42 protein-coding genes (1 of these 42 running past the window's edge) are annotated in these 57,671 nt (G+C 71.2%); 23 read left to right on the top strand and 19 right to left on the bottom strand.

What is annotated here, in order from left to right:
• Positions 1-200 precede the first annotated feature (200 nt).
• From RM479_RS16380 to RM479_RS16390, 3 genes are all read left to right on the top strand, one after another.
• Complete coding sequence (locus tag RM479_RS16380; protein WP_311512583.1) at positions 201-3,413, top strand: hypothetical protein; 3,213 nt, start codon at positions 201-203, stop codon at positions 3,411-3,413.
• Between the two features lie 51 nt (positions 3,414-3,464).
• On the top strand, positions 3,465-4,505 hold the full coding sequence (locus RM479_RS16385) for an SEC-C metal-binding domain-containing protein (protein WP_311512584.1): 1,041 nt from the start codon (positions 3,465-3,467) through the stop codon (positions 4,503-4,505).
• 214 nt (positions 4,506-4,719) lie between these two features.
• Positions 4,720-5,991, top strand: coding sequence for a DUF5685 family protein (locus tag RM479_RS16390; protein WP_311512585.1), 1,272 nt, complete (start codon positions 4,720-4,722; stop codon positions 5,989-5,991).
• Positions 5,992-6,431: 440 nt separating this feature from the next.
• Here RM479_RS16390 and RM479_RS16395 read toward each other — a convergent pair whose 3' ends face one another.
• From RM479_RS16395 to RM479_RS16410, 4 genes are read right to left on the bottom strand one after another with little or no spacing between them, the layout of a single operon-like run.
• Entirely contained in the window at positions 6,432-7,709 is a 1,278-nt protein-coding gene (locus tag RM479_RS16395) for a TIGR02679 family protein (RefSeq protein WP_311512586.1), read from the bottom strand.
• Positions 7,706-11,785 (bottom strand): TIGR02680 family protein, encoded by a 4,080-nt coding sequence (locus RM479_RS16400; protein WP_311512587.1) that lies wholly within the window; start codon positions 11,783-11,785, stop codon positions 7,706-7,708. Before RM479_RS16400 ends, RM479_RS16395 begins: the two co-directional genes overlap by 4 nt.
• Entirely contained in the window at positions 11,782-13,041 is a 1,260-nt protein-coding gene (locus RM479_RS16405; RefSeq protein ID WP_311512588.1) for a TIGR02678 family protein, read from the bottom strand. Before RM479_RS16405 ends, RM479_RS16400 begins: the two co-directional genes overlap by 4 nt.
• Complete coding sequence (locus tag RM479_RS16410; protein WP_311512589.1) at positions 13,038-14,609, bottom strand: TIGR02677 family protein; 1,572 nt, start codon at positions 14,607-14,609, stop codon at positions 13,038-13,040. The genes RM479_RS16405 and RM479_RS16410 overlap by 4 nt, the downstream gene beginning before the upstream one ends.
• A 109-nt stretch (positions 14,610-14,718) precedes the next feature.
• Here RM479_RS16410 and RM479_RS16415 point away from each other — a divergent pair, with 109 nt between their 5' ends.
• Entirely contained in the window at positions 14,719-15,720 is a 1,002-nt protein-coding gene (locus RM479_RS16415; RefSeq protein WP_311512590.1) for an SEC-C domain-containing protein, read from the top strand.
• Between the two features lie 244 nt (positions 15,721-15,964).
• On the opposite strand, the gene RM479_RS16420 is transcribed toward RM479_RS16415, so the two are convergent.
• From RM479_RS16420 to RM479_RS16455, 8 genes are all read right to left on the bottom strand, one after another.
• On the bottom strand, positions 15,965-16,459 hold the full coding sequence (locus RM479_RS16420) for a S24/S26 family peptidase (protein WP_274808077.1): 495 nt from the start codon (positions 16,457-16,459) through the stop codon (positions 15,965-15,967).
• On the bottom strand, positions 16,456-18,378 hold the full coding sequence (locus tag RM479_RS16425; protein WP_311512591.1) for an ABC transporter ATP-binding protein: 1,923 nt from the start codon (positions 18,376-18,378) through the stop codon (positions 16,456-16,458). Before RM479_RS16425 ends, RM479_RS16420 begins: the two co-directional genes overlap by 4 nt.
• The gene (locus tag RM479_RS16430) at positions 18,378-18,935 is read right to left on the bottom strand and encodes a TlpA family protein disulfide reductase (protein WP_311512592.1); all 558 of its coding nucleotides are present in this window, start codon (positions 18,933-18,935) and stop codon (positions 18,378-18,380) included. The genes RM479_RS16425 and RM479_RS16430 overlap by 1 nt, the downstream gene beginning before the upstream one ends.
• Positions 18,936-18,950: 15 nt before the next feature.
• Complete coding sequence (locus tag RM479_RS16435) at positions 18,951-19,514, bottom strand: MauE/DoxX family redox-associated membrane protein (RefSeq protein WP_311512593.1); 564 nt, start codon at positions 19,512-19,514, stop codon at positions 18,951-18,953.
• Positions 19,515-19,630: 116 nt separating this feature from the next.
• Positions 19,631-19,846, bottom strand: a complete 216-nt coding sequence (locus tag RM479_RS16440; RefSeq protein WP_274808081.1) for a hypothetical protein — start codon at positions 19,844-19,846, stop codon at positions 19,631-19,633.
• Between the two features lie 546 nt (positions 19,847-20,392).
• Positions 20,393-20,968 (bottom strand): hypothetical protein, encoded by a 576-nt coding sequence (locus tag RM479_RS16445; protein ID WP_311512594.1) that lies wholly within the window; start codon positions 20,966-20,968, stop codon positions 20,393-20,395.
• Positions 20,893-21,534: a hypothetical protein gene (locus RM479_RS16450; RefSeq protein ID WP_311512595.1), complete on the bottom strand. Its 642-nt coding sequence runs from the start codon at positions 21,532-21,534 to the stop codon at positions 20,893-20,895. Before RM479_RS16450 ends, RM479_RS16445 begins: the two co-directional genes overlap by 76 nt.
• 423 nt (positions 21,535-21,957) lie before the next feature.
• The gene (locus RM479_RS16455; protein WP_311512596.1) at positions 21,958-22,797 is read right to left on the bottom strand and encodes a helix-turn-helix transcriptional regulator; all 840 of its coding nucleotides are present in this window, start codon (positions 22,795-22,797) and stop codon (positions 21,958-21,960) included.
• 299 nt (positions 22,798-23,096) lie between these two features.
• On the opposite strand from RM479_RS16455, the gene RM479_RS16460 reads away from it, so the two are divergent.
• From RM479_RS16460 to RM479_RS16480, 5 genes are all read left to right on the top strand, one after another.
• Positions 23,097-24,041 (top strand): SDR family oxidoreductase, encoded by a 945-nt coding sequence (locus RM479_RS16460; protein WP_311512597.1) that lies wholly within the window; start codon positions 23,097-23,099, stop codon positions 24,039-24,041.
• Between the two features lie 40 nt (positions 24,042-24,081).
• A complete protein-coding gene (locus tag RM479_RS16465) occupies positions 24,082-25,443 on the top strand; it encodes an MFS transporter (RefSeq protein ID WP_311512598.1) in 1,362 nt (453 codons plus the stop codon).
• Between the two features lie 57 nt (positions 25,444-25,500).
• Positions 25,501-26,682, top strand: a complete 1,182-nt coding sequence (locus tag RM479_RS16470; RefSeq protein ID WP_311512599.1) for an oxygenase MpaB family protein — start codon at positions 25,501-25,503, stop codon at positions 26,680-26,682.
• Between the two features lie 357 nt (positions 26,683-27,039).
• The gene (locus tag RM479_RS16475) at positions 27,040-29,091 is read left to right on the top strand and encodes an AAA family ATPase (RefSeq protein WP_311512600.1); all 2,052 of its coding nucleotides are present in this window, start codon (positions 27,040-27,042) and stop codon (positions 29,089-29,091) included.
• On the top strand, positions 28,992-30,578 hold the full coding sequence (locus tag RM479_RS16480; protein WP_311512601.1) for a WD40 repeat domain-containing protein: 1,587 nt from the start codon (positions 28,992-28,994) through the stop codon (positions 30,576-30,578). Before RM479_RS16475 ends, RM479_RS16480 begins: the two co-directional genes overlap by 100 nt.
• On the opposite strand, the gene RM479_RS16485 is transcribed toward RM479_RS16480, so the two are convergent.
• From RM479_RS16485 to RM479_RS16495, 3 genes are all read right to left on the bottom strand, one after another.
• On the bottom strand, positions 30,562-30,861 hold the full coding sequence (locus RM479_RS16485; protein WP_311512602.1) for an NIPSNAP family protein: 300 nt from the start codon (positions 30,859-30,861) through the stop codon (positions 30,562-30,564). The genes RM479_RS16480 and RM479_RS16485 overlap by 17 nt on opposite strands.
• Positions 30,862-30,995: 134 nt before the next feature.
• Positions 30,996-31,223 (bottom strand): DUF397 domain-containing protein, encoded by a 228-nt coding sequence (locus RM479_RS16490; RefSeq protein WP_397222390.1) that lies wholly within the window; start codon positions 31,221-31,223, stop codon positions 30,996-30,998.
• A 17-nt stretch (positions 31,224-31,240) separates the two neighbouring features.
• The gene (locus tag RM479_RS16495) at positions 31,241-32,095 is read right to left on the bottom strand and encodes a helix-turn-helix domain-containing protein (RefSeq protein ID WP_311512604.1); all 855 of its coding nucleotides are present in this window, start codon (positions 32,093-32,095) and stop codon (positions 31,241-31,243) included.
• 264 nt (positions 32,096-32,359) lie between these two features.
• Here RM479_RS16495 and RM479_RS16500 point away from each other — a divergent pair, with 264 nt between their 5' ends.
• From RM479_RS16500 to RM479_RS16535, 8 genes are all read left to right on the top strand, one after another.
• The gene (locus RM479_RS16500) at positions 32,360-32,935 is read left to right on the top strand and encodes an ATP-binding protein (protein WP_311512605.1); all 576 of its coding nucleotides are present in this window, start codon (positions 32,360-32,362) and stop codon (positions 32,933-32,935) included.
• 114 nt (positions 32,936-33,049) lie between these two features.
• Positions 33,050-33,400 carry a hypothetical protein gene (locus RM479_RS16505; protein ID WP_311512606.1) on the top strand — a complete coding sequence of 117 codons (351 nt, stop codon included), beginning with the start codon at positions 33,050-33,052 and terminating at the stop codon, positions 33,398-33,400.
• A gap of 243 nt (positions 33,401-33,643) precedes the next feature.
• Positions 33,644-35,719, top strand: a complete 2,076-nt coding sequence (locus RM479_RS16510; RefSeq protein ID WP_311512607.1) for an N-6 DNA methylase — start codon at positions 33,644-33,646, stop codon at positions 35,717-35,719.
• A 62-nt stretch (positions 35,720-35,781) separates the two neighbouring features.
• On the top strand, positions 35,782-37,791 hold the full coding sequence (locus tag RM479_RS16515) for a type I restriction-modification system subunit M (RefSeq protein ID WP_311512608.1): 2,010 nt from the start codon (positions 35,782-35,784) through the stop codon (positions 37,789-37,791).
• Between the two features lie 227 nt (positions 37,792-38,018).
• A complete protein-coding gene (locus tag RM479_RS16520; protein ID WP_311512609.1) occupies positions 38,019-39,071 on the top strand; it encodes a restriction endonuclease subunit S in 1,053 nt (350 codons plus the stop codon).
• Entirely contained in the window at positions 39,068-42,217 is a 3,150-nt protein-coding gene (locus RM479_RS16525) for a type I restriction endonuclease subunit R (RefSeq protein WP_311512610.1), read from the top strand. The genes RM479_RS16520 and RM479_RS16525 overlap by 4 nt, the downstream gene beginning before the upstream one ends.
• 186 nt (positions 42,218-42,403) lie before the next feature.
• Positions 42,404-43,987, top strand: coding sequence for a serine/threonine-protein kinase (locus tag RM479_RS16530; protein WP_311512611.1), 1,584 nt, complete (start codon positions 42,404-42,406; stop codon positions 43,985-43,987).
• A 69-nt stretch (positions 43,988-44,056) separates the two neighbouring features.
• Positions 44,057-46,195, top strand: a complete 2,139-nt coding sequence (locus tag RM479_RS16535) for a UvrD-helicase domain-containing protein (RefSeq protein ID WP_311512612.1) — start codon at positions 44,057-44,059, stop codon at positions 46,193-46,195.
• 62 nt (positions 46,196-46,257) lie between these two features.
• Here RM479_RS16535 and RM479_RS16540 read toward each other — a convergent pair whose 3' ends face one another.
• A complete protein-coding gene (locus tag RM479_RS16540; RefSeq protein ID WP_311512613.1) occupies positions 46,258-48,408 on the bottom strand; it encodes an AIPR family protein in 2,151 nt (716 codons plus the stop codon).
• Between the two features lie 739 nt (positions 48,409-49,147).
• On the opposite strand from RM479_RS16540, the gene RM479_RS16545 reads away from it, so the two are divergent.
• Positions 49,148-51,205, top strand: coding sequence for a hypothetical protein (locus tag RM479_RS16545; RefSeq protein WP_311512614.1), 2,058 nt, complete (start codon positions 49,148-49,150; stop codon positions 51,203-51,205).
• 296 nt (positions 51,206-51,501) lie between these two features.
• Here RM479_RS16545 and RM479_RS16550 read toward each other — a convergent pair whose 3' ends face one another.
• Positions 51,502-52,458: an HNH endonuclease gene (locus tag RM479_RS16550; protein ID WP_311512615.1), complete on the bottom strand. Its 957-nt coding sequence runs from the start codon at positions 52,456-52,458 to the stop codon at positions 51,502-51,504.
• A 316-nt stretch (positions 52,459-52,774) separates the two neighbouring features.
• Between RM479_RS16550 and RM479_RS16555 the strand changes: the two genes are divergently transcribed.
• Positions 52,775-53,170: a hypothetical protein gene (locus RM479_RS16555; protein ID WP_311512616.1), complete on the top strand. Its 396-nt coding sequence runs from the start codon at positions 52,775-52,777 to the stop codon at positions 53,168-53,170.
• 21 nt (positions 53,171-53,191) lie between these two features.
• On the opposite strand, the gene RM479_RS16560 is transcribed toward RM479_RS16555, so the two are convergent.
• Entirely contained in the window at positions 53,192-53,872 is a 681-nt protein-coding gene (locus tag RM479_RS16560) for an SWIM zinc finger family protein (RefSeq protein ID WP_311512617.1), read from the bottom strand.
• A 79-nt stretch (positions 53,873-53,951) separates the two neighbouring features.
• On the opposite strand from RM479_RS16560, the gene RM479_RS16565 reads away from it, so the two are divergent.
• A complete protein-coding gene (locus RM479_RS16565) occupies positions 53,952-54,125 on the top strand; it encodes a DUF4259 domain-containing protein (RefSeq protein ID WP_311512618.1) in 174 nt (57 codons plus the stop codon).
• Between the two features lie 34 nt (positions 54,126-54,159).
• Here the strand turns inward: RM479_RS16565 and RM479_RS16570 are convergent, their stop codons facing one another.
• Positions 54,160-54,414, bottom strand: coding sequence for a hypothetical protein (locus tag RM479_RS16570; RefSeq protein WP_311512619.1), 255 nt, complete (start codon positions 54,412-54,414; stop codon positions 54,160-54,162).
• A 212-nt stretch (positions 54,415-54,626) separates the two neighbouring features.
• Between RM479_RS16570 and RM479_RS16575 the strand changes: the two genes are divergently transcribed.
• From RM479_RS16575 to RM479_RS16585, 3 genes are all read left to right on the top strand, one after another.
• On the top strand, positions 54,627-55,463 hold the full coding sequence (locus tag RM479_RS16575; protein WP_311512620.1) for a hypothetical protein: 837 nt from the start codon (positions 54,627-54,629) through the stop codon (positions 55,461-55,463).
• A 172-nt stretch (positions 55,464-55,635) separates the two neighbouring features.
• Positions 55,636-56,301 (top strand): DUF429 domain-containing protein, encoded by a 666-nt coding sequence (locus tag RM479_RS16580; RefSeq protein ID WP_311512621.1) that lies wholly within the window; start codon positions 55,636-55,638, stop codon positions 56,299-56,301.
• Between the two features lie 460 nt (positions 56,302-56,761).
• Positions 56,762-57,671 carry the 5' portion of a family 2B encapsulin nanocompartment shell protein gene (locus RM479_RS16585; RefSeq protein WP_311512622.1) on the top strand. Its footprint extends 491 nt past the window's final position, so only the first 910 of its 1,401 coding nucleotides appear in the window; it begins with the start codon at positions 56,762-56,764; the stop codon falls past the right edge of the window.

Consider the following 57,671-nt stretch of genomic DNA (forward strand, 5'->3'; position numbering starts at 1 on the left):
CCTCCTCCGGGGATCCCGGCAGGTCGGAGCCGCCGCCCGGGGGCCTCGGAGGCCCCCGGGACGGGAGTGGCCCCTGAGGAAGCGCGCGGTTTCGTCGTGCACATGTTCGCGAACACGGTTTTTACCGAGCTTTGACCGGATACCTTCCCTAGAGGCGGTGCCCCGATCGTGCCGCCCCGGCGACCCGTGGGGAGGGGCACTTGCCCGAGAGTGTGTACCACCAGATCCACTTCGCCTGGGCCGATCCCACCCTGCTGGGGCGCGTCGGCCCCGGACCCGCCGCCGCCTCCCTCACCGAGAACGCACGTCTCACCCTGCGCGCCTGGCGCGACCGGCTCCAACCCGCGCTCACCGTCGACTACCGGGCCTGTCTGCCCGACCCCGCCGATCACCCCGAGACCCTGTGGGCGCGCGCCTACCCCGACGGACAGGGCGCGCTCGTCTACCGCTGGCCCGGGGAGGTCGACACCGCGCACGCCTGGGCCATCGTCGGCCCGGCCGAGGGTCTGACCCTGCCGCGGATCCTGTCCCTGCACGAGAACCCCAACACCCGCCCCCACCCGCGCCGCCCGCCCAAGGCGGGCTGGGGCACCATGTCCGTCCTGGACGCTCCCGAACCCTGGGAACGGTCGGCGGCACCGGGGGCGGTGCGCACCCGGGACCGCCGCGCCGCCGATCTCACCGTCGGTGACCGCGAACTCCTGGTCGAGGGGGTCGCCTCGGCGCTGGAGCACCCCGAGCGGCCGGTGCGCGTCCTCCTGGCACCGGACCGCGCCGACCTGTGGCAGGCGGTCCAGCTGCGCTTCCTGTGGGGGATGCACCGGACGTTGTACGACGTGCTCACCCCCCGGGGAACGATCCCGGCGGCGGGGTGGGACTGGTCGCTGTCCACCTACGACCCGGTGCCGGCCGACTCCACCCAGCACATCGCCTTCGGTCCGCCCGGCGACGGGCCGGGGCCGCTGCTCCGGCCGCCGGGCACGGACCTGCGCACCGTCGCCGAACGCCTGGTGGGCGTTCTGCGCGACGAGGGCGGCGACGCGCTCGCCGCGCACCTCGCCGAGCGCGGCATCCCGGACGCGCCGACCTTCACGGACCGCCGTGACCTGCTCGTCGACTGGCTCGACCCCGCCCCGACCCCGGCTCCGGCCCGGGCCGCCCGGGAGGAGGCGGACGGGTTCCCGCGGACCCGGGACTCACTGCTCACCGGCGTGCTCCCCCCGACGGCGCCGCCCGGCGACCACCCCGAGTCCGGTACGGTCCTTCCGCCGATCCCGGAGCCACACCCGCCCCGGGGGTGGCGGGAGGGGCACCCGGACGACGCCCACCGGTCCGCCGCCGCTCCTTCGGCGGGCACCGGGCCGGACACGCCCGCGTCCGCGACGGCGCCCGGGGACGAGCCGTCCGTTCCGGGGGCGGCCGACGAGCCCTCCGACGACCTTCCGGCGTCCATCGGGCCGGACGCGCCGGCGCTCACCGACGAGGAGACGTCCACCGTTCCACGACCCGCTTTCGAGAACGCGCGCCCCGGTGCCCCCGCCCGGCCCTCCGACACCTCGACGGCGGAGCCGACCGACGCCGGGCGGACCGCCTCGCAAGCGCATACGCGCCTCGGGGCCCGCCCCACCACCCCCGGCCCCCTCGGTGTATCGTCCCGGTCCACCGACGATGTCCCGGTCCCGGTGGATCCGGGCGCGCCCGCTCCCCTGGACCTCGTCCCCCCGACCGAGGTTCTGCCCTCCGACGACCCCGGACCCGCGACGGAAACCCCTGACGGCCGCCCGTCCCCGTCCACCGACGACGCCCGGCCCCCGAGCGCACCCGTACGGTTCGACGGGCCCGACGACGTCCCCCCGATCGGGGGACCGTCCGACGGGACCACCCCGGGAACACCTTCCGCGAGGGACGCTCCCGCGCCCGGACCGCGGTGGCCCACGGAACGGGACGCGGCGGACTCCCCCTCCCTCGACGAGGACCTGTGGCCGGGCGGTCCCGACGGACCGGACCGCGCCGCCCTCCCGGAGGGGGCGTCGCGCACCCGCCGATTCGTGGCCGACACCGTGGACCCCGACGACGACCTCCCCGAGGCCGAACCGCTCCCCGGGGAGACCCCCGCCCACGGCGGTCTCCTCTCCTCCTCCCGCCCGCCCCGCACCGGGGCGCTCCCCGACGGTGCCCCGGCTCGCGCCTGGGCGTCCCGGGAGGCGGCCGACGCCGCCTGCGACCTGCCCGAGGTCGAACCACCGGGAACCGAGGAGACCGGACCCCGGCTCCCCACCGAGTCGCAGATCCCCACGGGGCGCGCCGCCGTGGAGGCGGCCTCGGACCCCGCCCCGTCCCCGCCCGAGGGCGACGAGGCGCTCTGGCCCGAACCCGTCGACGACGACACCCTCACGTCCCGGCGCCCCCGCCTCGCCCCGGCGCACACCGAGACGTTCATCGGTCCCGACCCCGAGCCCGCCGCCACGGGCACCGCCCGGCCGGGACGGGAGCGCCCCCCGCGCATCTTCGACGCCCCCGAACCCCACGAGTCGCGCAGGCCCCGCATCGCCCCGGCGCCGGACCCGGACCCGGACCCCGAACCCGGGGCCGAGGTCGGGGTCGGGGCCGAGCCCGTGGCCGAGGAGGAACCGCCGCCCGCGGTACGGCGCTCCCCCTCTCCCATCCGCACCGGTCTCTTCCGCCGACGCCTCGCCCGCCCCGACACCTCCGACACCGCGGGCCCCGACGACGCCCCGGGGGAGGAGCCCCGCGCACCGCGCTCCGACCGGGTCCGCGCGCTCGCCGAGGGCGCCTTCGGCGGTCGCCCCGCGCGCCCCGGCGCCGAACCCCCGGTCGCCGAGGAGCTCCCACCCGCCCCCGAACGGCTCCCGGACGACGCCCCGCCCCTCTTTCCCGCCTCCGAACCCGACGACCACCTCTCCGCCACCCTCGACCCGGACCCGCCCGCCGCCCCCGACTACGCCACCGAGACCGCCCCCGAACCCGACGACCACGTCGCCCCCGAGGACAACTGGCCCACCCAGTACGTCGACCTCCCCCTGGCCCGCCTGGAACGCTGGCTCACCAAGTACGGCCCGGAGGAGGCCCGCGTCGACCTCGTCGACGCCCGCGCCGCCGTGCGGGCCGAACGCGCCGAACTCCAACGGGTGCGCGACGAACGCGACCACTACCACGCCGAACTCCAGGATTCGCGCCGCGAGGTCGCCCGCCTGGGCCGGCCCTGGCTCGACGGCGAGGAGGACGAGGACCTTCCCGAGGCCCCCCGCCGATCCCGATGGCCCGCCCGCGTCCTGGTCGTGATCCTCCTGGTCGCCTTCCTCGCCACCGGCCTGGAGGCCGGCGCCCGCTTCGGCCTCGGAACCCTCGACCTCCTCGGGAGCGTGACCGACGCCCCGTGGTGGCCGCTGTGACCTTCCCCCGGACCGACGCATCGGGGTGACGCCCACTCCTAACCTGGAGGGATGACAGGAACACCGCCGGTCCCCGCCGCGCTCCCGCGAACGCTGCGGGAGACCGTCCAGGATCTCCCCCTGCCCACCCGCCTCCGCGCGGAGCTCGCCGCGACCACGGACGCGCACGTCCTTCTCGGCGCGGCCGTGGACCTGCGGGAGAGCGACCCGGACAGCGCCCGCACCCTCCTGGACGCCCTGCGCGCCCACGCCCCCGACCCGGCGCACCGGCAGTACGCCACCCACGCCCTCGCCGACCTCCTCCACGGCCGGGGACACCCGGACGAGGCCGCCCGGCTCATCGACGGCCTCCTCGACTCCGGCCGCCTCGACCGGGGCCTGGCCCTGATCCTCGCCGAGGACTCCACCGCCACCGGGGACCTCGACCGGGCCCTGCACTGCTACAACATCGCCTGCCGCAGCATCCTCGCGGGACCGGCCGAGACCGTCGCCGGCCTCGACCGCATCGGCCTGGTGCCCCTCCTGGGCCGGGCCGCGGTCCGCGAACGCCTCGGCCTCACCCCGGACGGCCACGACCTGGCCGCGCGCGAGGCCGCCCGGCACCTGCCCGACGCGGCCTCGGAGCCGCGCCGCCTCTCCGCAGACGCCGGCGCGGACCTGCCCTCCGGTATGTTCGACCGCCCCTTCCCCGAGGCCGACGAACCCCGTCCGCTCCCGGAGACCGTGCGCGAGAACCACGCCTTCCTCCCGTCACCGGCCCTCGCCGAGGCCCGCGAACGCGGCCTGCTGCCCGCCGACACCGACCCGGCGGCCCACCACCACGGCATCGAACGCACCCTGCGGGCCCAGGCCCGCGGGTTCCCCGACGTCCACCTGGGCACGATCGCGGTCACCCCGGACGAGATCACGGCCTTCGCCGCCGAGCACGGTCTCGACCCCGCCGACCCGGGCACCCTCCGCGCCTGGACCTCGGCCGTCCCCGACCCCGACTCCCCGCGCGTCACCGCCTGGCCGCCCGAACGCAACCACCCCTGCTGGTGCGGCTCCACCCGCAAGTACAAGAAGTGCTGCGGGTCCCCCTCCCTCCGCTGACCCGGGTGTTCCGCTCCCCGGCGGGCGAGGGACCCCGCACGGGATCCTCCGCCGCCGGTCCGCCCCGGGTCCCGGGGGCTGGTCGCGCCCCGGCCGGTCCCGGCTCCCGGGTCGGAACCTTCGCGGCCCCCGCACGGAACCCCTCGCCCGTATCCGGCATCGAACGGTCGTTCCCGTGCGAGACGACGATGACGGAAGAGCGAGGTGACGCCCCGTGTTCGGAATCCTGCGTCCCTGTCGGCACACCCTCCCCGACGGGCTGGCGGAGGAGTGGATGTCCCACATGTGCGGGTTGTGCCTGGCCCTGCGGGACGACCACGGCCAGGCCTCCCGGATCGCCACCAACTACGACGGCCTGGTCGTCTCCGTCCTGACCGCCGCGCAGGCCCCCGAACAGGCGGGCACCCGCCGGGCCGGCCGCTGCCCCCTGCGCGGCATGCGCGGGGCGAGGGTCGCCGACGGCGCCGGCGCCCACCTGGCCGCGGCGGTCTCCCTGATGCTGGCCTCCGCCAAGATCACCGACCACATCGAGGACGGCGACGGCCTCTACGCCCGACGCGGGGTGCGCGCCCTCGCGGGCCGGGTGGCCGAACGCTGGCGGCGCGGCGCCACCGCCTCCGGGGACGGCCTCGGCCTCGACGGTTCCGCCCTCCTCGCCGTCATCGACCGTCAACGCGACATCGAACTCTCCGCGGGTCCGGGCACCGACGTCCTGACCGTCACCGCCCCCACCGAGGAGGCCACCGGCGAGGCGTTCGCGCACACCGCCGTCCTGGCCGGGCGCCCGGCCAACGCCGCCCCCCTGCGCGAGGCCGGTCGCCTGTTCGGCCGCGTCGCCCACCTCCTCGACGCCGTCGAGGACCTCGAAGAGGATCGCGCCCGGGGCGCCTGGAACCCGCTCACCGTCACCGGCACCGACCTCGACCGGGCCCGTGACCTGTGCGACGGCGCCGTCCTGGGCGTCCGCCTCGCCTTGGCGGAGGCCGTGTTCACCGAGGACCGTCTGGTCCGCGCCCTCCTGGTGCGCGAACTCGGCCGCGCCGTCGAGCGGACCTTCTCCCGGGCGGGTCACCACCCGCACGGCCACCCGGGGCGGTACGGGCACCCGCCAGGCCACGGGCACCCGGGACACCACGGTGCCGACCACCCGCACGGACGCCGGGACCGACACCGCGACGGAGGCACCGGCCACGCCGGGGGCCCCGGACCCGGTCACCCCGGCGGCGGTGACTCCGGCGGGCACGACAAGGGGGGCGGCTCCTGCCGCTGCTCCTGCCAGACCCCGGACCTGCGCCACCCGCCCCGGCGCCGAGGGCCGATCATCGGCTGCGCGGTGGCCCTGTTCATGTGCTGCACCTGCCAGTTCTGCTGCCGGGACCCCCACCCGGGGCCCTGGACCGGCGAGCCGCGCTCCTCGTGGTGCGACATCTGCGAGTGCTGCGACTGCCCGGGGTGCGAGCACTGCTGCTGTTGCTGCGACGGCTGACGGCCGCACCCCGCGTCAACGCGCCACCGGATCCGCGGGTTTTCCACAGGCACGAGAAAGTTCCGCCACGCCCCCGGATCCGGCCCGACCATGGAACCATGTCCGAACAGCGCACACCCGCCGCACTCCGACCCCTCCGCGTCGGTCGGGCGGGCACGCCTCCCCGCCCCCGCGTCCGCCCGACCCCGACGCCCTCGGGCGTCGCCCCGCCGTCCGGCCGAGCGCTTTCGAGGCCTCGAATCCGACGGGGGAGACCCACGCACGCACAGCACACGTCCGAGGGGACGCGAGCCCACGATGACACGTCACACCCGACCGCGCGCCCTGCCCGCCGCGCGCGCCGTCACCGTTCTCCAGGGCGGCACCCCGCCGGCGGAGCCGTTTCGCGCACACGAACCGTCACCGAGGGCGGATGCGCCGCAGCGGTCGGTCCGCATCCCTCACCGGGACCGCCCCGCACCCCCGGCGCCCCGCGCCGACACCGCCCGCAGATCCGCCACGAGGACCTCGGCGACCTGCTCCTCGTGAACGGCGACGCCACGGGAGGACAGGGCGTCCGCCAGCCCCGGATCCCAGGGCGCCGCCGTGACCCGGCCCGGGTGCGGAGCCCCCGCCGTCCCCGCTGCCGCCGCCAGGTAGTCCCCGACGCCCATACGCCAGGGACGGGCACCGGTTCCGGCCATCACGTGAGCGGCGATGCGCAGGCCCTCCCCGTCGAAATCCCCGTGGTAGCGCAGTTCCGCTCCGCTCCGGGACAACGACCGGAGCAGGGCGACGGCGGCGCCGCTCGGCCATCCCGCCGTGCAGACCAGAGGCGGACAGGCGCTCCCCAGCCCGCGTTGCGCCACGGCCAGGACCGACGGGTTCTCCACCACGTGGACCACCGGGGCGGACCACGACGGATGCGCGTCGGTGGACGACCGGTCCATGGACAGCTGGTCCAGGGTCACCACGGCGGCCCGTCCCGCGTCGGCCCACACCCGAAGGGTCGCGGCCAGGGGACCGTCCCCCTCCGGGCGCAGGCCCAGGGTCAGGACGGAACTGGAATGGACGTCGCAGTCCACCCCGAACGCCCCCCACAACGCCCTCCGGTCGTGCGCGTTCCCGGGCACGGGCAGGTCGCGCAGCGCGGCCAGGGCCTTCAGTACCAGGTGGGCCAAGGGCCTGCCGCCGTCCAGCGCGTGCGGGTCCCCCACGACCTCGGCCGCCAGGGCCGGCAACGGCCGACCGTCCTCGGCGGGCAGGGCCGCCACGACCCGCAACGCGTGCTCCAGCCGGACCCGGAACACCTCCGGTCCACCCCCGGGCACACCGTCCGCGCGCACCCGGTCCACCCAGTGCGACAGCGCCGGCTGGGCGACGACCACCGGGTGCCGCGACAGCCACGACCACAACCGTTCACGTTCGCCCGCGACCCGTTCCCGGTGGGCGGCACGGTCGCCGATCGGACCGACGACCGCCTCCACCACGGACCTGACGTCCGCGCCCGAAGGCGCCAGCGCCTCCTCCACGCGGTCCAGGCGCACCCTCACGACGGGCCCCGGGTAGGAGGACAGCCCCAGCAGGTCGGCCACGGCCTCCTGCGAGGCCGGGTCCAGCCCCCTCACGGTCACCGAACGCACCGCCCTGCCGGAGGACAGACGTTCGTGCAACGCCCGCCACAGGGGGAGGAGGGCGTCCTCCCCGAGATGTCCGGGCACCTTCCCGGCGACGTTCACACGGCCTCCCCCACGGCATCGTCGCTCTCCAGCTCCCCGCCCGTCCACACCCACCGGGCCGTGGTCACCGCGTCGTCGGACTCGCCGGGCTCCGCCGGGATCAACTGGTGGATGGCGATACCGTCGAGTTCCGCGTAGGTGCACCACTCGTGATCGCTGGTCAGCACCATGTCCAGGCCGAGGTCGACCAGGAGCGCGAAGATCTGCCCCCGGTTGGCGCTGTCCACGCCGACGAACACCTCGTCCAACAGGATGAACCGGGGAGCACCGGGATCGGTGGCGTAGTGCGCCGCGACCGCCGCGAACAACGGCAGGTGCAACGCGATCGCCTTCTCCCCACCGGAGAGCCCCCCGTGGGCGCGCCGGGTCAGCACCTGCCACCCGGCGCCGTCGTCCTTGTCCAACTCGACGGTGAACCGGTGCCAGGCGGTGTAGTCCAGCACCTGGGCCAGGTGCTCCTCCCACCCGGCCGGTGTGTCCTCGGCCCGCGCGTCGTCGATCCGCTCACGGAAGAACGCGTGCAGGGTCTCGCGGTCGGCCTCGCCCAGGTTCCGGGGATCGCGGATCAGCAGCTCCCGGGCGCGCGGAGTGCCGCTCGGCGCGTCCGGCGCCACCTCCCAGCGCAGCCGGACCGCGATCCGGGACGCCGTGCGCACCCGGGACAACCGCTCGTTCATCCCCTCGACCAGGCCCTGGGCCCGGCGCAGCCGGTCGGCGAGGTGACGCCGGGTGTCACCGGTCAGCACCCGGTCGAACAGCGCCCGCTCCTCCTCGGTCAGGTCGCCGGACCGGACCCGCTGCTCCTCGACCAGAACGTCGTGCAGCCCCCGGGCACCGACCCGCACCCCGTCCACGAGCGCGCTCACCTGCTGGATCTCCTCATGGGTGACCAACTCCAGGAGCGCGCGTTCGGACAGCGCGTCCCGGGCGGTGTACACGGCCTCGGTCACCCTCGCGCGCGCCGTGCCGATCAGTTCGGGTGAGTGGTCGGCGCGACCGGAGGCGGACGCCACGGCCCGCGCCGTCTCCAGCGTGCCGCGCACCGTGAACTCCCCGGGGAGGGGCACGTCGATCCCCGCGTCCTCGTACAGGGAGGTGCCCACGAGGGAACGGAAGTGCTCCGCCGCCGCGTCCCGCGCGGCCACCGCGGTGGCGCTCGCGTTCCGCAGGGTGCGGATCTCGGTGAGCGTCACCCCCAGACCCTCCCTGAGGACGAGTCTCTCCTCCCGCAGGTCCGCCAGCTCACGGCGCAGCTCCGTGGAGCGCCGCTCCTTGGCCGCCACCTGCTCCTGGACCCGTCGGTGCTCCACCCCGACGGTGGCCTCCATGGTGTCCAGGCGGGTCCGCAGGGCCCGCGCGTCGCCCTCGGCCGCCAGGGCCGCTCCGGCCGACTCCTCGGCCTCCTCCTCGGCGCGCCGGGCGGTCTCGTCGAGTTCGTCGCGACGGGACCGCGCACCGAACAGCCCCACCTGACGGTCGAGCCGGTTCTCCACCGCCTCGCCCACGGCGGCCAGCGCCTCGCGGACCGACTCCAGCGCCTCGGCGTCGACCGGCAACCGGTGACGTGCCGCGAGGGAGTGGAGGTCCCGCTCCGCCGTCGCCACGAGGGGCAGGTGCTCCTCCAACCTCCGACGGCGCCGGTCCAGGCCCGTGCGCCGGTCGGCGACCCGTTGCTGCGCCGAACGCAGTTCACCGGCGGTCCCGCGGGTCTCCACGTCGGAGGGCAGCGCCGCCACGTCGGCGGCCAGCCTCCGGCGGCGTTCGGCCGCCCTCTCCCGCTCGGCGCAGACGAGGGCCGCGGCCCCGTCGAGTTCCTCCAACCGTCCGGTGAGTTCGGCGATGGTGCGCGCCCGCGCCCGCTCCCGGGCCCGGGAACCGATGTGCGCGGGCTCCTCCTTGGACCAGTGGCCGTGCACCGGGCCCGTCCGCCAGTGCCCGTCGCCGCTCACCGCCACCACGGGACCCGTCTCCGCGTCCTCCGCTCCGGTGACGGGACCGCTCGCCGTGTAGGCGACCCCGGCCAGGATCGCGCGCACACGACCGGCGGGGACGGGGCTCTCCTCGTCGACGACCAGCACCCGTGACAGGTCGGGCCCGGCGACGGGCCGCCCGGCGGCCGTCACGACCGTGTCGCCGAGCACCCCGCCCGCCGGCACCGACCCGTCGGGCATGATCCAGGCGTCCAGCAGCCCCGACGCCTCCAGCGCGGCCTCCACCCCCGCCTGCACGGACACGGGGACCCCCTCGGCGAAGGCCACCGTCCGCCACAGCGGGGCGCCGGGGCGCCCGGCCCGGTCGGCCGTCCGGGTGCGCGGTGCCACCGGGGCGACCTCGGTCGCCGCCTCCAGCTCCGCGATCGCCCCGGCCACCTCGGCGCGTTCCCTTCCGAGCGACTCGGCACGCCGCCGGTGCCCCTCGTCCAGCACGGCCAGGACCTCGCCGGATCGCCGGTGCGCTTCGGCGACCACCGCGTGCGGTCCGGTGCCCTCGTCCCGGTCGATCCCCTCGACCAGCGCCTCCGCCTCCGGCAGGGACAGCTCCACGCACCCCAGGGCCCACGCCTCGACGGCCTGGGCCAGGTCCTCCATCCTGGACCCGTGGGCCGCGGCGGCCTTGTCCGCCGTCTCCTCGGCGTCGGCCAGGTCCTCGGCCGCGTCCCCCAGGTCCGACTCCAGCTCCTCGCGGCGCCGCACCCGCTCCCGGCGCAACCCCACGGCGGTCCGGACCTCCTCGACCAGGGAACCCCGGTGCCGCACGGCGGCCCGCACCAACCTCCGGTACCGGCCCACGCCCTCCGGGCCCTCCGCGACCAGCGCCCTCTCCGCCTCCTCGACCACACCGGCCAGGTCGGCCCGCTCGGCCGCGCGGGCGACCTCACCCCTCAGCGCCTCCGTCTCCCGTTCGGCGCGCGCCGCCCCCTCCGCCGCCTCCCGTGCCCGCGCCCGGGCCCGCACGGCCCGCGCCCCGCGCTCCTCGGAGTCCCGCGCCCGCGCGTCCGCCTCCTCGCGGGCCTGGTCCGCGCTCGACCGCAGGATCTCGATGCCCGCGCCGGCGCGGTAGGCGTCGCCGTCCTTCAACCCCCGCAGCTCGTCGGAGAGGGTCTCGACCCGACGGTCCAGGCCCTTCTCCCGTTCGTGCAGCTCCTCCGATTCCGCCGTGATCCGCGCGGCCTCGGCCTCGACCCGTCTGACCTCGGCCGCGGACCGGTCCATGGCGCCGGTCGCGGAGACGAGCCCCGCCGCCGCGCCCCGGAGGACCCGGGAGGCGTAGACCCGCTGCCGGTCGGCGAGCACCTTCGCGGCCTCCACCTCGCCGGCCAGGGCCCGCAGTTCCTCCCGGTGGCGGTCCAACCGCTCGAACCCGCCCGCGATGTCGGCGAGTTCGCCGTGCCCCAACGGCGGCAGGGCACTGGACAGCAGCGACGACAACAACCCCGGGTCCAACCGTTCGGAGAGTTTGGGGGTGCGCAACTGGAGCAGCGCGGTGATGAGCGCGTCATAGCGCGCCTGGTCCAAACCCGGGTACAACGAGGAGCGGACCGCCGACCGGTACTCCTCCGCCCCCGGGTGCACCACCCCGTGCCCGGGACCCTCCACCGCCTCCTTGAGCTGTTTGACGGTGAGCGGCTGCTCCTCCGGGGTGAGCAGCGCCAGGGCCCCGCCCACACGCGCGGACGCGGTGAAGTAGGTCGCCTTGACCGACGAGACGTCCCGGGTGGCCTGCAACCGGGCGCCCAGGGTCAGGTACTCGTTCCCGGAGGCGCCGGCCCGCTCGAACTCCAGCCACACGTAGCCCACCCGGGTCGCCCCCGGGTAGCCGTGCCCGATCATGTTCCAGTGCATCACCCGCTCGCCGCCGCCGAAGGTCGACAACCGGTTCGGGCGCAGGCTCGCGTCCAACAGGAACGGCAGCAGCAGTTCCAGCGCCTTGGACTTGCCCGTCCCGTTGCGGCCCCGCAGCAGCAGCCGTCCCCGGTGGAAGGAGAAGGTCTCCCGGTAGTACCGCCACACGTTGAGGATGCCCGCGCGGCTCGGCCTCCAGCGGCCGGGCGTCACCCCACCGGGCTCGTCGGTCATGCTCCTCCTTCGAAGTCGGAACGGTCCACGGCGTACCGGTGGGCCGCCGCGAGGGCTTGATGGGCACTCTCGCCCGGGAGGGAACCGGGCACGCCACGGGCCAGTCCGTGCCCCACCAGCACGTCCACGGCGGCCTCGGCCAACCGGGCCGCGCCACCCTCGGAACGGAAGCTCCTGGCCCAGGCGGGCCGCCGCTCCAGCAGCCCCTCCACCTCCCCGGCCAGGTCGGCGAACGGCACCGGCGCGGTCGCCGCCACCAGCACGTCGAGCAGCAGCAGGGCCGTCTGCTTCACGTGCCCCTCACCGGGGAACCGGTCGTCGGTGGCCCGTCCGTCCGGGTCCACCAGCAGGTACCCCTCCGCCCGTTCCTCCAGCAGGAACCCGGCCTCCTCGGCCGCCCGCCGCACCAGGGAGCGCCCGGTCAGGGTCGACGCGTACTCCGCCTCGGCCTCGCTCAGGTCGGCGGTGTACACCACCGGGTCGTCCAGCAGGCGGCGCATCAGCCCATGCCGGGCCCGCAGTAGGCGCTGGTTGTGGGTGGGGGCCGCCTCCACGGCGGCCTCGCCGTCCCCGGACCGGGGCCCGTACCGTTCCTCGACCACCAGCGCCGCCGGGTCCGGGCCGTCCCCGGCCGCCCGCGACGGAGGGACCGGAGCGCTCAACAACCGGGCCAGCCGCGCCGTGTCCGCCCGGTACAGCACCAGCGCGTCGGCCCCCGCCAGGTACGACTCGGTACCGCCGTCCACGGCGGTGATGGCCCCGTAACGCTCCAACAGCAGCAGGGCGTCCACCAGGGCCGCCCGCTCGGCCCGCACCGAGGAGTCGAAGTCGGCGATGTCGTCCTCCATCGCGCACGTGTGCGCCACCCGCTGGGCGAGCAGACCGATCGTGGTCCGGCTCAACACCGTCAACTCCGCCGCCGCCAGGAAGAACAACGTGTACCGCCGCCGATCGAACGGCGTACCGGTCCCGCGCACCCGCCGGGCCGGACGCGGCACGGCCACGTGGGAGTCGACGGCGCGCACCTTGGCCAACCGGGCGTACCCGTGCCGGGGCTCCACCGTCAACGCCCACCCGCAGAAGTAGTCGAACCACGCCGTCAACTCCGTGCGCCGGCGACGCACCACCGTGAACGCCGCCTCGTCCGTCTCCCGGGTGAGCAGGGGAGAGGCGAGCAGCGCCCGGATGCCCACGGTCATCTCGTGCCTGACCTCGTCCACCCTGCGGTTGGCCGACCGCGCCGACGAGACCCTCACCGCACCTCCCCCTCGGGCACCGCCGCCGCCCCGGGGACACCGATCGACACCACGTGGTCCGGGCCGGTGAACACCCCCAGCGGCGTGCGCAACGTCGCCACCCGACCGTCCCCGGCCGCGAGCAGCACGATCTCCATCCGCCCGTCGGAGGTCAGGGCACGGCGCGCACCGTCCCCCGAGACGGGCTCGGACAACGCCCGCCCGAGCAACGACAACAACTCCTCGAACACGTCGTGCTCCAACCCCCCGAACGCCGACAACCGCACCGGGCCGTCGGTGGCCAGCAGCCGGCGGGCCCGCTCCACCTCCGCGCGCTGCGCCAGCGCCCGCTCCCGTCTGCGCTCACCCACCTCGCGCACGTCCCGGACCCGCGCGGTCCGGGCGACCCTCCCCGAACGCCCCGACGAACGCAGGTTCGGCGACACCGGGACCGGGTCGGCCTCCTCGGCCGCCCACGAGGTCCCCGGAGCGATCAACTCCCCGTCCTCATGGCCCAGGACCGCGTGCCGGGCGGGGGAGAGCCCGGTCAGCGCCGACCACAGCCGGTGCCGCTCCTCCTCCGTGCCCGACCGCGCGAACCACCGCGCGGCGGTGCGCAGGTCCTCGGCCGTGCTGGAGGCCCGCCGCCGCGACTCGGTGATCCGCTCCAGGGTCTCCAGCAACGAACCGATGGCCCGCCGCGCCACCTCGTGCAACCTGCGCACACCCTCCTGGCCGTCCGCGGCGGGGGCGAACCACAACCGCAACCCCGACCACTTGGCGCGCCTGCCCGCCATCCAGTCCGCGCGCGTCCGGTCCCCGGCGCTCGGCGGCAGGTTCGCCCCGTTCAGCGCGCGCTCCAACACCCGATCGACCCCGTGCCCCTCCACCCGGGCCAGCGCGTCGGCGATGGTCCGGGCCCGCTCCTCCAGGTTGTCGACGAACGCGTCCAGGTACCCGACGGTGGCCCGCTTGACCTCGTGGAAGGTGTCCAGGTCGGCGCCGTCGGCGCGCAGCAGCCGCTGGAGTTCGTTGTTGAAGCGCTTGGTGTTGTCCCGGAGCGAGTCCAGGTGCCCCTCCAACTCCTGGAGGGCGATGAAGACCCGGTTGTCGGCGGCGGGATCGTCGTCGCCCATCAGCAGGTGCAGGGCCCCCAGCCGGTCGGCGACGGCGTCCAGGACCGCGGTCTGGAGGGCGCCCTTCTCCTTCAGCCGCTCCAGGGTCACCAGCACCCCCGCGAACTCGGCCTCCCCTCGCACGGTCAGCGTGTACTGGACGTTCTTGCGCTCGAACTCGGCGGCGGTGGCGTACCCGGCCGTGTAACTCTGCGAGGACTCCACCAGCCCGAGCGTCTCCAGGTGCCGCAGCGCGGCCTCCACCTCGTCCTGCTCCACCGGCTCGCCGAACCCGGTGTCGGGCAGCCGGGCGTGCACCTGCTCCAACAGCAGCGCCGTCTCCAACCGCTCGTTGGCGTCGTTGAACACGTGCAGGATCGCGAAGTACAGATCGCGGCGACCGCCGACGGTGAAGTCGAAGACCCTGGCGGGAAGCCGCTCGAAACCGTGCATGCCCCATCCGTTCCCACTCACGGCGCCATCCGATCGACCCCACCGTACTCGGACGCCGTACCGTGTTCGATCCCGTGGATTCCCTCGAAAACGGCACGCGTACCGGAACCCCCCCGTTACCGTCGAGGCCATGACCCACGAGACCCTTCCGGAACCCCTCCAGGACGTGATCGCCCCGCGACTGTGGGAGGTGATCCGCGGCCTGGACCTCCCCCGGGAGTTCCTGACCGACCTCGTCGACCTCCCCCACGAGGTCGGCGACGTCCTCCTCGACGCCGTGGAGTACCTGGAACGCGCCGACCGGCCCGACGCCGCCCGCCGCCTCCTGGAGGCGGTCCGCGCCGATCCGCCGACCCGTGAGAGCGGCCAGTACGCCGCCTTCTCGCTGTCCGAGCGGCTGCGCGGCGCCGGAGAGGCGGCGCAGGCCGACGCACTCGCCCGGGCCCTGGCGGGCGACCCGGCGCTCATGCCCGGCCCCGCGCACATGCTCGCCGAGCTGTTCGAGGAGACCGGCGACCTGGAGCGCGCGCTGCGCTGCTTCAACATCGCCTGCCGCGACGCGCTCGCCGACCCCGCCGAAGACCTGGCGCCCCGGAACATGCTGGACGCGATGGTCCTCCAGGGGCGCGCCCGGGTGCGTCGGCGGCTGGGCCTGCCCGAAGACGACCACGACCGGGCCGCCCAAGCCTCCCTCGACAGGGTCCCCGGGACCCTGGCCGCCTTCGGAGAGCCCGACGACGAGGACCTCGACGACACCCTCCTGCGAGCCGAAGGCGTCCGACCGGTCTACTCCCGCGCCTGCCTGCCCCGTGCCCGCGAGATCGGGCTGATCGACGCCGACACCTCCGACACCGAGCACTACACGAACGCCGAACGCGAGCTCCGCGAGGCCAGGCGCACCCGGCCCGACGTCCTCCTCTCCACGGTCCTCGTCGACGCCGACGAGATCGCGGCCTTCTCCCGGGAACACCCGGATCTGACCGGCACCGACCTGACGGAGACCTGGACGGAGGAGGCCCTCCCCGCGGACTCCGCGCGCCCGACCCCCTGGCCGCCCGGCCGCAACGAACCCTGCTGGTGCGGCTCCACCCGCAAGTACAAGAAGTGCTGCGGCACCCCGGCCCTGTCCTGACCCGCCTGCCCGGGCGTGCGTCGACGGGCCGCGGACCGGGCACCGGCCCAAGCGAAGGTTCATGGCCGTACTCCGCCGACCTGCGCCGGGACGGGCCGTGAAACCCGTTCCGCGCCGGGTCCGCTCTCGGCCGCCCCTCTTCCTCACGGCGTGTTCCGCCGAAGACGGGAGCGTGGAAGGTACCACCGCCGCCCGGGCCACCGTTGACGCACCTTCCCGGGTCCGGTCCGTCGGATCCCCCCCGTCACACCCGGGGGGATCCACCCGTCACCTCCGGTTCACCGGGAGCGGGTGCCATCCGTCGGACCACCACCCCCAGGATCTGTTCCTCGGGGCAGGGCCCGTGGGCTCGGGAGTCCGAACTCAGCACGTTGTCGCCCAGCAGTGCCACATGCCCTCGCGGGCACGTTCCCCGGAGGCCGACCTCCACCGGGTACCGGTCGCCTCCTACGGCGACCACCCGCTTGATGTACCACCCCCGGCCGGTGACCCTCCCGTCCAACGGGGCCGACTCGCGCCAACCGGTCACCGGGTCGGGCTCGCCCACGACCACCACGCCGTCCGTCGCCATGCCGGACAGGCCGCGGCGGACCAGCACCCGGTCTCCGGGCCGGTAGGTCGGTGTCATGCTCGTTCCCCGCACGGTGATCACCACATAGCGGCGGTGCAGCCACCATGCCACCGCCCCGAGGGCGGTGAGTATCAGCACCACCAGACCCAGCACCGCACCCAGGATCACGCCATCACCTCGTCCGGTTCCGCGGGCGGGGCACCGGATGCGTCGCCGCCGGTGTACCCCTCGGCCTGGAGGGAGAACAACCGGGCGTACTCCCCGCCCCTGCCCATCAGTTCCCCGTGGTCGCCCCGCTCGGTGATCACACCGTCCTGTAGGACCACGATCCGGTCCGCGCCGCGTACCGCCCCCAACCGGTGGGAGATCATCACCGTCGCGGCCCCGTCGCGCAGGGTCCGCAGCTGGTCCTGCACCCTCCGCTCGGCCTCCGGGTCCAGTCCCGAGGTCGGCTCGTCCACGATCAGCAGGTCCCGGCCCCGCCGCATCAGCGACCGTGCGATCGCGAGCTTCTGCCACTGGCCGCCGGACAGGGTCGTGCCCGATGCCGTGTCCCCGTCCCCGTCCTCCGACTGGTAGAAGACACGGGAGAGCACCGTGTCGTACCCGTGCGGCATCTCCTCGATGAACCCGTCCGCCCCGGCCGTCCGTGCGGCCTCGCGGACCCGGTCACCGTCGTCCCTGTCCTCCAGGGCCCCGAGCGCGATGTTCTCCCGCACGGGCAGTTCATACGACATGAAGTCCTGGAAGACCGCGCTCATCCGGTTCCGCAGCGCCTCCAGGTCCACCTCGCGTATGTCCGTCCCGTCCCACAGCACCCGGCCCCGGGTCGGGTCGTACATGCGGCACAGGAGCTTGACCAGGGTGCTCTTGCCGGCGCCGTTGAGCCCCACCAGCGCCAGCGACCCCTGCGCGGGGATGGTCAGCGACACCCCCTTGAGCACCCACGGCCCGTCGTCGGTGTACCGGAACCACACGTCCTCCACCTCGATTCCCTCACGCAGCCGCGCGAGGGGACGCGGATCGGCCGGAACCGGAAGGTCCGAGGGTGTGGAGACCACGTCCTGGTAGTGGCCCATCAACAGCAGGGCCTGGTAGGCGCCGGTCAGGCTCCCGACGATGCCGCCCAGGGACGACTGGACCCCCGCGACCGCCGCGATGAACGCCGCCACGTCACCGATCGTGAACTCCCCGCGCAACGCGCCCGCCACCATCCACACCAGGCCGCCCGCGGACACCAGCGCGCCCAGCAGGGCCAGGGGCCCGTGGGTGAGGACCATCTTGCGGTCCAGGCGCTCCTCGGCGTCGTTGATCCGGAGCAGCTCACCGCGCATCCGCCCCAGCAGGAACCCCCCGGCGCCGAACAGGCGGGTCTCCTTGATCGCCGCCGGGTCCAGCATCAGCTGCTGGTAGAACATCTGCCGGCGCATGCGCGGACTCATCTGCCACAGCATCCCGGCCCGCTCGCGGTTGAGCATCATCTGCACGAACAGCATCGGCAGGGCGGACGCGACCGTGATCGCGGTGATCACGGGGCTGATGGTCAGGAGGATGCCGAGGAAGCCCGTGATCGTCAGGGCCCAGCGCACGGTTCCGAACAGCGACCCGAGGATCTCCTCCGGAGCGGTGGTCGCCGACGTCTGCGCCATCCGCAACCGGTCCAGGAAAGCCGGGTCCTCGAACCGGCGCAGCCCCGCGATCCGGTTGACCGCGCCGTACAGGCGCTGCTGCACGAGCAGTGCCACCGCACGCTTCAGACGTGAGCTCAGGTAGGTCAGCACGTACTCGGACAACGCGGAGACCAGGGTGAACACCCCGAGGAACACCACGAGCAGCAGGGGCGCCTCCACCAGCGGCCCCGGGACGCCCCCGGCGCCGTCACCGGCCTGGAGGATGTCCAGGAGCCACTTGGTGACGAGGGTGACCCCGGCGGGCAGGACGCCGGCCACCACCGTCAGGGCGGAGTACAGGGCCAGCGACCAGGGGGCCGCCCGCCAGGCGATCTCCAGCGAGTGGAGGGCCCGCACACACGTGGTGCGCGGACCCATCCCGTCCCTGGGGGCGGATTCGTCCGGGCCCGAGGACATCAGGCCTCCAGGAAGGCGGCTGCGACGCTCCTGACCTCCACGCCGGAGCGCACCACCACACCGTCGGCGTCGGCGAGGATGATGGCGGGGATGCCGCCGGGTGAGAACGCCAGGCCCACCTCGTCGCCGAGGCTCTGCATGACGATGGTGGCGTGCCCCTCCAGGACGGAGGTGTAGGCGTCCGCGTCGGCCTCGGGGTCCTCGTGCCCCACGAACGCGATGACCTGCTCGGGGGACAGCCCCGCGTCCCCGGCGAAGTCCACCAGGGGCTGGAGCTGCTTCTTGCAGCTGCCGCAGCTGGTGTCGAAGAACGCGTACACCGCCCGGTCGCCGAGCCGCTCCTTGGCGGAGACCTCGACCCCCTCCCTGGTCGTGGCGGTGAACTCCGGGACGGCCCGGCCGGCCGGGACCTCCTCCAGGTCCGGGAACACGGGGAACGCCCCTGCCTGCCCCGGGTTCTCCGAATGGCGCAGGCGGCGCACCAGCGCCAGGGTCAGCACCAGGTTGAACAGCGTGAGAGCGGTCAGTACCACGACCGCCGCGATGAGGACTCCCATCACGTTCTCCAGGTTCTATGCGTGGGGGAGGGGCGCGGACGGCGTGCCGCCCGCTCCGGGACTGAAGAGGTCGACGAGGTCGTCGAAGTAGAACGCCACCGCCGCGACGGCGACGGCGGCCGCCAGCGCCACGGCCGCCCCGCCCGGCGTCGGGAGCTCGGGCCCGAGCGCGAGGGAGCACCCCAGGCCGGCGGCGGCGAGCACGGTCAGCACGGCGTTGCGCCACACGTGCGGCCACCCCAGCGCGGACTCGGCCTTGCCGAAGCACGAGCACGTGACGGCCTTCTCCGCGCGCACGGAGTACAGGGCGAGCAGGGCGAACGCCGCGAACAGGAGGGTGGCCGCGACCAGGGCGGGCACCCTCGCCCACGCCCCGGCGAGCAGGGCGGCACCCACGAGCAGCTCGACCGCGACGTGCGTGTGGGAGGCGGCACGGGCGGGGAAACGCGGAACACGAAGGCGTTCGGCCAGGTCCGACCAGGTCCGGAGGTTGGCCTCACCGCGGATCTTGGACAGCCCGGAGGTGAGGAAGATCCCGGCGACCGCGGTCTGTAGGAAGAACGTGGTGAGTACGAGCAAGGGGGTCCGCTTCACAGGTCACAGGTCACAGGTCACAGGTCACAGGTCACGGGGGATCGGGGGAGGAGGGGCCGGCGCGGCCCCGTCCGGTGGCGGGGCCACGCCGGCCGGGGGGATCAGCAGTCGCAGGCGATGGTCACCCACGAGCCGCAACGGGCCTCGCCGCCCTGCAGGCAGCACTCACGGCGCTGCCTGTACACGCGGCGGGAGCAGCTGCTGCTGACGCAGCGGTACTGGTAGCCGCACGGCGCGGCGGCGGCCTGGGCCTCGACCCGGGGGGTGAAGCGTTCGAGGATCCGGTCGGCGAAACGAAGGAGGGGGGAGGCCTTCATGGAACAACCTTTCTCTCATCACGCCCTACTGTGGGGCGACATCAGCACCTTAAATGTTGAACGACCTATTACGCCAGGCTTATTGGATATGTTGCCGGGAGTTAACAGGGGCAATCGGAACAGCGGAAACTATGGGAACAACCGAAACAGCAGAAACAACAGGAACAGAGGTGGTGGGATCCTCGCATTCCATGATCCCATCAATCGAAGTGCGGTGATGTGCCTGCCACGGTGCGGAAACGCCGGTTCTCGGTGTCGGCCCGCCCTGTCGAGGAGGGCTCTCCCCGTCTCCCCGGGCGGCCGGTCCCGCTCGTCCGAAAATGAGAGCAACTCGATGAATCCGCATATATGAAAAACGCGCATGGTGGTGTCGCGTTTTTCTATTCGGTGGCGGTGTATGAGAAATTCGGGGATTCTCTGTCGACAGGGAACCGTTCGGGTCGTGGTACCGAAATGGTGGAGGGGGTGCCGGGGCCGGTCGGTCCTGTTCGGGACGCCGCCGGAATCAAGGAGACGGCAGGGGGCGCCACCTCCGCACCCGCGCCGTCAACGTTCGAGGCCCACCCGGTCGAGCTCGGCCATGAACCGCCGCTTGCGCCGGTGCTCGGTCCGCAGCCCGTCGACGAACGCCCGCGCCTCCTCCGGCCGCCCCGGGCGCTCGTACAGCCGGTGTACCTTCCTGGCGAGCTCTGCCGCCTCCGGGTACAGGGCCGTGTCGGTGAACCTCACCTTCTCGGCCACCCGCGGCAGGTACACCCCCAGGGCGTCCTGCGGATGCGAGGTCTCCCGCAGCGCGGCGACCCGCAGCCACCGGCGGTCGTCGCAGCCGTGCTCGACGGCGGCCTCCCACGCCTCCCGCGCGCTCCCCTCGTCCAGCAGAACCTCGACCAGGGTGCTGGGGTAGCCGGGGTGGCGCCGACGCGCGGCGGATTCCCGCAGTACCGCCAGTGCCCGCTCCCGCACCCCCGGCCACTCCTGCTCCGGGGTGTCCTCGCGCAGGGTCCGGTAGGTCGCCACCTCCGGGGAGCGTTCGAACACCGTCCACCTCAGCCGCCGGACCTCCGCCTCCCGGCCGTCCTCACGGTAGGCGCGGACCGCGTAGTCCACGATCCGCTCGTCCACTCGACCGATGCCCTTCTCCAGGCCTTCGCACGCTCAGCGCAGGGCCTCGTCCCGGCGGCCCGCCGCGTGCAGGGCGTCCACGATCCCCGCGTAGTACACCCGGTGCCCTCCGAGGCGTACGCCTCGACCAGGAGGTCGGTGTCGCCGGTGACCCGTGCGAACTCGGTCATCAGGTAGTGCGAGGACCAGTCCTCCTTCGGTCGTTCGGACCGGATCCGGGACAGCTCCTCCCGGTAACGGTCCATCCCCTGCTCGCCCAGGGCGTCGGCGACGTGCTCCACCGCCTCCGCGTACCCCCGGGCCTGCCCGTACTCCACGAATCCGTTGACGCGCAGCGCCCGGTCGATCAGGGCGCGCAGGGCGGCCAGGTCCACCTCACCGCCCGCACCGGCGACCGCGCGCATCTCCAGGCGGTCGCGCACCCCGGGGGAGGATGTGGCGATCTCCAGCACCAGGTCGACGAGTTCGCCGTGGCCGAGCGACTCCAGGTAGGCGCGGGTGCCCGCCACGGCCGGGGTCTCCACACCGTGTTCGACGTTGAACAGGTGGACCGGTCCCAGCGCCACCGCGTGCTTGCAGAAGTTCCCCTCCTCCGCCCACGGGCAGTCGCAGCGCAGGACATGCCGGCGGCCGGCGGGGTGAGTTCCACCCGGTAGGGGAGGGAGCCGTTGACGGTGCCGCGCACCGTGTCCCCGTCCACGGTCAGGCCGGTGACCTCGGAGACGTGGTCGACACCGCGTTCGTAGGACCGTCGTCCGGCGAGTTCGAGGAGGTCCTCCCTGGAGAAAGTGCGCATGCCGACATTCGACACCCCGCGCACGTACGTCCGGGGCCGTTCCGGAACGATCACCGGGCCAGGGGCCATCCGCCCCCGACGACAGGTCCGGCGTCCTCGCGGCCGACCCCGTGCCGGGAGCCCCGGGGCCACCCGCCCCACCGCGCCGACGCTCCGCGGAGCGGTGGCGCGGTGGGGCGGGTGGCCCCCGGAGTCAGTGGAGCGCCTGAGCGCCGATGACCGACAGCATCTGGAGTTTCTCGTGGCTTTCGGTGCCGGGGACGGCGGTGTAGACCAGCAGCAGGTGGGCCTGGTCCGGGTCGAGGAGCCGCTGGCAGTTCAGCTCCAGCGCGCCGACCTCGGGGTGGACGAAGCGTTTGACGTCGTGGGGGCGTATCCCGATCTCGTGGTCGCTCCACACCCGCCGGAACTCCTCGCTACGGGCCAGCAGCAGTTCGGCCAGGTGGGCTGCGCGGGACCGCGGGCCGCGGAGGGTGACGAGTCCGCGCAGCCCCGAAACGTACATCCGGGTCAGGAAGGGGTGTTCCTCCGGGGCGTGGATCCGCCGGGCGGCGGGGTCGGTGAACCACCGGTACCCCACGCTGCGCGCGGGTCCCGTGTACCGCGTCGTGTCCCCGGTCAGCGCGACGCCCATCGGGGACTGTCGCAGGGTCTCGCCGAGCTCGGTGACGATCTCGGCGGGTGTGTCGTCCAGGCGGTCGAGCACGCGCAGGAGCCCGGGGCCGACGTGTTCGTTGGAGGAGCCCCTGGGGGGCGGGTTGTGGCCGGCCAGGCGGAACAGGTGGTCGCGCTCGTCGAGCGACAGATGCAGCCCCTGGGCGATCGAGGCGAGCATCCGCTGCGAGGGCTGGGGGCCGCGTTCCCGTTCCAGGCGGGAGTAGTAGTCGACCGACATGTGGCACAGCGACGCCACCTCCTCACGCCTCAGCCCGTCGGTCCTGCGGCGCCGCCCGCGCGGCAGGCCGACGTCCTCGGGTTGCAGTGCCCGACGCCGGTTGCGGAGGAACTCCGCCAACCCGGGGCGATCGATCACGCGCTCCTCCTTCTGGGGTGCCGTCTTGTTTCCCACCGTCCTGTCTACCGCTCGCGGACGCCGGTAGCCACGGCCCGCCGATCCCCCCGTACGGGGCGCGGGGGCGGCCCGCCGAGCCTGTGATCGGGAGGCCCTGGATAGGTCCGCGCCCTCCACCCAGGATCGGTGCCGAGGCCCGAGCGGGACCGGGGAGACGAGCGGACGTGCCCTCGCCGACCGCCCGCGCGGACCGGGAGTCACGGGTCCCCCGGCGGCAGCCCGTCGGCGAACCCGCCACCACGACATCAAGGAGCAGGACCATGCCACGTCGACCCATCGACATCACCATGCCGGACCTGACCGGACAACGCGCCGTCGTCACCGGTGCGAGCGACGGGATGGGCCTGGGAACGGCCGCGCGGCTCGCCGCCGCGGGCGCCGAGGTGATCATGCCGGTCCGCAACCCGGGCAAGGGCGAGGCCGCGATCGCCCGGATCCGGAGCGCGACACCCCACGCCGAGGTCTCGCTGCGGGGCCTCGACCTGTCCTCGCTCGACTCGGTCGCGGCCCTCGGAGACACCCTGCGTGGGGAGGGACGGCCGATCGACATCCTCATCAACAACGCCGGCGTGATGCGGCCCCCGGGCCGACAGACCACGGTCGACGGGTTCGAGCTGCAGTTCGGCACCAACCACCTCGGCCACTTCGCCCTGGTGGGCCACCTCCTCCCGCTGCTGCGCGCGGGCCGGGCCCGGGTGACCTCGCAGATCAGCGTCGCCGCGCGCCGTGGCGCCATCAACTGGGACGACCTGAACTGGGAACGCTCCTACCACGGGATGCGCGCGTACGGCCAGTCCAAGATCGCGTTCGGGCTGTTCGGCCTCGAACTGGACCGCCGCAGCGCGGCCCACGGGTGGGGCATCACCAGTAACCTCTCCCACCCCGGGGTGGCCCCGACCGGCCTCCTCGCCGCCCGCCCCGAACTCGGCCGCAGCGAGGACACCCCGCACATCCGTCTGATCCGGGCCCTGTCGGCCCGCGGGATCCTGCTGGGCACCCTGGAGACGGCGAAGCTGCCCGCGCTCATGGCCGCGACCGCCCCCGACGCCGCGCGCGGCGCGCTCTACGGCCCCGGCGGCCCCGGCGGGCTGGGCGGCCCGCCGGCGAAGCAGCGGTTGTACCCGCCGCTGCGCAGCACGGAGGAGGCCGCGCGCGTCTGGCGGGCCTCGGAGGAACTGACCAAGGTCTCCTTCCCCGCCGCCTGAGCACCGCCCCCAGGACCACCCCACGACCCACGGAGACCGCATGAGCACCCCCGCCCCCCGCACGTCCAGACCCAGGAGCCCCTGGTGGGTGATCGTCGGCAGCGGTACCGCCGGTGCCGTCGGCCCCCAGATGTACCTGGCCACCATCGGCCTGTTCGTGCTCCCGATCGCCGAGGAGACCGGCTTCAGTCGCACGACCGTCACCGGGGCGTTCTCGGTCGCGGCGGTCGGGATGGCGATCGGCCTGGTCGTCGTCGCGCAGCTCGTGGACCGTTTCGCCGCGCGTTACATCCTCGTTCCGGGATTCGTGCTGTTCGCGGTGTCGATGGCGCTGATCGGGCTGGTACCGCCGGTCGAGTGGGTCTACTTCGTCCCCTGCTTCTTCGTGGGCCTCTTCGGGGCCGGGACGGCGGTCCCCGCCGCCAGGGCGGTGGTGAGCTGGTTCGACAACAACCGCGCCCTCGCCGTCGGAACGGTCACGGGCATCATCGGACTGGGGTCGGCCCTGGCCCCGCTGCTGGCCGGAGCGCTCATCGACGCCGTCGGATGGCGGCAGACGTACGGCATCATGGCACTGGTCTCGATCCTGGTGTCGGTCACGATGGTCACCCTGTTCGTGCGCGCCCGCGCGGAACGGCACGTCCGCGGACGACTCCTCCGGGAGACCCGTGTGGAAGGCCGCGACGTCAGCCTCGAACTCCCCGGCCTGACGGTCGGCGAGGCGGTCCGCACCCGGTGGTTCTGGGGCATCGCGTTCGGGCTGGGCCTGGCCGGGGCCGTCGTCTACGGCCTCCAGGTCCACCTCGTGCCGATGATGACCGACCGCGGGCTGACCGCCGAACAGGCGGCCACGCTGCTGGTCGTCTTCGGACTCGCCTCGCTCGTGGGCCGGGTGGCCGGCGGTCTCCTCCTCGACCGCGTGCACGCGGCCGTCGTCGGACCGATCGTGATGATCGCCCCCATCGCGGGCATGTTCTTCCTGGAACCGCCCTTCACCGGCGCCGCCGTCGCGGTCGCCTTCATCGGTGTCGCCTTCGGCATCGAGGGCGACCTGCTGGCCCTGCTCATCACCCGCTACCTGGGCACGCGGCACTTCGGCCGGATCCTGGGCCTGCTCCAGGCCGCCTTCCTGCTGGGCAGCGCACTGGGGCCGCTGCTCCTCGGGCTGGGGTACGACCTGTCGGGCTCCTACGACCCCGTCATCCCCGTCCTCATGGGTGTCCTCGTCGCCGGTGCCGTCCTCATCGCGACCCTGGGCCGCTACGCCCACCCCGCCGTCCACGGCTTCGACCGCCTCGCCGCACGCGATGAGCTCGCCGCCGCCGAGGTGCTGAGCGGTATCGCCGGGAGCGGCGAACCCCACGGCTTCCCGGACAGGCCGCGGGCCCGGACCCATGGCTGACCACCCCGACCCTTCCGCCCGGGCCTGCCGGGCCACCTACCGACTTACGGAGAGACCATGACCGAACAGAACCGGTGGCCGACCCGACGGGCGGGGCGGTCGACCGTCCTGGCCCAGTTCGGTCAGGCCCGAGCCGACCTGATGCGGTGGGCGCTGACCACCGGCGACCTACTCGCCGACGCGGTCGTCGACGAGATGCACCGGGTCGGGATGCGGCAGGCCAGGCCTGTGGTCGACCAGGGCATCCGGGAGGGCCTGGACTCCCTCGCCGATCCGCCCCCGGCACTGGAGGCGCTGCTGCGCCAGACCGAGGGCCTGCCCGACTACGCGGACGACGCCCTGCTCGACCGGGGCCCCCTGCCGTTCTACACATCCCCGCCGCCGGTGCACATCATCGCGCTCAACGCGGGCTCCCTGATCCGGGTCTATGAGTCGCCGTCGATCTCCGCGGTGCTGACCACGACCGGGCGGCTGGTCGACTCCGCGCAGCGGCGCATCCAGGAGACCGGGTCGTGGCTCACCCGGGTCATGCTGCCCGGCGGCCTGCGCGTCGGGCAGCCCGGCTACGTGGCGACCCTCCAGGTGCGGATGCTGCACGCGCACATGCGCAGGCTCGCCCTGAACCGCGGCTACGACGCCTCCGCGGACGGTCATCCGATCAACCAGGTCGACCTGGGGCGGACGTGGGTGGACTTCACCCTGACCGCCTACACGGCCGAGGGCCTCCTCGGGTTCGGGCTGAGCAGCCGCGAACAGGCCGACCTGTACCGCTACTGGTGGTACGTCGCCCACCTGCTGGGGATCGACGAGCGCCTGGTCCGGGGGATCACGGGCAACGAGGCCGCCGCCCGCCTCGACGCCGTGTTCCAGGCCGTGACCGGACCCGTCACGGAGGACTCCGCCGTGCTGGCGGACGCGACCCTGGAGTCGGCGACCTCCGCACTGCACGGGCTGCTCCACGTCCCGCGCGAGCTGGCCCGCCCGGCGCTGAACGCGCTCGCCCGCCGGATCCACGGCGACGCCGTCTGCCAGGACCTGCGGATCCCCCCGGCCCCGATCGCCGACGCCTGGCTGGGTCCGGTGCTCTCCGGTCTCGCGCTGGCGCGCGAGCGCCGCCGCCGCGACCCGCGGCAGTGGCAGGCCGCGATCGACCGCAACCTCGCGACCGCCCTCGACCTGGCGGCCCGGCCCGCCCGGCCCGCGGCCTACCAGCGCGGCGCCACCGGCTCCGCCGACTGAGGCGACCGGCCTCGGGCCCGCACACCGGGCTGCGGGCCCCTCCCGATCGGCCGCCCCCGAAGCACGGCGCCGCGCGGAGGGGGCCCGGGCCGAGCTGCTCCGCAGGCAGCCCCTCTGGTGACCTGTCCTGCGGCCGAAGCGGAACACGGTCGCCTGCCCTGCACGAAGACCCGGGCCGAGCCCCCCGAAAGAGCACAGCGCCTACGCCGCAGGGGATTCCGGATGGCCGGAAGGGGCCATCGGCTTTGCTCCCACCGTCCGTCACCCTAGGCTCACCGGGGGCGCACCCGCCCCTCGGCCCCGGGAACACGCGACCCCCACGGAGACGATGTGCGGCGACGCCAACGACTCGCCCTAATGCTGCAACTGCTCCTCGTGCTGGCCGCGGGTCTGCTGGGCGTGGTCACCAATTTCGCCACCGACGGCCGGGAGACCCCGCTGCCGATGCGGCTGCTGGAGCAGGCCGCCGTGCCGGGCCTCGTCCTGATCCTCGTGGTCCTGCTCGTCGGGCACTTCATGGCCTACCGCCTGGAGAACCCGCCCCCTCCCGAGTTCTCCTGGGAACCCGGGCGCTCGCCCTATCCCGGCCTCGCCTCCTTCCACGAGGACGAGGCCGCGGTCTTCTTCGGGCGCTCCGCCCAGATCGCGGAGGCGATGCGCAGGCTCAACGGCGTGGGGGCCGGGCCTCAGGAGCGCCTGCTGGCCGTCATCGGCGCCTCCGGCAGCGGCAAGTCCTCGCTGGTGCAGGCCGGGATCCTGCCCCGCCTGCGGGCGCAGCGCTGGAACGTCCTGCCGGTCCTGGTTCCCGGAGCCGACCCCGTCGGAGCCCTGGCCCGAGCACTCGCCAAGGACCAGGCCCAAGCCGACGCCTACGCACGCCGCATCCGTCGCGACGGCGGTGAACTCCTCGCCCTGCTGCGCGGAATCCGCCGCGAGAGCGGAGGGTCCCGGCGCACCATCCTGGTCGTCGACCAGCTGGAGGAGCTGGTCACCCTCAGCGGCGATCGGGACCGCACACTCTTCCTGGGCGCTCTGCGCGACGCCCTGCACGGTGACCGCCACCTGCGGGTGGTGGCGACCCTGCGCGTGGAGTTCCTCGGCGACCTCCTCAATGGGGAGGCCGCCGAGCTGTTCACCAACCCCTTGGCCCTCGGTGCGCTGGGGCACCAGGACCTCGTCGAGATCATCGAGCGCCCTGCCGAAGCATCCGGGTTCCGCTTCGAGGACGGCCTGGTCCAGCACATCGCCACCGACACCGGCAGCGGGGACGCCCTCCCCCTGCTCGCCCACCTCCTCCAGGAACTCCACATCCGCGCCGGGGCCCGCGGGGTCGCCACCGAGGAGGACTACCGGGCGCTCGGCGGTGTGGAAGGTGCGCTGGCCCGCCATGCCGACCAGGTCACCGCCGAACTGCGGGCCGAAGCGGACCTCGACCGCATCCTCCGGGTCCTGCTGCGCTTCGTCACCGTGACCAGCGGGGACGCCACCCGACGCCGAGTGCGTTCGGCCGAACTCGACGCACGCGACCGTCACATCGTCGACGCCTTCGTCGACGCCCGCCTCCTGACCAGCGACGTCCACGACGGCGGCCCCGTCGCACAGGTCACCCACGAAGCGCTCTTCCGGCAGTGGGCGCCACTGCGCCAGCAGGTGGAGGCGCACACCGAACGCCTGCGCCAGCGCGCCGAGCTGGAGCGGTGGTCCGGCGACTGGGAGGGAGCGGGACGCCATCCCGACTACCTGCTGACCGGGGCCCGCCTCACCACCGCAGAACGCTGGCTGGAGACCCTGCGCGAGAACGGGCAGGGCACCCCGGAGCTCACCGCCTTCGTCGACGCCTCCCGGCGCCGCGACCACCGGTTCCTGCACCGCGTCTCGCTCGCGATCGCCGAATACGTCCTCGCCGGGGTCGGGGAGCACCCCGAAACGGCCGTCCTGCTCACCCTGGCCGCCCTTGAGGAGTGCGAACCCGTACCCGTCGTCCGCGGCGCCCTGCTGGCCGCGCTCGCCCACAGCCACTGCTCCGCCGTCCTCACCGGCCACACCGACACCGTGCGCAACCTGGCCTGGTCGCCCGACGGAACCCTGGTCGCCACCGCCTCCCGCGACGGCATCGCGCGCCTGTGGGACACCGACGGCGGGCTGGTCCGGGAGCTGCGCGGCCACCTGGGCATGGTGGAGATGGCGGCCTGGTCACCGGGCTCGCGGCGCCTGGCCACCGCCTCGCGGGACCACACGGTGCGGGTCTGGGACGCCGGGTCCGGTGAGACCCTCCTGCGGTTCACCGACGCCACCGACGTGGTGCGGGGGTGGCCTGGAGCCCCGACGGGCGCTACATCGCCGCGGCCTCGCGTGACCGCGTCGTACGGGTCTGGGAGGCCGACACCGGTCGCCTCGGCAGCCGGTTGACCGGCCATACCGACAACGTCCTGGGCATCCGCTGGTCCCCGGACGGTACCCGGCTGGCCACCGCCTCGCACGACCGGAGCGTCATCGTCTGGGACGTCGGCGACGCGCGGGAGGCGGTCAGGCTCGTCGGCCACCGCGACTTCGTCGAAGGCGTGTCCTGGCACCCCGACGGCACCCGGATCGCCACGGCCTCGGGCGATCACACCGTCCGTGTCTGGGACGCCGTGACGGGGGAGCAGACCCTCCTGCTGCGCGGTCACCGCGACCGCGTGTGGAACGTGGAGTGGTCGCCCGATGGCCGACTGCTCGCCACCGCCTCGGCCGACCGCACCGCCCGGGTCTTCACGGCCGACGACGCCGAGGAGAAGGCCGTCCTGCACGGCCACAGCGACGCGGTCTGGGGTGTGGCCTGGTCCCCGGACGGTACTCGGCTGGCCACGGCCTCGGAGGACGCGACGGCGCGCCTGTGGGAACTGGAACCGTCGACCGTGGAGCACGCCGTCCACGGCGCGGAGGGTGCCGCCGTCAACTCCGTGGCCGCCCGCTCCGGTGCCGTCGCCGCCGCCTGCGAGGACAGGGCCGTGCGTGTGTTCCGCGAGGGCTCCCGGGGTGCCCCGCTCTTGCGCGGTCACACCGGCGCGGTGCGCGACACCGACCTGTCGCCTGATGGCACGGCCCTCGTCTCCGGCGGCACCGACCGCCGCGCTCTGCTGTGGAATCTGGATGCGGGCGGCGAGCCGAGGGAGCTCGATCACGAGGGCGCCATCGTGGAGTCGGTGGCCTGGTCGCCCGGCGGCGACCGTGTGGCCACCGGCGCCCAGGACCGGAGCATCCGCATCTGGGACGCCCGTGACGGCTCTCTGCTGGCCACACTCCGCGGCCACCAGGACTGGGTCGTGGGACTCGACTGGTCGCCCGACGGGCGCAGGATCGCCTCCTGCTCCGACGACCGCACCGCCCGTGTCTGGGACCTGAGCACCGGTCGCGAACACGTCGTGCTGACCGGACACGACAACTGGGTCGATGCCGTCGCCTGGTCCCCGGACGGGGCGCACCTGGCTACCTCCTCGGCCGACTGGACGGTGCGGGTGTGGAACCTCGCCTCGGGCCGTACCGAACGGGTGCTCACGGGACACGGCGGCCGGGTGCCCGCGGTGTCCTGGTCTCCCGACGGCGCGCGGTTGGCCACCGCCTCCCACGACCGCACCGTGCGGGTGTGGGACGTACGGGGTGAGAGCGAACCCCTGACGGTGGGCGTCCACCGGGACCGCGTCCTGAGCGTCGCCTGGAGCGGAGGCTCCCGACTGGTCGCCTCGGGTTCGGCCGACGGCACCGTGCGGGTGTGGGACGCCGACATGCCGCTGGAAGAGCTGACGCGCGTGGCGCGGCGGCGCACCTTCCGGGCGCTGACCCCGGAGGAGCGCCGCACGCACCTGCTCGCGGTCGGCGAGGAGGAGGGCCGGGGCGGGGTCAGTAGACCCGGGTGACCTCGCGGACCTCGGTGGAGACCAGGTAGTCCTTCGGGTCCAGGGCCATGGCTTCACGTTTGGGGGAGTCCCAGTAGGCGCGGTTGCGCTCGGCGAATCTCTCGGGGCCGTCGTAGGAGATCTCCCAGACGAAGTGGTCGCGCTCCCGGTCGATCCAGGCGCCGCCGAGGGAGAACCCGAACTCCAGGCGCAGTGGGACGATCTCCTCCCGCCACCGCCGGACCCACTCGTCGAGCAGGCCCTCGCGGACGGTGTAGGTGCGGAGCTGCGTGGTGACGGCCATGGCGGTGCCTTTCCGAGGGTGGTGCGTCGTGGTCGGGGCGAGTACAGCATGCCTTCCCCGTGGCGAACATGCTGAGAAAGCACCAACGCCCCGGCCGGGGAAGGCGGGGCGCTGAGTCGGGGAGACTTCGAGTGTTACGGCTGCGAGGTGCGGGCTGAGCTGAGGAAGGCGTCCCACTCCGCGGCGGAGAAGGGAAGGTGTCCGGCCGCGAGGTGCTTGGAATCCCGGACGGCAGAACCACAGGGTAGGTCGGCAACCTCCACACAGTTCTGGTCTTGGCCGCTGTAGCCGCTCTTCCGGAAGTGTGCGACCTCGACGCAATTGCCGTTGACGCCGCTGTAACTGCTCTTGCGCCACACCATCTGGTCGGTCACTGTAGTCACTCTTCTAGGTCGTGGAGATGGCGATCGATGAGCGCCAGGGACTGTACTGCGGTCATGGAGCAGCTCTGCGCGCTGCCGAACATGTCGTTGAACAGCCGGACCTGACGGTCTTCTTCCAGATACATGCTAGTGACGGGTGTTTCTAGATAGGCGATGCTGGCGTCCCTGGGGTCGGGGAAGTCCATGACCACGAAGCTCCCCTCGGTGGCCGGGTGGGCCCCGGCGGAGAACGGCAGCACGTAGAGGTCGATGTTGTGCCGAGCGGCCATGTGCACTAGATGCCGCAGCTGCTCGGCCATCACCTCGGGTGAGCCGACCTGGCGGTGCAGGACGGCCTCGTCCAGGATCGCCATGTAGGTGGGCGGGTCGACCCGGTGCAGGATCTCCTGGCGTTTAATGCGGGCGGCGACTCGCTGGGCGATCTCTTCGTCATCGCGGACCTGGTTGGCGCGGAAGATCGCATCGGCGTAAGTGGGCGTCTGCAACAGGCCAGGGATCACCTGGGCTTCATAGGAGCGCAGGGCGCATGCCTCGGCCTCGAAGTCGGCGAGCATCTGCGGCATGAGGTCCTTGTACCGGGCCCACCAGCCTTTCTCCCCGGCGAGTTTGGCCAACTCGTGCAGGGAGGCTCGGGTGGCGTGGTCGTCCACACCGTACAGATCCAAGAGCTTGTCCAGGGTGGCGGACGGGACGGTCCTGGATTCGGCCTGTTCGATCTTGCTCAGGTTCGACTTGCCCATGCCGATGCCCTTGGCGGCGTCGACGAGGGTCAGGCCGGATTCGCCGCGCAGACGCCGGAGCTCAGAGGAGAGGCGTCGGCGGCGGATGCTGGGGCTGTAGGGAGTGGGCATGGGGGTGAGCCTAGCGAAAAAGTCACAGTGGAATCCACTGGAAGTAGTTGACGATGATGGATTCCACAAGGATGATGAATGTGTGGCCGGTGATCAGGTCCTCACCGAGGGTTGATGGGGATCGTTGCTGGTCAGGCTATGCCGTGGCCGTCCCCCGCGTCTCTGAAACGCGCGAGTTCACCCTGATCCACCCCGCGCGCATCGACGCACCGGCCGAGTCCGTTGGAGATTCCTCGTCCATCCACGCCAAGGAGTGTCTTCGCCATGCTCGCAATCGCCCTCACGCACCCGCCGATGCCGTCGCTGCCGGAAGTGACCCTGCCCCTGGGGGAACTGGTGCCGCGGCGGTGCCGCCACTACTTCAACCCCCACGCCCGCCGCCCGCACTACAAGGTGCGCTCCTACGAGTTCGGATCCTCGCCGCAGCTGATGCCGCTGGTGCGGGCGTTCTTGGACGCCTGTGCCGCCGAGCGGGACGCCGACTACCGGTACCTGTTCACCCTGCTGGGGTCGGAACTGGCGGCCAACGCGCTCACCCACTCCCTCTCCGGGCAGCCGTTCGGCACCTTCACGCTGCGCTGCGAACGGCGCCGCACCGGCCTGCACTTGGCCTGCACTGACCAGGGTGACTTCTCCGGGCGCACCACCCCGGACGGGGAACACGAGCACCTGGTCCCGGACTCGGCAGGGCTGGAAGCAGGAGCGGAGTCGGGCCGGGGACTGGCCCTGGTGGACGCCCTGGCCACCTCCTGGGGTGACAACGGGATCGCGGACCACCGCCGGGTGTGGTTCTTCCTGGCCTACGACCTGACCGGCAACCCCTGGACCGCCACGGCCTGAACGGTCGCCTTCGCATCCCGAAACGCGAAACGGGCCCAGGAGAGCGCGGCAACGCTCTTCCCAGGCCCTCACAATCCCGGCATCCACACTGCGAGATGTAAGAAAGCAGGATCGATGAGGCATCCTATCCCGCGCCCCCGGCCCTCCAGTGACCCGCTGTTCCGCCCGCTGCCGCCGCTGCCGCGACGGAGTCCGCAGGTCGGCCCGTTCTGCCCGTCCTGCGCGCACCCCTCCTGCCGGACCCTGCGCGCCCAGCACCTGCCCCTGATCGGAGGCCACCGCTCCGAGTACCGGCGGGAACACGCCTTCGCCGCTGCCTTCCAAGCGAGGCATCTGCACCTGGTCGTCTGGTTCGGTGAGGCCACCGGCTCCTACTGGGTCGCCTCCTCCACCGGCCTCGCCGAGGTCCCCGACCTCCGGCCTCCGGCCCGTATAGGGGAACCCGTGGCAGCGCACCGCCGATGAGGCCTGGGTCGGAGTCCGGGGCCGGGCGCAAGGAGACTGTCTCCTTCCGCCCGGCCCCGGTTTTTGTTCATCGGTTGCTCCTCACGTGCTGGTCATGGGAAGAAGCACGGGCGCGGCCGACACCAGGGATGTCGCAACACGGGCTGCCATGGCTGGCGTCGTCGACATAGAAGTTCAGTGAAAACATTGTCAATCTGCATCTCGGTGTGCTGTACTGTTCTCGGTTGACGAGAGGAGGCGCCGATGGTGGACGCAGCGCACATCACCGCGGCCGACATCGCCCGGATCGCCCAGGTGAGCCGGACCACGGTCAGCAACTGGCGAAGACGCCACGGTGACTTCCCCGACCCCGTCGGAGGTGTGGGAAACCGGGCCCTGTTCGACAGGGCGCAGGTCGAGGCGTGGCTCGCCGACGGGGGGCGCCTCCCCGAGCGCGCACCCCATGAACACGTCTGGGACCAGGTGCGGACGGTCGCCGGAGAGGGTGGTGACCTGGGGGACGCCGTCGCCCGCGTGCAGGGTCTGCTGCTCGCCCTTGCCGAGGGCGGTACCCATGGCGTCGACCTGGCGCGGGAGCGGCTGTCCGGGCTGCCGGGGGGAGACACTCTCGCCCTCGCGGCGCAGCAGGAGGCCGCGAACCCGGCGCGGGCCCGGCGGCTCTCCGACCGGCTGCACCAGGCTTACCTGGCCGCCCTGGGCGGCAAAGCGCACATCACCCCGGAGCCGCTGGCCCGACTGATGGCCGACCTGGCCGGGGTCCGGGGCGCTGAGGCGTTCGACCCCGCGTGCGGGACCGGAGCCCTGCTGCGGGCGGCCGCCGACGGGGGGGCGGTGGGCCTCTACGGGCAGGAGATCGCGGACGCCACCGCTCACCTGGCCCGGGCGCGGGTGGGGATGGTCGTGTCCGGAGCGCCTGGCGAGATCGCCTGGGGCGACTCCCTGATCAGCGATGCTTTCCCCGGCCGCCGCTTCGACGCGGTGCTGTGCAACCCGCCCTTCAACCAGAAGGAATGGGGGGCCGACCGGCTCGCCTACGACGAGCGGTGGGCCTACGGTGTGCCGCCCCGTGCGGAGTCCGAACTCGCCTGGATCCAGCACTGCCTGTCCCACAGCCGCCCCGGAGGCCGGGTGGTCGTGCTGATGCCCCCGGCCGCCGCCTCCCGCCCCTCAGGGCGGCGCATCCGCCGGGAGCTGGTGCGTCGGGGAGCCCTGCGGGCCGTCATCGGCCTGCCGGCCGGAGCCGCCGCCCCCGTCCACGTCGGACTGCACCTGTGGGTACTGGAACCGCCGGGCGAGGACACCGCCCCCGTGACCCAGGTGCTCTTCGTCAGTGCCGCGGCCGGGTCCGGGGCATCCGGGGAGGGGGAGCGCCGTCCCGTCGAGTGGGAGCGGCTGCACCGGGACATCGGGGAGGCCTGGAACGACTTCCTCGAACAACCGGAGAAGACGGCGGACGTTCCCGGCCTGTGCCGGTCCGTGCCCGCGGTGGACCTGCTGGACGACAGCGTCGATGTCACTCCCGAACGCCACCTGCCCCTGGCCGTTCCGGAGGCCAGTGCCGACGACGCGCGCAAGCGCGCGGCCAAGCTGCGCCGGAGCCTCCTGCGGGATCTGGACGGCACACGGTCGGCCGTACCGGGGCAGGGATGGGCCGCCAGAGAGGGTGAGGAGTGGCGGATGGCGACCGTCGCCGATCTGGCCCGGTCGGGCGCGCTGGTCCTGCACCGGGCCCCGTCGGCCGCCTCGGGCCTGGTGCCCTCGGGCGAAGAGCACGGGCAAGGGGGCGGTCCCCGGGTGCTCACCGTGGCCGATCTCCTGCGGGACAGGAAGGCCAGCGGACGTCTGGACGAACTTGTCGATCCGGTAGACGCGGACAGGCGGGTGGAGGTCCTGGCCGGAGACGTGATCATCCCCTCCGCTCTGGCGAGGAGTGACCTGTCGCGATCCCGGGTCGCCACGGAGGCCGACGCCGGTGTACTCCTGGGACTGAACCTGCACCTGCTCAGGCCTGATCCCGCGCACATCGACCCGTGGTTCCTGGCCGGGTTCCTGGACGACGAGGACAACCTGCGCCAGGCCGGGCAGGGGTCGTTGATCACCCGGGTGGATCTGCGGCGGCTGCGCGTCCCGCTGCTGTCCCTGCACGACCAGCGGAGGTACGGGGCGGCGTTCCGTGAGCTCCACGAGTTCCGGACCGAGCTCGACCGGGCCCGGAAAGCCGCCCGGGAACTCGGCGACCGGTTGGTGAGCGGGCTGCGCTCGGGACTGCTGGTGCCGCCGCGTCCCGTCCTTCCCGAAGACGGCCCGGATGTCCCATGAACCGGCCAGACTTGACGGACGGCTCCGCCACGATTCCCTTGACGACCCTCGGAAGGACATCGGTGAACAACAGCACGCACCAGGAACTGGTCGGCTTCATCTGGTCGGTCGCGGACCTGCTACGCGGCGACTACAAGCAGTCTGAGTACGGCAAGGCGATCCTGCCGTTCGTCGTGCTGCGCCGCCTGGACTGCGTCCTGGAACCGACGAAGAAGGACGTCCTGGCCGCACATGAAAAGTGGAAGGGCAACCGCGCCCACCACGAGTTCGTGCTGCGGGCCTCGGGGCACAGCTTCTACAACACCAGTCCGCTGACCTTGAAGCGCATCGCGGGGGACGCCTCACAGGCGGCCAACAACCTCACACACTTCGTCAACGGGTTCTCCGCCAACGCCTACGAGGTCTTGGAGAAGTACGAGTTCCCCCGGCAGATCCAGCGCCTGCACGAGGCCGAACTGTTGTACCAGGTGGTGGGAAAGTTCGCGGACCTGGACCTGCGCCCTGAACGAGTGTCGAACATCCAGATGGGCTACGTGTTCGAGGAGCTCATACGAAAGTTCTCCGAGGCCTCCAACGAGACGGCCGGTGAGCACTTCACACCGCGCGAGGTCATCAAGCTCATGGCCGACCTGCTGCTGGTTCCGGACGAAGCGAGCCTCAGGGTGCCCGGTGTGATCCGGGAGATCCTGGACCCGGCCTGCGGGACGGGCGGCATGCTGACCGAGGCGTACGACCACATCACCAAGCTCAACCCGGACGCCACGGTGGTGGTGTTCGGGCAGGAGCTGAACGCCGAGTCTTGGGCGATCTGCCGGTCCGACCTGATGATCAAGGGGCAGACCCCGGACAACATCAAGTTCGGGAACTCCTTCAGTGACGACAAGCACCGGTACCGCAGGTTCGACTACATGCTGGCCAACCCGCCGTTCGGTGTGGAGTGGAAGAAGGTCAAGAAGGAGGTCGAGGCCGAGCACGGCCTCGGTGAAGCCGGACGATTCAAGGCTGGGCTGCCCCGGATCAACGACGGGTCGCTGCTGTTCCTCCAGCACATGATCTCGAAGATGAAGCCGGTCGAGCTCAACGCGGACGGGGAGAAGACCGGGGGAAGCCGGATCGCGATCGTCTTCAACGGGTCACCGCTGTTCAGCGGCGGAGCCGGATCGGGTGAGTCCGAGATCCGCAGGTGGATCCTGGAGAACGACTGGCTGGAGGCCGTGGTGGCGCTGCCGGACCAGCTCTTCTACAACACCGGGATCTCCACCTACTTCTGGATTCTGACCAACCGGAAGGACCGGGCCCACGAGGGCAAGGTGATGCTGGTTGACGCCCGTGAGCACTGGGTGAAGATGCGCAAGTCGCTGGGGGACAAGCGCAAGGAGATCAGCGACGCGCAGATCACCGAGCTGACACGGTTGTACACCGACGCGCTGAGCGTTGCGGGAGATCCGGAACATCCGTTGCACGGCAAGGTGAAGGTGTTCCGGAATGAGCACTTCGGATATCAGCGCATCACGGTGGAGCGGCCGCTGAAACTGCGCTTCGAGGTCAAGGAGGACGCGCTGGCCGAGTTGGCCGAGATGCTGGATAAGGGCAGGGCCACCGCCGATTACGGTCAGAAGGCGGAGTTGGTGGACGTCCTCCGGACGCTGGTGGGGGCCGAGCCCTGCTTCGCCAAGGCGGAGTTCAAGGACCGGATGCACAAGGCCTTCGCCGAGGGCGGGGTGTCCAAGCCGCCCGCCGCGGTGGAGAAGGCGGTGTGGTCGGTGGTGTCAGCGCGCGACCCCGAGGGCGAAGTCCAGATGAAGAAGGGCGAGCCCGAGCCGGACCCCGAGCTTCGGGACTACGAGAACATCCCGCTGGACGAGGACATCGACGAGTACATGCGGCGCGAGGTCCTGCCGCACGTGCCTGATGCCTGGGTGGAGAAGGACAAGATGAAGGTCGGTTACGAGATTCCCTTCACCCGGCACTTCTACGTGTACACGCCGCCCCGTCCCCTTGAGGAGATCGACGCCGAACTCAAGGATTTCGAAAACGAGATCCAGAGGATTCTTGGTGAGGTTTCTCGATGAGTTTTATACGAGTTAAATACGTTGCTGATATCAACGCCCATGCCCTTCCAGAAGCTACAGACTCGGAGTATCGGTTTCGATACTTGGATATTAGTGCAGTGGGCGCGGGAGGAAGGCTAGATATCTCAGGGGAAATGGTGAGGTTCTCGGATGCGCCATCGCGTGCCCGCCGTCTTGCTGCGCCTGGGGATGTTGTGATTTCCACAGTTCGGACCTATCTTCGCGCTGTGGCCGAAGTGCCTAAATCGGTAGAGCCGCTGGTATTTTCCACCGGATTTGCTGTACTGAGCCCGAAGGGTGTAGTCGACTCGCGCTTTCTTTCCTATTCTTGCCTGTCTGAGGTTTTTATTGGTGAGGTTGTTTCTCGTTCTGTCGGGGTTGGCTATCCTGCAATCAATTCAAGTGATATTGGAAATATTGAAGTCTGGATCCCGGGTATTTTTGAGCAGCGACGCATTGCGCGCTTTCTTGATGGTGAGATTGGAAATATTGATCGCATCATCGTCTCGCGGTGTCGACAGCTCGAACTCTTTGATGAGCGTTTGTCGAGTATGCTATCTGAGCGTCTGATTCCTGGGATCGTCGGCAACACAGTTGGCGAGTTTCCATGGCCCTGGCTTCCCTTGATGCGTGAGACTTCCCCTCTGGTGCGGCTTGGATATGTGTGCCGGGTCCAAGGTGGAGTCACGGTCGACGCCTCCCGTAAGCCATCCGAAAGTGATGTCACCAGGCCCTACCTTCGTGTGGCGAATGTGAAGGCTGACCGCCTGGATCTGGAATCCGTCACGAATATTACCGTTCCAAAATCGGTGGCCGATCGATCTACGCTACGACCCGGCGATGTGCTGATGACCGAAGGCGGGGACATCGACAAGCTGGGGCGTGGCACGGTCTGGCGTGGGGAGATTCCCGGAGCGCTCCACCAGAACCACGTGTTCGCACTGCGGCCGGACCCCGAGCGCTTGGACGCCGAATACCTCGCGCTATTGACTCGGTCGATCCATGGGCGCTGCTACTTCGAGGCGACAGGTGTGCAGAGCACCAATCTGGCGTCGACGAGTAGTAGCAAAGTGAAGTCTTTTCCTGTTCCCCTGCCCACCCTCCAAGAGCAGAAGTCAGCGGTCGCAGAGGTGAACCGGGCTTTGGGCGAGGCCTCTCGGCTTCGATCCGCTCTGGAATCCCAGGTCGCTCTTCTGGAAGAACGCAAGCGGGCCCTGATCACGGCCGCTGTCACCGGTCAGATCGATGTCACCACCGCACGAGGAGCCGATGTGTCATGAGCCCCGTCTACGACGAGAGAACCTTCGAGGAGAACATCGTCGCCTCGATGCTGGCCAACGGCTGGGAGAAAGGCCTCAACAGCGACTACCGGCCAGAATTCGGCCTGGACACCGGCCAGCTCTTCGCGTTCATCGGCGCCACCCAGATGAAGGAGTGGAACCAGCTGATCGCCCGCTGCGGTGACGACCAGGCGCGGGCCCAGCGAACCTTCGTGCAGACCCTCGCCAAGCGCATTCACGACGAGGGCACCCTCCAGATCCTGCGCAAGCACATCCGGGTGGAGGGTCTGACCTTCAAGCTCGCCTACTTCAAGCCCTCGCTCACCGCGGCCGAACACGCCTTCAGCAACTACGACAAGAATCGCCTCAGCGTCACCCGGCAACTGCGCTACGCCGCCAAGTCCGGTGACGTGGGCAAGTCCCTCGACCTCGCCCTGTTCGTCAACGGCCTACCCGTCGCCACCGCCGAGATCAAGAACCCCCTCACCGGCCAGAACGTCGAGCACGCCAAACACCAGTACGCCCACGACCGCGACCCCCGCGAACTCCTCTTCGCCGAACGCGCCCTCGTCCACTTCGCGGTCGATCCCGATCTGGTCTTCCTCACCACCAGGCTCGCGGGCAAGGACACCTGGTTCCTGCCGTTCAACACCGGCTCCGAGGGTCCCGGGAACAGCGGCGGCTCGGGCAACCCCCTCCCCACCGCCGACGGGTCCGGCTACCGCACCGCCTACCTCTGGGAACAGGTCTGGGACGTCGACAACTGGCTCGACCTCCTGGAGCGCTTCGTCCACGTCACCCGCGACAAGGACGAGAAGGGCCGCACACGCGAGAACGTCATCTTCCCTCGGTTCCACCAGTGGCACGCGGTGCGCAGCCTGGTCGACCACGCCGCCCGACACGGTGCCGGACATAACTACCTGGTCATGCACTCCGCCGGCTCGGGCAAGTCCAACACCATCGCCTGGCTCGCCCACCGCCTGTCGTCCCTGCACACCCCCGCCGACCCCGCCCTGATGGACCCTGCGGCACTCGCCAAGGGCGTGGAGCCCGACACTCCCGTCTTCGACAAGACCATCATCATCACCGACCGCTCCGTCCTGGACCAGCAGTTGCAGGACGTCGTCGGCGGTTTCTCCCAGGTCAAGGGTCTGGTCCGTCCCATCGGCGGCAAGGGCGGATCCAAGTCCGCCCAGCTCGCCGAGGCGCTCTCCACCTCCTCCGAGCGCATCATCCTGGTCACCCTCCAGACCTTCCCCGCCCTCCTGGACTACCTCCGCCGGGAACCGACCGACATCCAGGGCGGCAGGTTCGCCATCGTCGTCGACGAGGCACACTCCTCCCAGAGCGGCGAGGCCGCCAAGGACGTCAAGAAGGCCCTGCGCGACCTGGGCCTGGACGCCGACGACGACGAGCCCGACACCCCCGAGACCGCGGAGGAGGCACTGCACAGGTCGGCCGCCTACCGGGGCCGCAGCACCAACCTGTCCTACTTCGCCTTTACCGCCACCCCCAAGCACAAGACCCTCAACCTGTTCGGTGTCCTCGACCCGGCCACCGGCAAGTACGAGCCCTTCCACACCTACTCCATGCGCCAGGCCATCGAGGAGGGGTTCATCCTCGACCCGCTGCGCAACTACACCACCTACAAGTCCTGGTACGAACTCCTCAACGGCAACCCCGACGACCAGGAGGTCGACGCGGACAAGGCGAGCGCGCAGCTCGCCCGGTTCGTCCGGCTGCACCCGACCACCCTGGCCCAGCACGCCGAAATCATCATCGAGAACTTCGACAGGATCACCCGTCCGCAGATGGGCGGCAGGGCCAAGGCCATGGTGGTCACCAGCTCCCGCGAGGCCGCGGTTCGGATGTACAAGGCCATCGAGAGCTATCTCAAGGACAGCGGCGCACCCGACCCCGGTGTCCTGGTCGCCTTCTCAGGCTCCCTCAAGCTCGATGGCGAGACCGAGGAGACCGAGAGCAAGATCAACGATTTCCCCGAGCGCGAGCTGCCCGAACGCTTCGCCTACACCCGCGCCGACGACCCCAACGCCGGGCGCAACGGCAAGCGGGAGTACCGCGTCCTCATCGTCGCGGAGAAGTACCAGACCGGGTTCGACCAGCCCCTGCTCACCACCATGTTCGTGGAGAAGTCCCTCAAGGGCGTGGCCGCCGTCCAGACCCTGTCCCGGCTCAACCGCACCCACCGGCTCAAGAGCCAGAGCGACCTCTTCGTCCTCGACTTCGTCAACGACGCGGAGGACATCCAGGCCTCCTACAAGGACTACTACGAGGAGGCGGTGACCGGCGAGGCCGACCCGGACCTACTGAACACCCTCAAGAACCGCCTCATGACGGGGGCGGACATCCTCGTCGAAGCGGAACTGGAGGGGTTCGCCGCCGCCTTCCACGAGGTCGAGAACGGGCCCGGGACGGCCGACGGAATCCAGAACCATCCCGAGCTCAACCGCTTCATCACCCCGGCGGCGGAGCGGTTCGCCCAACTTGTCGACGCCGAGAACGAGAAGCGGACCGTCGCCGAGGAGTTCCGTGCGGGTCTCAACGACTACGTCACCAAGTACGCGTTCCTCTCCCAGGTCATGCGCTACCCGGATCCCGAACTGGAGCGGCTCTACCTGTACGGCCGCTTCCTGCTGCGCAGGCTCCCCGCACGGCGGGACGGCGGCGTGGACATCGGCAAGGTCGAGCTCATCGACGTCGACGTGACCAAGGCCGGTGAGCACGACCTCTCGCTGACCGCGGAGGGGACCCAGGAGATCCCCGGCTTCTCCGACGGTCGGGGAGACCTCTCCGACCCCAAGATGATGTTCCTGTCCGAGGTCATCGAGTTCTTCAACAAGCTCTTCGGCCGACCACCGACCGAGGCGGACCTGAGCATGATCCAGGAACGGGTGCTGGACGCCGCGGCCAAGCCCGATCTCCAGCAGGCGGCCTTCGTCAACAGCGAGGAGGCGTTCCGCCACAAGTTCGACCCGGTGATGAAGGAGACGATGATCAACCGCTACGAGAGCAACGTCGAGATCACTGAGGTCTACCTCGGCGACCAGGAGGTCCAGAACAGCATGAACAGCTTCATGAGCCGGGCCGCTTACCGCCTCATCCGCCAGCGCGGCACCGCCGTCTGAGCGGACCGTGCACCGAGGACGCTCCGAGACCGCCGGCCGGGGTGAACCGTCAAGGGACGAAAGTCCACCGGACACCCCGGCCCACGGGCCATAGGATCGCCCCGCAAGCGAAGGACCACGACGACCGTGCGGTCGGGCGCCCCTCCCCGCCACCGCCCGCCCGCACCCGACCCGGATGGGGGCCCGGTGTACGCCATACCCGATCGGATCGCCGACCGTTACGAACTCACCGATCCGATCAGCACGGGCGGGATGGGCCAGGTCTTCCGCGGCTACGACACCGTCCTTGACCGCCCGGTCGCGGTCAAGGTGATTCGGCCGGACCTGGTGACCAGACCCGACAAGTACCCGGAGCTCGCCGCCCGGTTCCGGCGCGAGGCACGCGTCACCGCCCGCATCGAACACCCCAACGTCCCCGCCGTCTACGACGCGGCCGTGGACACCGACCAGGGAATGCTCTACCTGGTCATGCAGCTCGTGCGTGGGGAGCCCCTCGCCGACCTCATCGCCGAGCAGAAGCCCCTGCCCATAGCGACGGTCGCCGCGGTGGCCGCGCAGATGTGTGCGGCCCTGTCCTACGCCCACGCCGTCCCGGTCGTGCACCGCGACCTCAAGCCCGGCAACGTCATGATCGCCGACGACGGCACGGTCAAGGTCCTCGACTTCGGCATCGCCGCCGTCCTGCGCACCGACATGACCCGGATCACCGTCACCGGAACCCAGCTCGGAACCTGCGCCTACATGCCGCCTGAGCAGATCTCCGGGGGCGGCGTCAATCCCCGCAGCGACCTGTACTCCCTGGGGTGCGTCCTGTTCGAGATGCTCACCGGGCGCACGGTGTTCCCGCCCGAGTACGGGCCCCTCCAGCAGCAGAACGCGCACGCGTACGAGGTGCCCTCGCCACCCTCCCTGCTCGTGTCCGGCCTGCCCGAGGACCTGGACCGGCTCGTCATGGACCTGCTCGCCAAGGATCCCGAGGCGCGCCCGGCCTCAGCCCAGGACGTCCACGACCGACTCGTCCCCCACCTGCCCCTCCCCGACCCCACCGCCCCGGACAAGCCCCTCCCGCCCGGCGGGATGCCCGACCCCACGCGCCCCTACCGGCGCCCGATGGCGCCCCGGCCCAGGAAGCCCGTCGAGAAACCGACCCGGCCGCTGCCGCCCACCCTGGTCGAACCCACCGACCGGTTCATCCCCGGCCTGGACCCCGGTGCGCTATCCGAGGCCGATGCCCACGCCCAGTCGCTCATCGCCGACGAGCGCTACGCCCAGGCCGTGGGCGTCCTCGACGAGGTGATCGATCCAGCGGCGTCCGCGCTCGGGACCGAGTCCGACCAGGTCGTCGAGCTGCGCCTGCTGCGCGCCACCGCCCTGGTGTTCGGCGGCGACGCCGGTCGCGCCCTGCCCGAGTTCACCGCTCTGGCCGACGTCCTGGAACGGCAGGCCGGCCGGGACGACCCCCGCGCCCTGCTGTGCCGCCAGCAGGCCGCCTACTGCCTTGCCCTGCTCGGGGAGACCACCCGCGCCCTGCGGGCAGGGGAGGAACTGCTCGTCCGGATCCGTGAGGTCGGCGGCGACCGCTCGGAGGACGCGCTCGACCTGCGCCAGGCGATCGCCATGTGGCGATTGCGCTCCGGTGACACCGAACGCGCGGCGCGCGAACTCGGCGGCCTCTACGACGACCTGCGGGCGGAGTACGGGCCCCAGGCCCCCGAAACCCTCCAGGTGGCCGAACTCATGGCTCGGCTGAGCCGCCGCGACCGACCGTAGGGGTTCGTCCGGCGTCCCGCCCGCCGCCCTTGTCCCGCCCCCTGCCTTAGCCGAAGGAGCCCTCCGCCGATGCCCCAACTCGCCCTCAGCAAGCAGTTCTTCGCGAGCGGGGAGTACGACGAACTCCCCCCGGTCGCCCGCAAGAACGTCCGCCTGGCGATGGAGAAGTTCCGGATCCTGACGCACGCCGAACTCAAGGCGGACAAGGGGCTCAACTTCAAGAACCCCCAGGGCCGCCGCAGCCGGAGCATCTTCACCTTCAAGGTGGACAACTTCTACCGAGGTGTGGTGCTGGCCCCCGAGAGCGGAGACAGCTACCTCCTCCTGAAGGTCCTTCCGCACGACCCCGCCTACGACTGGGCCAACAAGCAGGAGGCCGGGGTCAACCGGCTCACCGGAGCGGTGGAGATCTGGGACGCCGAGGGGCTCGAACGCCTCACCCCGGACCTGGAGGAGCAGGCGGCTCCCACCACCCCCGGGCAGCGGCTCTTCGCCCACGTCTCCGACGGGGACCTCACCATCCTGGGCATCAGCGCAGAGGTGCTGCGGGCCGCCCGCACGGTGGTGGACGCCGATGCCCTGGCGACCCTCGTCCCCTTTCTGCCCGAGGACCAGTGCGAGGTCCTGCAATACCTCGCGGCCGGGTTCGGCGCGGACGAGGTCTGGCGGGACATCGTCGCCCACCGGCCGACCAGGGGCGCCGACACCGACCTGGACACCGCCATCCGCAACACCCCCACCCGGGTCAAGCTCGTGTCCGGCCTGGACGAGCTGGAGGAGATCCTCTCCCAGCCCTTCGTCGCCTGGCGGACCTTCCTGCACCCGGCGCAGCGCAAGGTCGCCTACAAGGCCAGCTATCCCGGCAGCCACCAGGTCACCGGAGGCCCGGGAACCGGCAAGACGGTCGTGGCCATGCACCGCGTCAAGCACCTGCTGTCCTACCTGCGGCCGGGGGAGCGGATTCTGCTCACCACGTTCACCAACACCCTCGCCGCCGCGCTGCGCACCGGGATCGGACAGCTCGTGGACGATCCGCGCCTGCTCGACCGCCTGGAGATCTCCACCGTCAACGCGCAGGCCAGCAAGGTCCTCACCGAGGCGAACGACGGGCGCGCCCCGCGCTTCCTCACCGATGCCCAGGAACTCGACCGGTGGCGGAGGATCACCACCGACCGGGGGCTCGGGTGGAACGCCGAGTTCCTCCAACAGGAGTACCGGCACGTGATCCTCGCCCAGCGCCTGGACACCCTGGAGGAGTACCTGGGAGCCTCCCGCACGGGCCGCGGCAGCCGCTTGAACGCCGCGCAGCGCGAGCAGGTGTGGGGAACGGTGACCGCGTTCACCGAAGGCCTCGACGAGGACGGGAAGGAGACCCACCTGCGCGGGTGCGACCTGGCCGCGCGCGGCTTGGAGGGGGCGGGACCCCTGTTCCGGCACATCGTGGTCGACGAGGCCCAGGACCTGCACCCGGCGCAGTGGCGGTTCCTGCGCGCCGCCGTCGCGCCCAAGCCCGACGACCTGTTCATCGCGGGCGACCCCCACCAGCGCATCTACGACGCGAAGGTGTCCCTGAAAGCCCTGGGGATCAACGTGGTGGGCCGTTCGCAGCGGCTGCGCCGCAACTACCGCAGCACCCAGCAGATCCTCACCTGGTCGCAGCCCCTGCTGGCCGGCGGGAAGGTGGAGGCATTGGCGGACGGGGGGACGGAGTCCCTGGCCGGGTACCGGTCCGCGCTCCAGGGGCCCGCGCCGACCGCGCACGCCGCCGCCGACCCGAACGGCGAGATGGACGCGCTCGTGGAACGGGTACGCGACTGGATCGGATCGGGGATCGAACCGTCCTCGGTGGCGGTCGCGGTCCGGTTCGGATGGGTGGGGAGGAAGGCCGCCGTGGCCCTGGCCGACGCCGGGATCGAGACGTGCGGGCTGCGCGAGGCCGACGACGACACCCCGGGCGTGCGGGTGGGGACCATGCACTCGCTCAAGGGGTTGGAGTTCCGGTGCGTCGCCGCGGTCGGGGTGTCCGACGGCGCGGTTCCGTTCCCCAAGGCGGTCACCCCCGCGGAGGTGGACGAACTCCAGCACCGGACGGACCTGATGGCGGAGCGCTGCCTGCTGTTCGTGGCCTGTACCCGTGCCCGTGACCACCTGTACGTGTCGTGGCACGGTGCCCCCAGCCCGTTCCTGGCCGAGGCGGGCATCGCGTGAACCGGGGCGGCGGGCGGAGCGGTGGAGCCGCGCCACCCGCCGTTCCAGGGACGGCCGGCCCGCTATTCCTCTTCGCCGAGTTCCTGGAAGACCCGCTCGGCGCACTTGTCCATGCGCTCACCGTCGATGTACCACCGTGCCGGGCCCTGTACCGCCACCGGGGAGTCCTCCCAGCCCGCGAGCTCGTACATGGTCATCACCAGGCCGCTGGGGGAGTGGTGCCCGCCGTCGGCCTCCCACAGCAGCGGGTACTTGCGGTTGTTCGTCCAGGTCGCCCGGACCCGGCGCGGATCCTCGGTGAGCCAGTCGCGCATCGCGGCCGACTCCGTGGCGGACAACGGCCGGTACTCCAGGGGTGTGCCCGGGCTCAGTTCTCCGGCGTTCAGCAGGATGGTCACGCTGTTCGGGCGCCGCGCCTTGCGCGGGCGCCGGTTGGCCTTGGCCCGGTAGTCGGTGGAGACGGGCGGTGCCGCCGCGCCTGAGCGCAGATCGCGGAGTGTCAGCTCGGAGAGTTCACGGCAGCGGGTGGGGTCGGACAGGACACGGGTGACCGACGCGGGGGAATCGGAACCGTGGGCTGCGTCGATGTGGTGCATCAGCCACGGCATCGCCCGGTCTGTCAGGGGGACGGCTGCGGCCACGGCCTCGTCCCAGTCGTATTCGTCGGAGTTCATCTCCTTGCGGTCGACGCATTGGAAGACGAGGTGGGCGATGAGGAGGTCGCCCCGGTCAGCGAGGTCGAACCCACGCCCTCGGAGCCCTTGGGAGAGTTCGTGCAGCCGGTTGCCGACGGCGCGTCGGAGCCGGACCGATCCCCAGACCTGGGCGGCTCCCAGTCGCTCCCCGAAGAGGAGACCGTAGGTGCTTCCCTCGCCTCGTTCCCACAGGGTGTCGACGTTCTGCTTCGCCCGGACCACCAGACGGGGGTTGGGGTGCGCGCAGGCCAGGGCGATCGCCGCCTCGACCACCGAACACCCCTGCTCCGGGGCGGGGTCGGGCTCGCCTCGCCGGTAGGTGTACTGCAATCCTCGCAGGGAGAACTCCTCATCGATCAGCGACTGCGTCCTGTCCAGGGAGACGAAGTCACGGTCCTTGACCGGGTTCTGCCGGTTTCGGGCACGTGTGATGCGGGTGGGCAGCCCGGGATCGCTGCCGTCCTTACCGGTGCAGATCACGTTCACGCTGACGAGGGCCTGCGCGAGCGCCTCCGAGTCGTCCAGCATTGCCCGGTGCAGGGCCGTCACGCTCTGGGCGCCGTCGATCACGCTGGCGTTGTGCAGTGTCAGCTCCACCGGCCTGCTCTGCTTGCGGGTTTCCGGGAAGGTCGCGTCCAGCGAGTCGCAGATGACGGTGATCCCGCTGTGGAGATGCAGGAAGAGGTCGGGATCGCCGATGACGGTGTCCGCGATCTCGGAGTTCACCTCGGTCCCTCCGAGGAAGTCCCGGATGTTGCGGCGGAACAGGTGCCTTCCGGCCTCGGAGTACCAGGCGGCGACCTGGTCGGCGCGGACGAAGCCCTGGTAGAGCTCCACCGGCTCGTGCCGGTAGAGCCATTGCCCCATGGTCGCCCGGATGGGCTGGTCCTCGGGAGCCTCTTCGACGCGGACCTGCTCCCACAGGCGGTGGGTGTCGAGAACCTGGAGGTCCAAGGTCAGACCGAAGCCGTTGGTCTCAGTGAACTCCTCGTCGAATACGCCGAGCACGTCCGGGTGCAGGTCTCCGGGGCCGGTCACGGCGACCACGAAGTGCACCCTCGCCTGGAAGCTGTTCAGCACGGCGCGGATGCGCTCCGCCATGTTGTTCACGCGCTTGTTGAAGCGGTCGTACTCGTGCTTTTCTAGGAGCTTCCACCCGCGGATGAACTTCAGGGCAGCGGCCTGGTCGAGACTCGCCCGCCCATTGGGACTCCATTTCGACTGCACCAACCAGATCTCGCTGGTGTTGCCGGAGACCGCGATCGCGTCGATCCCATGGTCGTCGCGACCGTCGATGACGCACATCGCGGCCTGCTCGTCCCTGTCCTCACCGTTCCAGCCGGTCACACCTCGCGTGGCCAGGGCCGCCAAGCCGCGCGACAGGAAGGCCTTTTCGCGTTCCTGGGGCTGTTTGCCCTCGTAGTCGCCCATGTCGATTCGGCCGGCGAAGTCCCGGTTCAGGACGAACTTGATCTGGCGAAGGGCACGTTCGGCGTGGGCGTCGGCCAGACGCTGCATGCGTTCCTCTGTTCCGTGGGGGGTGGCTGAGGGGATGAAGACGATCGTACTGATGACGCCGGGGGGGACGCAGCTGGTTCACAGTTCCACGAGCGCTTTTCCGGTGTACGCGGACGAGTGGTCTTCGGGTCCATGGAAACAGGGGCGCGGGCACGGAGCCATGGCCCGGATCGGCTCCGGTGGACATGCTCACCACCTCTTGGGGTACAACGGGGTCGCCGACCGCCGTCAGGTGTGGTTCTTCCCTGCCTGTGACCTGGCCGAAGGCCACTGGGTCATCGTGGTCTGCACAACCGTGTTCACGCCTACAACGTGAAACGGGCTCAGGATTACGCGGCAACTTTCCCCGGGCTCCCCCCATCCCGGAACCCCCGCCGCAGCATGTAGGAAAGCGGGATCGACGACGCGACCTTTCTCGCAGCCCTGGCCTCGACTCGAACCTTTGGCCGGGTGTACCGCGATCCGCGACCCTCGCCGGGGTGGTCTGCTAATCCCTCTACCGCCGTAGGCCCCGAACCCGGCCTCAGCCCTTCATCTCCGCCACCCGCATCTGGCCGACAAGGTCGCGCCTTCGGTCGGCCCTGATCGTCGATGGTTCAGCCCTGCGCGGCCGTTAACTCCGAGACCCTGACCGGAACCGGTCAGGAGCACCTGATGCCGGAACGTTCACCAACGGTCACCCCTGGTGTAGAACTAGTGGTCGCGCTGTATTTGTCCCTGCGGAACGGTCGGGAAGAGCATGGCGGAGCCGGTCAGCGGCACGGTGAAGAACACCCTGGTCAACTGGGGGCAGATCCTCAAGATGGTGCAGATCGGTAACCTGCACGGGCATCTGGCGATCTACCTGGGCGACATGGGGCGCCTGACGACCGAGGAAGTGCGCAACGAATACCAGCAATACCTTGAGGCGACCTTCGTTCCAGCCGATCAGGAGAACTTCGACCGCTTCCAGAAGTATTTCTCCGAGGATGGGAAACGGCTGGCGGTCCTCGTCGGAGAACCTGGCAGCGGTAGGGAGACGGCGGCCATCGCTCTCCATTCGTCCATCGGTCTGAGCGTTCACTCGATCTCCCTGAGCGAGGCTCTTGGCTCCCCGGTCAAGGTCTCCGAGTCCCAGAACGAAGCCCCGGACATCCTCCTGTCCCGAACCCACCCCTTGTCCGGTGTCGGATACCTGGTCGATGTCTCAGGACTGCGGAGGATCGATGACAAGACTCTGGGTGAGCTTTCCGCCCTGGCCTCGCGAGTCGTCGCTGAGAAGGCGGCTCTGACGATTGTTGCCCGACCCGGGCAATTGGACGGTGAACTGATCCATGTCCCCGTACTCCATGTTCGGCGCCCTGCAGGCATCGACGTCCTCGCTCGCCATTTGGGTCACTTGTTCGGTGCCGCTATCCGTAATGCCTGGGTCTCCTGGAACAGTGTCACCGAGCTGATGCGTACGGCCAGCCCGGCCGACGCGGCGCGCCTGGCCAGGATCGCGTTCCAGATCAAGAACTCCGGGTACGACGGGGGCGGTTTCGACACCTGGATCCGCACCTCGATCGACGCTTATGGTGACTGGGCGTCGGACATCCGCGGTTGGTTCGAGGAGCACAGAGGCGGTGACGCCGAGGTGTGGTCCAGGGTCGTCCTCATCACCACGGCGTTCCTTGAGGGGAATTCGGCGGACGATGTCCTCGGTTCCGCCGATCTGCTCGCACACGAATTGAAGATCGGGCCAGGAGACGCCGGAGGGCTGACCGGGTTGGGCGTGGACCCGACGCTCGAACTGGTCGGAGCACACCGTGCGCCCGACGGTTTGGTCCGGTTCCGCAAGCCCGACTACGCGAGTGCGGTGCTGGTCTACCTCTGGGAGCAGCATCCAAGGCTGCGTGAGTCCCTGCGTTCCTGGACCGACTCCCTGATCACCGAGGTGAGCTCGAAACCCGCCACCACGCTTCGAAGCACCTGGACGAGACTGGCCCTGCTGCGCCGTGACCAGGCCCTCACGGTCGATCTGTTCAATCGCTGGTCCCGAGAGGGCAAGACTCGGCTGAGCGCGGCGGTGTTCGCCGCCGAGATCGCGTCTTCGCCGGATTTCGGCAGTGCCATGCGCGCACGTCTCTATGACGCCGCGCGCAGCCCCGTATCCGAACACCAGGCGGTCGCGGTCGCCTACGCCTGCGCGCTCTACGGGGAAGTGAACCCGGCGTCCGCGCTCGTTCGGTTGAAGTGGCTCGCTGAGGCGGATTCGGACAGAGTGAGGAGGGCCGTGCTACGTGCTCTGGAGGATCTGGCGGGCAATGATGAGAGGTGGTTCGACGTCGTCGACGCACTCTTGCAGGAGTGGTGTGGAGTCGGTACCTCGGACGGCCGCAGGTCGGTGGCCCACCGATTCGCCGTTCGTTCACTGGCCGCTTCTGATCACGGTGTTCCGTTACTCCTCACCCGAATGAACACCTACACAGGCCTGGACAGACAGGGCATGGGCGACTACATCGCGGACCTGTGGGGAGCGCTGCTCGACACTGAGGATGAGGAAATCGCGCTGCAAGCCGTCGGAACCTGGGTCTCATGCACCCTGGAGGACGAAACCAGGTTCGACGACATCGAGGAGCTTTTCATCAGGGCCGTTGTGGGGGGCGGGGAGGCGGAAGTAACCGGGGAGAAGGTCAAGGGACGCATTCTCACGGCGATGAGGATGATCAACCAATGGTGTACCGGGAACGGCGTCGATCCCCGAGTCAATACCGTCTACACACTGCAGGCCCGCCTACTCGCGTCACATGTCCCCGGAGGGGCTTCTTCGACCTGAGTGCTTGGCTGCGGCCTTTGTCGGTGAACGGGCAGGTACCCGCCCGTACGCAAACCGGATGGGCTCTCAGATTGCTGGGCGCGTGGCGGCCACGACCAGGTGTGAGGGGGGTGTAGGACTGCGCGCAGGCGGTCGTCCAGCCGCTGTATACGGGCATGACCGCATGCAGCTCGTCCCGTCCGTTTACCAGGGCATGGCCCCGCGGTGTCGTGCCGGGCCCGCCTTCGCCCGGAAGTAGGGCCGGCGAGGGCGGAGCATCGGTTCGGGAGACGTTACTGGCCCTCAGGTGGATCGAGTCAGATGAAGACCGTCTCCATGTGGTGCCGTAGAGCGTCGACGGCGGGGCGGTCGGCCTTGTTCTCGGGGAGGCGGATCTTTATGCCTTCGAGGGCCGTGTACTCCTCGGCCGCGCCCGTGTGCAGGCGGGGGCTGACTCGGACGGTGAAGTCGGGGGAGACGGCGATGTAGCCTGCGTCGAAGAGCTTGTGCAGGTCCGCGCGGAGCAGCAGGCCGTTGTCCAGGCGGTGCAGGCCGCCGTCCGCGACCGGGTGGATGTGGGCCGCCTCCAGGGCGGGCGGGAGGGCGAGGCCGGTGACGGCGCACCGGCCCGCGTAGGCCTCCAGGAGGGCCAGCTTGAACGCCTGCTGGCCGAGGCGTCGGCGTACCCGGCCGTATCCGCCCCGGGTCGGACCGTCGTGCTCCCAGGTGGCGGTGTTCTCGGGGCCGTCGCTGACGGGGTCGCCGATGGCGGTCAGGATGCGTTCCGCGATCGGGGTGAAGTACGCGGCGTGCCGGTCGTCCCCGAGGATGTCGTCGAAGCCCTGTCCCTGAACCTGGTTCTTCGCGAAGTCCGGGGGTGCCGGAAAGGTCGTGCCCTCGTCGAAGAACACCGGGTCGCGCAGCATGATGCAGCCGATCAGGGGGTCCTCACCGGGCCGGATCGCCGGTTTTCCGTTCTTGACCCGGTACCGGTTGAGGGCGTCCCTGAGCTCTCCCGGGGACTCCCTGCCGTTGCCCTCGCCGAAGGCCTCCCAGGCTCTGGAAATCGGAACCCGGGCGAACTCGCTGAACACGGCCCCGCCCACGATCCTGTTGTGCGGGTACTTGGTCTTGAACAGGAACAGGTCACCGGTGCCGATGCGTCCGAAGCCCTGTTCCGACGAGGGACGCCAGAAGTTGATCTCCTTCAGGTGGGGGCGTTGCGCGAGGAACTCGGCCCAGGGCCGGTCAGTGACTCCGACATATGCCTTCATGGAGTGAATTATGGCTTTCCTGGCGTTCCGTCGGGCCGTCGGGTGGTGGCCGGATGCGGTGCCGGGATGCCTTGCCTGTGGGGGCCCGTGGGTCCTCGTGCTGATCGCCGTCGTGTTCGGTCTGGTGAGCGCCGGTACGGCGGCCGATGCCGTGTCCGCTGCCGCTCATCCGGGGACCGGACGTTGGTGTGCGGCGATCCGTCGCTTTCCGGACCTAAGACTCTGGAGCGGCTCGCGGGGCTCGGATAGGTTCTCGCCACCGTGCGGCCTCCCCGGCCGCCGGTTCACGGCAGTGCGCCGACGCGATGGAGGAAGCGTGTACGGAAAGACCGCTGTCGAGTGGGAGCAGTTGGTCGACGCGACCGTGCACGTGCTGGAGGAGCGTGCGCGGGCGGGTGCGGTCGTGACCTACACCGAGGTGAACCGCGCGCTCGTGGTGCGTACCGGACAGCGCCCCTTCGATTTCTCCCAGCCGGACGATCGGGCCGCTGTGGGCCGCCTGCTCGGGGAGGCGGTGGAGCGCACCCTTGACGAAGTCGGTGCCATGATCTCGGCGATCACCCTCTACCAGGGCGGAAACGACCCCGGCCCCGGCTTCTACGCCTTGGCGGCGGAGAAGGGGCTGCTGACCCCCAAGGCCTCCCCGGCCCAGAGGCTGAACTTCTGGACCGGGCAGGCGAACAGGGTCTACGCCCACTACCGGTTCCTCTGAGGCCGGTCGCGGCGGGCGGGGTCAGAACCCGCCGGATGCGCGGAGGTGTTCCAGAGCGGCGACGACCTCGCCGTCGGGGTCTTCGACCATGTCCTCGGCTTCGTCGGTGAGGGAGTGCAGCAGGTCGGTCAGTTCCATCGCCTCCTCGACGCGCCCGGACGAGGCCAAGAGGTCGACGGCGTCGGCCGCGCCGCGCACGGCGCGGGCGTACTCGGCGGCCTGCTCCCAGGGGACCGTGTCGGTGAGGCGCAGGGCTCCGTCCAAGAGGACGCGCAGGGCGTCGAGGTCTGCGGCGGAGGCGGCGGCCCGCATCTGGAGGTCCAGGGCGAGTGCGGGGGAGCGGTCGGTCTCGGCCAGGAGGGCAGAGAGGAGCTCCTCCCGGTCCAGGGAGCGCAGGTAGTCCTCGGGGTCGGGTACGGCGGGCGCCGTGGACCCGTGCTCCTGCTCGTACAGGTGCACCAAGGCCACCGCGACGACGTGCTTGCAGCAGTTGCCCTCCTGCGCCCACGGGCAGGTGCAGTCCCAGGAGAACCGCCGCCCGGTGCGCAGTTCCACGCGGTAGCGGCGGGTGCCCGACACGGTGGCCCGTACGCTGTCGCCCTGGTGGAGGAGGCCGGACACCCGGTCCAGGTAGTCGATGCCGCGGTCGAAGGACGTGTGTCCGGCCATGTCACGGAGGGATTCACGGGTGAGGGAGGTCATGGCTCCATGACACCACGGCGGGTGCGGTTCCCGGGATGGATATCGAAACGGTCGACGGCGCCCCGCAGGCTGCCCCTGTATGAACGATGCGGGGAGGGACACGGGCACCTGGGACACCGGCCCGGTCGGTAACGACACGGCAGCGGACTTCTGCGGTGGCCTCGACGACGCGGCCACCGAGGAAGGCGCGGGCATGATCCGCGACGCGCTGCTGTGCCCACCCGCCCCCGGGGACCGGCTCGGCTTGTTCTGAGTCCGGCGCTCTGAGTCCGGCGCCGAGGTCGCGGTCAGGCGTGGCGGGAGCGTCCGGTGGGGGTGCGGTGGAGCAGGGCCGGGGAGCGCGTGCTCCTGCGGGTGGCGGTTCTGCGGGTGTGTTCGGGGCGTCCTCGGCCCCTGGGGAACCGAGCGCACCAGCCCGAACACGAGCACCCGGGCCGAGTGCAGCGGCCCGGGACGGTGCGGCGCTCCGGGGCCGCCATCAGCACCAGCTCGCACACCACCGCGTTGAGCGGGGTGGACAGGCGGGTCGGGCTCGTGCGCATGCGCTCCCTCAGTTCCTCGGCTCCGGAGGGGTTCCGGTGGTCCGTCTCCGGGCGAACCTACCCCTGGGCCCGGAATCGGGGAAAGGGGTTTTCCCGCGCTCGCGGCACATGGGGACGAAGCGGGGACCGGGGCGCCGACCTGTCGGAGGAATGGGGTAAAACTGTGCGAAGTTCGCATATCCCCTGATGGACAAGTGAAGACGGGATCCCCCATGCCCCTGACCCCGCGTGCGGTGCTGTGCGCGGCGTTGGTCGCCGCGTCGACCCTCACCGCCTGCGCCCCCGCCGAGAACCTGCTGAACGATGTCGTCCGCGACGTCACCGGCGTCCCGATCACCTATGACGAGGTCGACCGCGACGACCCGTTCGGCGGTACCGAGGCCGAGGGGTACGACGAGGAGTTCGTCGTGCCCGAGGCGGCCGGGATCGGGGAGTACCCCGCCGACCGGATCCAGGAGGCCTATGACGTCACCGGCGCGTTCCTGGACGCCGTCTACCTGGATCGGACCTCCGTCTTCGAGGGCGACGACATGCGCTTCCGATCCCTGCTCGCCGGACAGGCCCGGGACTGGTACCAGGAGAACGCCGGACACGAGGATCCCGCCCTCGACACCCGCTCCCTGCTCTTCCACCTGACGCCCGGCACCGCCGAACCCATCGGCGACGTGGTCAAGGTGAAGGGCCGCATGTGGGCCGAGACGGCCCAGGACGAGACCGGATGGGACTACCTGGCGGTGCGCACCGAGTACACGATCGTGCACCCGGTCGCCCGGCCGGGGGAGAAGGTGTCGGTGCGCCTGGTCACCTCGCACTACGGAGAGGTGTCCTTCTACGACCTCGGTGACGGCCGCTGGGAGGCCTGGCCGAACTGGTGGCGCTCGGCGGGCCCGGCCCACTGCCTGTGGGACGAGTACACCTTCACGCCCGCCTACCCCGACGAGATGCCCGAGGGCGAACGCCCCAAGGGGTGGATCGAGGGGGATCCCTACGACCTGGAGGCCGCCCGCGACATGGACGAGCAGGAGTGCGGCGCCATCGGCGCCACCTGACGCTTCGGGGGGCGTCGGCCGACGAGCCGGCCGCCCCGGGCCCTCGTCGGGCGCTCGCGCCCGCCCCGGCGGGCGGTGCTTCCGGGCCCGTCCGATTCTTCCGCGTTCCCGCCCTCGGATCCGCCGGGCGTGGCTGACGCGCTGTCGCGATCCGGACGTCCACACTGGTGGCATGGACGTGGTGGGGATCGATGGGTGTCCGAAGGGCTGGGTGGCGGTCCGTCTCGTGGACGGTCGTTTCGACGGGGCCCGGTTCTGCCCGACCCTGGCCGAAGCGACCTCCATGGCCGGGACCGTCGCGGTCGACATCCCCTTGGGCCTCCTCGATCACGGGTGGCGCGAGTGCGACGGGCTGGTGTCGGCGCTTCTGAAGGGGCACGCCTCCAGTGTCTTCCGGATACCCCCGAGACGGGTCGTCGAGGCCGACGGCTACGAGGCCGCCAACACCCTGTGCAGCGAGCTGACCGGGAAGGGCCTCAGTCGCCAGTCCCACGCCCTGTTCCCGAGGATCCTGGAGGCCGACGCCCTGCGCGAAGCCGGTGTGCCGGAGCTGCACGAGGTCCACCCCGAGCTCTCGTTCCGGGTCATGGCGGGCCGCCCCCTCCGGTGGTCCAAGAAGACCTGGAACGGCCAGGCGGAACGCCGCCGCCTGCTCGACTCCGCCGGGATCCTGCCCCCCGACGACCTCGCGGAGGCGGGTTCGGTCCCCGTCGTCGACGTCCTCGACGCGACCGCGGCGGCGTGGAGCGCCCACCGCGTCGCCACGGGGGCGGCCCAGTGCCACCCCGACCCCCCGCAGCTCGACGGGGCGGGGGGACCGGTCGCGATCCGCTGCTGAGACCCCGCGCGACCCGAGGGCCGGAACCCGCACTCCAACGGGACCGAGACCCGGTGCGGCGACCACCCCCTCAGAACGATTCCGCGGCTTTTCGTGTGCCTCATTCCTTATGTCGTTCCGAAGGGGACGATGATCCGGGGATGAAATTTCATGATCTTTCGGGCAGGCGTGTGATATGGGTCGCGGAAATGCATCCGAAGGTTTATTTTTAAGGGTCTTAGTATTTTTGGGTTATGGGATGATGGATCATGGTGATTGGCCGGTGAATTCGGCTTTCTCCTTGCGGTCGTCACTTCTGTGCCCCTAGTGTGAGCAGCGCTTTCGTGGTCGGCTTCGCGTGCTCGGAAATCGCTTCCGAACCGCGATGGATGTCCGATTCTCGATTTCCCCTCCCTCTTCCGGGTCCCTTTCGGGTGCGCGGAACGGGTTCTGCACACGACACACAGGAGATGTACGGCCGATGTCGACCGAAGCCCCCGAGGTGAGTACCGGTCAGCAGAAGAGCCTGAGCACCGCGGCCGCGCGGAATCTGGCGACCACCACCAAATCCGCCCCCCAGATGCAGGGCAAGAGCTCCCGCTGGGTCCTCAAGACCCTGCCCTGGGTGCAGACCGAGGGCGGTGTCTATCGGGTCAACCGTCGGTTGTCCTACACGCTCGGCGACGGCCGCATCGAGTTCCACCAGACCGGATCGCAGGTCAAGGTCATCCCCCGCGAACTCGGAGAGCTGGCGCTGCTGCGCGGCTTCGACGACGAGGAGGTGCTCACCGACCTCGCCGACCGCTTCACCCAGCACGAGATCGAGCCCGGCCAGGTCCTGGTCTCCGAGGGCGACCCGGCCGACCGCCTGTACCTGATCGTGCACGGCCGGGTGAGCCGGATCGCGACCGGCCACTACGGGGCCAGCGAACGGCTGGGCGTGCTCGCCGACGGTGACCAGTTCGGTGAGGAGCACCTGGTCGAGGACTGCCCGACCTGGGACTTCACCGCCCGGGCCGACACCGCCGGCCTGGTGCTCTCGCTGACCAGGCAGGAGTTCGCTGCCGCACTGGACCGCTCCGAGTCGCTGAGCTTCCACGTGGAGTTGTTCGGATCCCTGCCGCAGCAGAGCCAGAACAAGTACGGCGAGGCCGAGATCGAGCTGTCCTCGGGTCACCTCGGCGAGTTCGAGCTGCCGCAGACCTTCGTCGACTACGAGCTCCACCCCCGCGAGTACGAACTCAGCGTCGCCCAGACCGTGCTGCGCATCCACAGCCGGGTCGCCGACCTCTACAACAAGCCGATGAACCAGACCGAGCACCAGCTGCGGCTGACCATCGAGGCCCTGCGCGAGCGCCAGGAGCACGAGCTGGTCAACAACGCGGACTTCG

This window comes from Nocardiopsis lambiniae, assembly GCF_031845465.1.
Lineage (GTDB): Bacteria > Actinomycetota > Actinomycetes > Streptosporangiales > Streptosporangiaceae > Nocardiopsis > Nocardiopsis lambiniae.

What these genes read in the sequence shown, in the direction of transcription:
- RM479_RS16385 (WP_311512584.1), top strand. Translation starts at nt 3,465, where the DNA reads ATGACAGGAACACCGCCGGTCCCCGCCGCGCTCCCGCGAACGCTGCGG.
- RM479_RS16400 (WP_311512587.1), bottom strand. Translation starts at nt 11,785, where the DNA reads ATGACCGACGAGCCCGGTGGGGTGACGCCCGGCCGCTGGAGGCCGAGC.
- RM479_RS16415 (WP_311512590.1), top strand. Translation starts at nt 14,719, where the DNA reads ATGACCCACGAGACCCTTCCGGAACCCCTCCAGGACGTGATCGCCCCG.
- RM479_RS16425 (WP_311512591.1), bottom strand. Translation starts at nt 18,378, where the DNA reads ATGTCCTCGGGCCCGGACGAATCCGCCCCCAGGGACGGGATGGGTCCG.
- RM479_RS16430 (WP_311512592.1), bottom strand. Translation starts at nt 18,935, where the DNA reads ATGGGAGTCCTCATCGCGGCGGTCGTGGTACTGACCGCTCTCACGCTG.
- RM479_RS16440 (WP_274808081.1), bottom strand. Translation starts at nt 19,846, where the DNA reads ATGAAGGCCTCCCCCCTCCTTCGTTTCGCCGACCGGATCCTCGAACGC.
- RM479_RS16460 (WP_311512597.1), top strand. Translation starts at nt 23,097, where the DNA reads ATGCCACGTCGACCCATCGACATCACCATGCCGGACCTGACCGGACAA.
- RM479_RS16465 (WP_311512598.1), top strand. Translation starts at nt 24,082, where the DNA reads ATGAGCACCCCCGCCCCCCGCACGTCCAGACCCAGGAGCCCCTGGTGG.
- RM479_RS16470 (WP_311512599.1), top strand. Translation starts at nt 25,501, where the DNA reads ATGACCGAACAGAACCGGTGGCCGACCCGACGGGCGGGGCGGTCGACC.
- RM479_RS16475 (WP_311512600.1), top strand. Translation starts at nt 27,040, where the DNA reads ATGCTGCAACTGCTCCTCGTGCTGGCCGCGGGTCTGCTGGGCGTGGTC.
- RM479_RS16485 (WP_311512602.1), bottom strand. Translation starts at nt 30,861, where the DNA reads ATGGCCGTCACCACGCAGCTCCGCACCTACACCGTCCGCGAGGGCCTG.
- RM479_RS16490 (WP_397222390.1), bottom strand. Translation starts at nt 31,223, where the DNA reads ATGGTGTGGCGCAAGAGCAGTTACAGCGGCGTCAACGGCAATTGCGTC.
- RM479_RS16495 (WP_311512604.1), bottom strand. Translation starts at nt 32,095, where the DNA reads ATGCCCACTCCCTACAGCCCCAGCATCCGCCGCCGACGCCTCTCCTCT.
- RM479_RS16500 (WP_311512605.1), top strand. Translation starts at nt 32,360, where the DNA reads ATGCTCGCAATCGCCCTCACGCACCCGCCGATGCCGTCGCTGCCGGAA.
- RM479_RS16505 (WP_311512606.1), top strand. Translation starts at nt 33,050, where the DNA reads ATGAGGCATCCTATCCCGCGCCCCCGGCCCTCCAGTGACCCGCTGTTC.
- RM479_RS16510 (WP_311512607.1), top strand. Translation starts at nt 33,644, where the DNA reads ATGGTGGACGCAGCGCACATCACCGCGGCCGACATCGCCCGGATCGCC.
- RM479_RS16525 (WP_311512610.1), top strand. Translation starts at nt 39,068, where the DNA reads ATGAGCCCCGTCTACGACGAGAGAACCTTCGAGGAGAACATCGTCGCC.
- RM479_RS16535 (WP_311512612.1), top strand. Translation starts at nt 44,057, where the DNA reads ATGCCCCAACTCGCCCTCAGCAAGCAGTTCTTCGCGAGCGGGGAGTAC.
- RM479_RS16540 (WP_311512613.1), bottom strand. Translation starts at nt 48,408, where the DNA reads ATGCAGCGTCTGGCCGACGCCCACGCCGAACGTGCCCTTCGCCAGATC.
- RM479_RS16545 (WP_311512614.1), top strand. Translation starts at nt 49,148, where the DNA reads ATGGCGGAGCCGGTCAGCGGCACGGTGAAGAACACCCTGGTCAACTGG.
- RM479_RS16550 (WP_311512615.1), bottom strand. Translation starts at nt 52,458, where the DNA reads ATGAAGGCATATGTCGGAGTCACTGACCGGCCCTGGGCCGAGTTCCTC.
- RM479_RS16560 (WP_311512617.1), bottom strand. Translation starts at nt 53,872, where the DNA reads ATGACCTCCCTCACCCGTGAATCCCTCCGTGACATGGCCGGACACACG.
- RM479_RS16565 (WP_311512618.1), top strand. Translation starts at nt 53,952, where the DNA reads ATGAACGATGCGGGGAGGGACACGGGCACCTGGGACACCGGCCCGGTC.
- RM479_RS16570 (WP_311512619.1), bottom strand. Translation starts at nt 54,414, where the DNA reads ATGCGCACGAGCCCGACCCGCCTGTCCACCCCGCTCAACGCGGTGGTG.
- RM479_RS16575 (WP_311512620.1), top strand. Translation starts at nt 54,627, where the DNA reads ATGCCCCTGACCCCGCGTGCGGTGCTGTGCGCGGCGTTGGTCGCCGCG.
- RM479_RS16580 (WP_311512621.1), top strand. Translation starts at nt 55,636, where the DNA reads ATGGACGTGGTGGGGATCGATGGGTGTCCGAAGGGCTGGGTGGCGGTC.